Genomic DNA, 57671 nt, shown 5'->3' with positions numbered 1-57671 from the left:
ATTATATTGAAAAGAAAGGTGGAAAATATATGAAACAAGCCATTGCTCCAAAAACAATTTCAATAAGACATCAAGCATTTCAGCCTATTTCTCATACAGATATTTATTGGTTGTCAGGTGCAGGAATGATGATAAATAGTCATGGAACAGTTATTATGATCGATCCTTTACTTGAGGGTTTTGATTTACCATTGTTAGTTGATATGCCAATCATTCCTCAAGATGTTCCTCACTTAGATGGTGTACTCATTACACATTGTGATAATGATCATTTTAGTCGAATGACTTGTCTTGATTTATCAGCTGTCACTTCTGCATATCATGGTCCACATTATTTGGCTCAGTTATTCGCAGAGGAAAAACTTCCAGGTCATGGGTATGATATTGGTCAACAATTTGAAATTGGACCAATGAAAATAACATTAACACCAGCAGACCATGCATGGCAAAATGAAAAAGAAAAATATCGTCAAATCAGAGAATATCGCTTTGAAGATTATTGTGGATATTGGATAGATACTCCTGAAGGGAGTATTTGGTTAGTTGGGGATTCTAGACTGCTTGATGAACATCTTCAAATGCCAGAACCAGATGTTATGTTATTTGATTTTTCTGATAACTCTTGGCATATTGGCTTAGATAATGCTATTAAACTTGCTAATACATATCCTCATACTGATTTAATACTTATTCATTGGGGAACAGTTGACGCACCAGATATGGATGCTTTTAATGGGAACCCTAAATCATTAGAAGGAAGAATTATCAATCCTGAACGTATTCATATTGTTGCACCTGGAGAAGTCTTCTCGTTGAAGAGATAAAGTAATGAGCCTATTATATGCAAATAGGTTCTTTTTTGTACAAAAAAATGTTATAAAGTCATTTGACAATAATGATGAATCAGAATAATATATAGATAAGGTTAGTGATGACTAACCTTGCCTAGTGTATAGAGAATAATGAATGAAAATATAAAATATAAATAAGAATGGAGGTATTATTATAGGTACAGTTATTATTTTTCTTGTTTTGCTTATGTTTTGTATAAATAGTATCAAATCATATATGAAAAAGATTTCTCAAAAAAATTATAGTTGTGAGAAATGTTCAGTGACTCTTCAATCAAAAGATAAAAATAAGAAGCATTACCCGTTTTGCATAAAGTTAAAAATAGAAGGAATGACATCTCCAAAATGTAAAGAATGTATTGAGAATACATTTAATCAAATAGAAGGTTATTTCTTGATAGTAGATATGGATACAGAATCAGCATTATTATTTACAAAGCAACAAGTCCCGCAAGAAAGTATTATTCAACAGATGAAATCTGTTGGGTATCGCATATTAGAAATGCAAATAATGGTGTGAAATTTATATTGAATTAAAAGAACTTATTTCTTTGAGATAAGTTCTTTTATAATGCTTACAGAGCATTAATGTACATTCATTATAGGTATTAGACATTGTGCTATGTCTAATATAAAATGAAGATGTCAAAAAAATATATTTAAGGAGGTTATCATGAAGAAAGAGGATGTGAATCGAATATACAGTATTCCATTTTCAATATTAGATGATTATGAAAGTTTACATTTAACAAAGCAAGAAGAGTATGATGAAGAAGATATTGAGAAATTGAGTTTCATTCTCTCGCTACAAAAACTGCATTTTGCTCATGAAGACATCAAAATATATATGCAGTTATATTTATTAGGCGATCAGACAAAATTACAAAGAATAAAAATATTGAAAAGAAAAAGACAACAACTTTTAGATCATATTCATGATACACAAAAGGAATTAGATGCTTTGGATTGTTTGTTATATAAGGTGAATGGATAAGGAAAGGAGTTAATTATATGGAAAATAAAAAACATTGGATTGTTCTTGCAGTTTGCTGTGGTTTGGCAGCCTCATCAATTGGAGTCTCTATTAATTCGTCTGGAGTTTTTTACACTCCTGTTTCTGAAAGTTTGGGTATTATGCGTGGAACATTTTCTATGCATATGACAATATTTTCACTTGTGACAGCAATGGGTGCATTATTTATTCCAAGAATTATGAAAAAAGTCCCATATAAAATATTATTGAGTGTTAGTGTTGGGATTGCTGTGATTGCGACTGGGGCTATGGCTTATGCAAGAACGATACCGGTATTTTATATTTTAGGAGCAGTGAGAGGCTTAAGTACAGGCATGTTTTCAATTGTTCCACTCACTATGATTGTAAATAATTGGTTTGAAAAAAAGCATGGTCTTGCGACAAGTGTTGTTTTTGGTTTTAGTGGCTTGGCTGGCTCTATTTGTTCGCCTATCTTATCTGGTTGTATTGAAACAATGGGATGGCAAACTGGATATTTGATAAAAGCTGCAATTCTATTGGCATTATGCCTTCCAGCTGTTATCTACCCTTTTCATATCAATCCACAGAAAGATGGACTTTTGCCTTATGGTTTTGAGGAAAAGAAAGCAACAGTATCTCTTTCTCATACATCATCGTTTCATTTTATGACAACTGCATTTATTTCGTTCTTTATCTTTGGACTTCTATGTAGTTGTATTACAAGTATAACTCAACATTTACCTGGCTATGGGGAATCAATTGGTTATAATGTCTCATTGGGAGCAACATTATTATCAGCAGGAATGATTGGTAATATTGTATCTAAATTAATTATAGGCGTATTGAGTGATGCTATTGGAGCAGTCAAAGCAACAATAACAATGATTATAGCAAATGTTATTGGAATTATTTTATTGATGATGGGTTCATCATCATGGTTATTAATATTAGGGGCTTTCTTATTTGGATCTTGTTATTCTATAGGTGCAGTATCATTGCCATTGCTTACAAAGTCTTTTTTTGGAGTAGAACATTATGCAACTGTATTCCCAACGATATCATTTGCTTCTAATCTAGGAGCTGCTATTTCATTATCAATGGTAGGATATATTTATGATTTCTTTGGATCATACATGTATGCTTTTATCATTGCCTTGATAATGATTGGAGTTTGTATGATGACATTAACAATAACAATAAAAACAAAATATAAAGTTTTAGAGGATGGAGAAGAATGTTATGAGGAATTTACAACAAGCAAAAACATTATATGATGAATTTAATGATTTGGATGATATCTTAAAGGATGATATTGAATATAAAACGATTATGATGAATTATATTTATGGTGATATTTATCAACATGGGAATTTAAGTCAGCAATTAAGAGAGTTAATACTTATTGTTGTCAATACAACAAATCACACTTTAACAGTATTATCTAGACATGTAAAGGCTGCTATAAAGATGAATGTTCCTCCTATTCAAATTAAAGAAGTCATTTATCAGTGTACACCTTATATTGGTTTTGGAAAGGTAGAAGAAGCATTAGAAGTTGTTAATAAAGTTATGAAGGAATTTCATATTCCTTTACCTTTAGAATCTCAACATACAGTGAATGAAGAAACAAGGTTTCAAGCAGGATTTACTATCCAATGTACAGCGTTTGGAAAAGAACATATTCAATCAGGACATGCTATGGCACCAGAGGAATTAAAACATATTCAAAATTATTTATCAGAACATTGTTTTGGTGATTTCTATACAAGGAATGGTTTAGACTTAAAAATACGTGAGTTGATGACATTTGTGATGTTAGCAACTCTTGGTGGATGTGAAAATCAGTTAAGAGGTCATGTTGGTGCTAATATAACAGTAGGAAATAGTCGTGAACTGTTAATTGAAACCATTACGCAATGTCAACCTTATATTGGATTTCCAAGAACATTAAATGCATTAAATATTATTAACGAAGTGACAAAAAAATAAGGAGAAAAGAAAATGGAGAAGAAAGAAATTTTATTTGGATTAGGTGAACCTAATGATGCATATGCTCAATACTTTGATGGACAAAGCTATTTAAACAGATTAACGGAAACTGGTGGACCTATGGCAAATGTGACATTTGAACCTGGATGTCGCAATCATTGGCATATTCATCATAAGAGTGGACAGATTTTACTTTGTACCATGGGAAGAGGTTATTATCAAGAATGGGGAAAGCCAGCTCAGGAATTAAAACCAGGTGATATTGTATGCATTTCTCCTGAAGTTAAGCATTGGCATGGAGCTGCTAAAGATAGCTGGTTTACACATATTTCTGTTGAAATCCCTGCTAAAGATTCTTCAAATGAATGGTTAGAAGCAGTAGATGAAAATGAATATAATCAATTAGGTTAAGGAGGCAAGAATATGGAGTATGTTCAATTAGGGCATTCAGGATTAGAAGTTTCACGTATCTGTTTAGGGTGTATGAGTTTTGGTGATCCCCAAAAATGGATTCATAGTTGGGTTTTAAATGAGACGGATTCAAGAAAAATTATTAAAAAAGCTTTAGATTTAGGAATTAATTTCTTTGATACTGCTAATGTATATGGTTTAGGGGTTAGTGAAGAGATTTTAGGAAGAGCTCTTAAAGATTATGCAGTTCGAGAAGAAGTTGTTATTGCTACAAAGGTCAGTGGACAAATGCATGAAGGACCAAATGGTGGGGGATTATCGCGTAAATCCATTATGCATGAGGTTGAGCAATGTTTAAAACGTTTGGATACAGATTATATAGATTTATTATATATTCATAGGTGGGATTATAAAACACCGATTGAGGAAACAATGTGTGTTTTAAATGCTCTTGTAAGAAGTGGAAAAGTTCATTATCTTGGTGCATCAAGTATGTATGCATGGCAATTCCAAAAAGCTCAATATGTTGCACAGAGTCATGGCTGGACAAAATTCTCAGTGATGCAAGGACATTACAATCTGCTGTATCGTGAGGAAGAAAGAGAAATGAATCCATTATGTCAAGATATGGGTGTTGCTTTAGTTCCTTATAGTCCACTTGCAGCTGGTCGTTTAACACGTGATTGGAATTCAGATTCAAAGCGTGCACAAGAAGACGAAGTGGCCAAAAGAAAATATGATAATACTCAAGAAGCGGATCAAAAAATTGTTGAAAGAGTGTCTGAAATTGCACAAAAATATCAAGTCACAAGATCTCAAGTTGCAGTTGCTTGGCTATGGTCAAAAGGTGTAACTGCACCAATTGTTGGAATTACTAAAGAAAAGTATTTAGATGACTTTATTGGAGCACTTGATGTCTGCTTGTCTCAAGAAGATATTGAATATTTAGAAGAGTGCTATATTCCTCATAAGATTATGGGGCATGAATAACTGATGAAAACACTTTATTTGATGAGACATGGACAAACACTCTTTAATGTGAGACACAAAATTCAAGGATGGTGTGATTCACCTTTAACCAAAGAAGGTATTTCTCAAGCACAAATTGTTAAATCTTATTTCCAGGACAATAATATTACATTTGATCATGCTTATTCTTCAACTTCTGAAAGATGTTGTGATACATTAGAAATCATAACTGATATGCCTTATACTCGTTTAAAGGCCTTAAAAGAAATGTATTATGGCTTTTTAGAAGGTGAAAGCGAAGATTTAAATGCGAAAACACCTCAGGATTGTGAAACATTCTATATGTATTTTGGGGGAGAATCTTCAAATGATGTCAAAGATAGAATGCTACAAACTTTAACTGATATTATGGAAAAAGATGATCATGAATCTGTTTTAGCTGTTTCACATAGTGGCGCTTGCTTTAATTTCTTAAGAGCAATTCAAGACCCTACAGAAGAACTTAAAAAAGGCTTCCCAAATTGTTGTATATTCATATTTGAATATAATGAACAATTTGAATTAAAAAAAGTCATTAGACATTTATAAAATAAGGTGTAAAAGCTAGAAAATCTAGCCATTACACCTTTTCATTATCTAATAACTCCAATGCTCTTTTTAAAACCTTTTCCCCATTCATCATTCCATAGTCCCTCATATCAATAATTTCTACAGGAATTCTTCCATCTACAATGTTTTTGATTTGATTTAAGCAGTGTCTAACCTGTGGACCAAGCATAACAATATCCCAATCTTTTACAACTGAATCAACTTGTGTAAGAGGAACAGCCATAATTGTGATTTCAATATTTTCTTTCTTTGCATATTTCTCCATATTTGTAACTAATAAACTTGTAGACATACCAGCATTACATACTAATAATATTTTTTTCATTTTTTCTCTCCTCATTTATAATCTGAATGATAGATAAAATAACGAAGGTTATATAACTGTGATATAAATAGATGTAGATTGACAGGAAACCATTTTAACCATCTTCTTTTATCTATCACTACAATCACATTATACTGCAAAGAGAATTTATGAAAATATCTAACTTGTATAAAGAAATTTTTTTGCAAATATTTAAACAAAACAATCAAAACAATGAAAAAAATTAATCATTTAATCAATATAATTATCAATCTTAAAATTCAAGAAATCGTAGAAATTCCTTTCAAAGTAACACGAATATAAACAATCAAGTATATATTGTAAAGAAATACGTGATGAAAAAGAACTGATTTTTTCATGAAAACTTTCATAAGAACACATATAGAGATGATAGTTTGCAAGTGGAGATAATTGTTCTTCATAAGTTGCAGATATTAATATTATTTTTGCTTTGCGTTTTTTTAGTTCATGCATAAGATCTAATATATTAGGTGTTCTTCCCATATAAGATATGACAATGACCAAATCATTTTGTCCTTTGATACAAGCAGACCAATGTTGGTCATACATTGAAGTTGCAATTTCAATAGGCTGACCAATTTCCTGCATATTTTGACGGAAGTTTTCAGCAACTGAAATATTTCCAACAGATGGGTATATAGCAATACTCTTCGCATTATACATTTCTTGAACAATAGCTTTAATAGTTTCTAAATCAAGTAAATTTTTAGTTGCGACAATCGTCTGTTGATATAGACTTTCCATATTATGTATTATTTCATGGTGTGTCTGTCTATGAAAGAAGGGATAATTAAAATCCATATCCTGACTTTCTTTTTCAAAATCTTTTTTTTGAGTAGCAATTAAGACTTTTAAATCACTAAAGTTTGATAATTCCAGTTTGTTACATAAACGATAAACTGTTGTTTGAGAAACATAAGTTTGTAAAGCAAGTTCTTTGGCATTCATCATCATCACTTTTTCTGGGTGAGAAAGTATGAAGTCAACAAGTAATTTTTCATTATCAGTGAGTTTTGTGAGTTGAGATATTTTTGTAAATATATTCATGTCAATTTCCTTTCTATGTTAATTCTATTATAAAAAATGAAAACAATAAAAACAAGAGTTATCAAAATTTTACATAAATGAAACGTACCAATTTTCTATCAAATAAAAATTATCACTTTGATTTGTATGTAAATGATAATCACATTATATAATTCATTGAAAAGGTTGTTTGAATCCTTTGTGATCCATATAAATATTTTATAATAATTTATAACATATTTAAAGTGGGATAGTTTCTACTTGACTTAGAGTTAACTCTAGGGTTTATAATATAAAAGAAAGATGGTGATATATTTATGTTATTAAAACAGATGAAATATTTTATGAGTGTTGTAGATAATCATAGTTTTACTGAAGCTGCTGAGCAATGTTATATATCCCAATCAGCTATATCACAGCAAATCAAATCTTTAGAAAATGAATTTGGTGTTCATTTGATTAAGCGAAATAATCGTCAGTTTTCTTTGACTCCAGCAGGAGAGTATTTTTATCGTCATGGTAGAGAACTCATTGATGAAATTGAACATTTTAAAAATGAAACAAAGAGAAGAGGAACAGATGAAGAGTTAACTTTAAAAATAGGATATTTACGTTGTTATGGGGCTCAGGAACTCCAACATGCTATTGCTCAATTCGCAAGTCTTTATCCAGAGGTTTCACTTTCTATTATGAATGGAACTCATGAAGAACTTTATAACTTGTTAAGATTTCATGATGTTGATTTGGTCATAAGTGATCAAAGGCGTGCTTTTAATCAAGATTATTTTAATTATGAGTTGCTATATAGTGATTGTTATGTTGAAATCTCTACTCATCATCCCTTAAGTGAAAAAAAGACTCTCACTTTAAATGATTTAAAAAGAGTCTCATGTATACTTATATCAACTAAAGAACAACAAGATACTGAAAAAGATTATTATCAAAATACTTTGGGGTTTTCTTCTCCTTTTCTCTTTGCTGAGACATTAGAAGAAGCTCGCTTAATGATAGCTTCCAATCGAGGTTTTCTTCCTATTGAAGCTATCGGAACTTTAACAGAACCTGTCCAGGGGATTAAACGTATCCCTTTATATCATAAAGATAAACAGCTTCAACGTAACTATTGTGCATTTTGGAAAAAAGAAAGAACCAATTATTATATTGAAGAATTTGCTGAACTTTTAAGGCAATTATTAAACGCAGACTGTTAAGCCTGCGTTTTATCATTTTATTTATTTTCCTCAAAGATAAATCCAAAGCATCCTGGACCACTATGGCTTGTAATAACACCACCTGTCTCAATCCAACGAATATTTTGAAATCCATGTTCTTTGGCTATATTTTCAGTCTCTTTCATGATTGTTTTATCCAATCCATAAGAATGTAGCATGAAGAAATCTTCTAAATGACAGTCATATTCAGTTAGAAATTCATTCATCATACGTTTACATATTTTCTTCATATCACGTCCACGATACTTTTTCGTTCCAACAAGTTTGCCATCAATAATTTCTATAATAGGTTTAAGTCCTAAAATATTGGCACCTAAATAAGCGGCATTTGAAACTCTTCCACCAGCTTTGAGAAAGTCTAACTGACTTGGTAAGAAGACCATGTGTGTTTTTTCAATAAGTTTATAAATATAAGATTTAAGTGCCTTTAATTCAATATCAGGGTAGTTTTCTAAATATTTTGCAACTTTATATAAGAGAAAGCCTTGTCCACCAGATACGAATTGAGTATCAATATGACAAACATAGTCTAATCCTTCACTTGCTATATTCGCATTTTGATATGTTGCTGTTGTTACTGCTGAATAACATAAATGTAAGATCAATTTATCAGGATGTTCCTGATGTATTTTTTGATATGCATTCATATATTCTCCAACATTTGTAGCACTTGTTGTTGGAATAGTTTTTGTTTTGTCGTAATAATCAATAATCTCTTTAATTGGAAATTCCCCATCATCATAATTTTTATGATTAAACATAACATGCATTGGTACAATTTCAATACCATATTTTTCAGCAATATCCTTAGGTAAATCTGAACCAGACTCAGCAAGAATAACAAATCCTTTTGTGTATTTATCCATATACAATTCCCCTCTTTCTTTGCTTTCATTGTACACATGATAGTGTATGAATACAATATATTCTATAATAACATAATATTTAAGAAAAATATTTGTTATTTTGTAGAAGAGTATAGGAATTCATATAAGTTAAACTTATCAGAATGATTTGTTATTGAGATTGTTCTGGAAAATAAAAAGACATAAAATTAGATTAAGAAAAGAGGTAAAATATGAAAAAAAATTTAATTGTTTATTTTTCACATAAGAAACAAAATTATGTATCAGGTACAATTAAGGAACTCAAGGTTGGAAATACTGAAGTGATTGCTAAGAAACTTCAAAAGCTGCTAGATGCTGATTTATTTGAAATGATACCACTTCATGATTATCCGTTTGATTATGATGAATGTACTCAAATTGCAAAACAAGAATTGATTCATAAAGTGAGGCCTAAACTTTTAAATGTTGTCCCCCATATACGAGAATATCAGAATATATATTTGGGTTTTCCCTCTTGGTGGGGAACGATGCCTATGTGTATATGGACTTTTTTAGAGAGTTATGATTTAAGTGAGAAATATATTTATCCGTTTTGTACTCATGAAGGAAGTGGCTTAGGGAAGAGTATCCATGATATTGAAAGATTATGTCCAGATAGTTTTATCCAAAAGGGTTTAGATATATATGGGAGTCAAGTTCATCAGTCAGATGTGAAAATAAGTGAATGGATAAAGGAGGTATGATAATGGTAATAAGTGAAAATGCTCAAAAATATCATGAAAGAATGTTTCCAGGGTATGAATCAAAATTGTTAAAAACAGATCCAGAGTTTATTGTATTATTTGATAACTTTGCATTTGATGAGGTTGTCAATCAGTGTGATTTGGATGAACATACAAGATTTATTGCAATCTTGGCGACATTAATAGGATGTCAGGGTATAGATGAGTTTAAAGTTATGTTAAATGCTTCATACAATTTTGGTGTGACACCAATTGAGATGAAAGAGATTGTCTATCAGGCAGTTGCTTATTTAGGAATGGGAAGAGTTTTTCCGTTTCTTCATGCAGTGAATGATTTTTGTATTGATCATCATATTGCATTGCCATTAACTGGGCAATCAACAACCAATCCTATTAATAGATTAGAAAAAGGAATTCAGGCACAAGTTGATATTTTTGGAGAAAATATGAAAAATTTTTATCAATCAGGTGATAAAGATTCACAACATATTAATTATTGGCTAACAGATAATTGTTTTGGTGATTATTACACTAGAAATGGTTTGGATTATAACCAAAGAGAAATGATTACATTTTGTTTTTTAGCTGCTCAAGGGGGTTGTGAAGCACAACTTATTTCTCATGCATCAGCGAATATTAGAATTGGTAATGATAAAGATTTTTTGATTCAAGTTATTTCACAATGTTTACCATTTATTGGTTATCCCAGAAGTCTCAATGCATTGCATTGTGTGAAAGAAGCAATAGAGTAGGAGGAATAAAAATATGCAAAAAAGAAGATTAGGGAAAACAGATATGTATGTTAATCCAGTAGGATTAGGATGTATGGGATTCTCGCATGCATATGGTGTTGCTGAAGATAAAGAAACAGCTATTCAAATCATTAGGAAAGCTTTTGATATGGGTTATGATTTCTTTGATACTGCTGAATGTTATACAGGAGAAAATGCTGATGGCAGTATCTCTTATAATGAAGAATTAGTAGGAACTGCACTTAAAGATGTAAGAAAACAAGTTGTGATTGCTACAAAGTTTGGTGTTGAACACAAAGGGGACCATTTAGAATTGGATAGTTCACCAGAAAGAATTAGAAAATCAATTGAAGGAAGTCTGAAAAAAGTACAAACAGATTATATTGATTTACACTATCAGCATCGTATTGATCCGAAAGTTGAACCAGAGATTGTTGCTGGAGTGATGAAAGAATTGATAAAATCAGGGAAAATAAAAGCTTGGGGAATTTCAGAAGTTAATGAAGACTATTTGAGAAGAGCTCATGCAGTATGTCCTGTAACGGCGATAGAAAATCGGTATTCAATGATGGCAACATGGCATGAAAATTTATTTCCAGTATGTGAAGAATTGGGAGTGACATATGTTGCTTTCTCACCTATGGCAAATGGTTTATTATCTGGTCAGTTTAATGCAGAGACAAAATTTCCTCAAGGAGATTTTAGAAATCATATGCCCCAATATCAAAGCGAAGGATATCAAAAAGCAAATTGTTTATTAACTTTATTAAATAAAATGGCAAAAGAGAAGAATTGTACAATGGCACAATTATCATTAGCATGGATGATCAATAAAAAATCATTTATCATTCCTATTCCAGGCAGTCGAAAAGAAGCAAGATTATTGGAAAATTTTGAATCTTGTCATATTATACTCACAGAAGATGAAATTCAATGTATTGATACGCAATTAAAAGAAACAGATTTTGAAGTGTTTGGAGGACATTAAAATGAAAGATGTTATGATTGTTACAGGAGCTGGACAAATCAGTATGGCAATTGCAAGAAGAATGGGTTATGGAATGAAAATTGTTATGGGGGATAAAAGCATTGAGAATGCTATAAACATAGCAAAGATCATGAATGATGCTGGTTTTGATGTGATTCCTTTTCAAATGGATTTAGCATCAAAAGAATCTATTTTAGAACTCATTGCAGAAGCACAAAAGTATGGTGATATCACAATGTTAGTGAATGGAGCAGGAGTTTCACCAAGCCAAGCATCAATTGAAATGATTTTAAAAGTTGATCTTTATGGAACGGCTGTTTTATTAGAGGAAGTTGGAAAAGTTATCAAAGAAGGTGGTGTTGGGGTGACGATTTCAAGTCAGTCTGGACATCGTATGCCTGCACTGAATGCAAAAGTGGATAGTTTATTAGCAATGACACCAACAGAAGATTTATTAAATTTAGAAGTTCTTCAACCACAAAATTTATCAGATAGCTTACATGCGTATCAAATTGCAAAACGATGTAATGAAAAAAGAGTTATGGCTGAGTCTGTAAAATGGGGAGAAAGAGGAGCACGTATTAATTCCATTTCTCCAGGTATTGTCGTCACACCACTAGCGATTGATGAGTTTAATGGACCAAGAGGAGATTTCTATAAAAATATGTTTGCAAATTGTCCTGCGAAAAGACCTGCAACAGCTGATGAAATTGCCAATGTTGCTGAATTATTAATGAGTCATAAAGGGGCATTTATTACAGGAACTGATTTTTTAATTGATGGTGGAGCAACAGCTTCATATTTCTATGGCCCATTGAAGCCATAATTTGAGGAGATGAAAACAATGGAATATGTCAATTTAGGACGTACTGGTTTAAAAGTTTCGCGTATCTGTTTAGGATGTATGGGATTTGGTAGTGATAAGGGCGGAATTCAAGCCAATGTCGGTGAAGAAGAGGCAAGAAAAATCATTAAACACGCATTGGATCTAGGGATTAACTTTTTTGATACAGCCAATTATTATTCATTAGGAGAATGTGAAGAAATTTTAGGGAGGGCGTTAAAAGATTATGCTTCTAGGGATGATGTTGTGATTGCTACAAAATTATATTATCCAATGCATAATGGTGCCAATGCGAAAGGACTGTCACGTAAAGCTATTTTTGTAGAAGTTGAAAATTCTTTAAAAAGATTACAGACAGATTATATTGACTTATATATTATTCATCGCTGGGATTATACAACCCCTATTGAAGAAACTATGGAAGCTCTTAATGATTTGGTGAGAATGGGAAAAGTGAGATATATAGGTGCAAGTGCAATGTATGCCTGGCAATTTGTCAAAGCCAATGCTGTTGCAAAGGAACATGGATGGACACAATTTGTATCTATGCAGGACATGATCAATTTAATATATCGTGAAGAAGAAAAAGAAATGATTCCAATGTGTCAATATGAAAACATTGCATTAACGTCATTTTCTCCTCTTGCTCATGGTGTTTTTAATAAACCGTTAGGATCCCCTAGAATTGATAACTGTGGGAAGTTACAAAACGAATATATCTTAGAACATGATCAAGAGATTATCAAACGTGTTTATGAATTATCAAAAAAGTATCAGAAATCAACAAGTCAGATTGCTTTGGCATGGGTATTATCAAAATCATATATCACTGCACCTTTAGTAGGGGCTTCAAAAATCGAATATTTAGATGAAGCGGTTGATGCTTTTAATATTTATTTGACACAAGAAGAAATAGAATATCTAGAAGAACCCTATATTTCTCATATACAATATGGATTTAGATAGAACTTGTTTTGTGAAATCTAAGGAAATATTCTATTAAAGAATAAATGAAGAGTTTGAAAAAGTGAATAATGTTTAGAGGATAGATTCGACTCTTTTTTGGTAACGATGCGAATGTGTAGTAAAACTTTAGGATAGTACAAATAAAAAAAGAAATCCATATAAGAATATGAAAAAAGTATTGGTTGTTTGTGGAAATGGAATTGCATCATCATCTATTATGGTTGCAGGATTACAAGATTATTTGAAAGAACAAGGAATTGAGGCACAAATTGATAAAGCATCTTTAATGGATGCAACTACAGATAGGATTAATAGTTATGATTTGTTGGTTTCTTCAACAAAAATTAATAATGATGCAGTGACTATTCCAGTTATTATTGGAATTGGATTATTAACAGGAATTGGTGAAGAAGAAGTTTTAGAAGACATTAAAGGTGTGTTAGTAGGTTAGGGGAGAGAATAATGAAAATCTATTTTACTGAAAAAAATGTATCCTCTGATTTAGAAGCTATTGAAGTCGCTGGATCTGTTCTTGTTCAAGAAGGAAGAGTAATGCCTGAGTTTATTACTGCATGTACAGATAGAGAAAAAATTTATCCTACGGGATTAGGACTACCATCAGGTCAAGCTGTTGCTATGCCACATGGCGAATCAAGTTTTGTTAAAGAAGATAGTATAAGTATTGTGAGAACACAGACACCTGTTGTTTTTAAACGTATGGAAGATCCAGACCAAACTGTTAAATGTCAATTGATTTTTAATCTTGCTCTTGCAACAGGTGGAAAACATATTACAGTTCTTAGAAAGTTAATGGGATTGTTTCAAGATGAAATGTTTATTCAAAATTGCATGCAATATGATAATATTTCATTGATTAAATACGTTTGTGAACAATTAGAAGAAGGTTAAAGAAGATTATGAATATTAATGGTTCTAAAATATTAAGTGAATTAACAGAAGTTAATAATCAGTTAAATACTTCTGATATCTACAAACTTATTGATTTAATTGATATATCAAATCATATTTATTTAACAGGTGCAGGAAGATCTGGTTTGATGATTCGTTCATTTGCAAATCGCTTGCTCCACTTAGGGTATAATATAAGTGTTGTCGGTGAAATCAGTTCACCCCATACCCATCCAGGTGATTTGTTATTGATTAGTTCTGGTTCTGGTGAAACAAAAAGTTTAATAAGTCAAGCTGAAATTGCTAAACAAAATGGATTAAAGGTTGCTCTCATTACAACAAGTTCGATCTCTTCCTTAGCGAAGTTAGCAGATATTGTTTTACTTATTCCAGTTCAATCCAAAGATACAAATGGTGAAACAATTCAACCAATGGGAACATTATTTGAACAGTATACATTAATTTTGTATGATAGTATTGTTTTAAATATAATGGGTCTAAAAAATCAAACAAACGAAACAATGAAAGCTAGACATGCTAATTTAGAATAACTATAGAATATGACTCCCTTAAGATATTATATAGTTGCAATAGATATAATTTTCTCATGTATAAATTCAATTAATTATTGAGATGAAAGAAAAATATGTAGAGAATTTATTCTTGTATAAAAGGAAAAAGTGATTTTTATCTTTTTCTTTTTTTTATTTGTGATATACTATTTATTGACCGCATGGTCAATGATTGGAGAGATTATGAAAAGAGAAGACATGAATAAAGCTATGCATACAAAGATTATTGAAAGTGCTATTCAAGAATTTAATGAAAAAAGTTATGAAAAAGCATCTATGAATCATATTTGTCAAATTGGTCAAATATCTAAGGGAATCATTTATCATTATTTCAAAGATAAAGATGAACTCTATTTAGAATGTATAAAAATCTGTTTTGAAACGATTGTCACATATTATCAAGATCATTTACCTTTGGATATGAATCAGGAAGAAAGTATGAAAATCTATATGCAGTTAAGAATGCAGTTTTTTGAAGAATATCCTCAATTAAGAGGGCTCTTCTTTCATACAATTTTAAGAACACCATCTCATTTAAAAGAAGAAGTGAAAATGATTAAGACAGATTTTGATGTGTTAAATGAAGATTTTATAAAACACTATTTACAAAGTAAGAAATTAAGAACTGGGGTATCATTTGAAAGAGCATTAGAATATTATAAGATGATGCAAAATACATTTAATGATTATTTTCGTGTTCAGATAGAAAATGGTGAACCGTTTGATGAGATTGTTGAAAAACATGAAGAAGAAATGGAAAATTGGATTGATATAGTGCTTTATGGTATTGCGAGGGAGGAAAATTGATAATGATGATGAGATTTCTTATTGCTTTTTTGATTGCAATTGGAGTAGGAAAATTGGTTTCAAAACTAAAATTACCAGCTATATTAGGATGGTTATTAGCGGGCATGATTTTAGGTCCACATGCTATTGGATTGATAAATCAATCTTTATTAGATTCAGTGGTTTATGGAAGAATTATTAATATTTTAGAATGTTCAGTAGGTTTGATGATTGGGACAGAACTTGTTTGGAAAAAAATCAAGAGTGCCGGAAAACAAATTATCATTACAACTTTGACTCAGTCACTTGGGACTTTTCTCTTTGTGAGTTTGGTTTTTGGCATCACTTTTTACTTTATGAAGCTCCCCATTTATCTTGCCTTCTTATTTGGTGGGATTGCTTTAGCAACAGCCCCAGCCCCTGCATTATCTATTGTCAGAGAGTTTAAGACAGATGGACCAGTCACAAAAACGCTTATTCCAATGGCAGCATTGGATGATATGGTTGGTGTTGTTATTTTCTTTACAACAATGGCGATTGTCAGTGGGCAGGTGTCTTCTCAAGATATGCCTATTTATATGATTGCATTTATTGTTTTGTTGCCATTAATGATTGGAGCATCTGTAGGTGTGTTAAGCGGATTAGTGATGAACCGTGTGAAAACATCTAAGCAGCGATTTCTTGTTTTAATTGGGTTTATACTGATTGCTTCTTTGGTGGGAATGATTGTCAACTATCATTTCTTGTCAACACCTATTTTAAACTTTATGTTGATAGGTATGGCATTTTCAGCTGCTTTTGCAAATATGATAAAAACAGAAGAACTGGATGATTTAATGAAACAATTTAATCCTATATTAAGTGTGTCTATGATTATTGTTATTTTAAATCTTGGTTCACCTTTAGATTATCATTTGATTTTAGGGGCAGGTTTGTTTACTGTAATCTATATTATTTCTAGAGCAATTGGCAAGTATTTTGGAGCTTACTTTGGAGCAACAATTACACATTGCCCTCGAACTGTTCAAAAATATTTAGGGTTGACTTTATTACCTCACTCAGGTGTCTCTCTGGTTTTTACTGGTATAGCAGTTGCAAATTTATCTGGACCAGCTCCAGAAAGTGCACAAATTATTCAAGGAACAATTGCTGCTGCCGCAGTGATTAATGAATTGATTGCAGTTATTATGGCGAAAAAAGGTTTTGAATGGGCTGGTGAAATGGCTTCTCATGAGGAGTGATTTCCTAGCCTTTTCTTATTTTATATTTTTAAAATATCAATTAATGACTATTATTCAGTCAATAAAGCACAACATTTATGAGAATTGAGCATGTATAATGAAAAATGTAATTGAGAGAGACTTGATTGCATTTCTTTTTTACTTATAAATGAAAGCGCTTTATATAGGAGAATGTTTTGACTAATCAAAAATAAGGAGTAGAAAGATGTTAAAGAAATTTGAATATGATAATATCCCTGTTGTTCAAACAACTGCTGGATATGTAAAAGGTTATCGTTATGAAGGCACTTATATTTTTAAGGGAATACCTTATGCTTATGCAGACCGTTTTCAGATGCCAGTTCCACCAGTCTCTTGGGAAGGTGTGAAAGATACAACTTCATATGGAATGGTATGTCCATTGCTTTATCCAGAAAAACCACAGGGTGAAATGTTAGTTCCTCACATGTATTGGCCTCAAGATGAGCATTGTCAAACTGTCAATATATGGAGTCAGGAAATAGATGAAAAAGCAAAGAAACCTGTTATGGTTTGGTTACATGGTGGTGGTTTTTTTGCAGGGTCTTCAATCGAAAAGTTAGCTTATGATGGGGCCAATATGAGTCATTATGGAGATGTCGTTGTTGTTTCACTCAATCATCGTTTAAACATATTAGGCTTTTTGGATTTATCACCATTTGGTAAGAAATATAAAAACTCAGCCAATGCAGGATTAGCAGATTTGGTAGAAGCTTTACATTGGATAAAAGATAATATTGCTCAATTTGGTGGTGATCCAGATAATATAACATTGTTTGGTCAATCTGGCGGTGGGATGAAAATAAGTGCATTAATGCAGATTCCAGATGCTCAAGGATTGTTTCATAAAGGAATGATTATGAGTGGTGTTGCGGGTGATTTTATGCCACCTTGTCAAGGAGGAGATGGAACCCTTATTGTTAAGGCATTACTTGAAGAATTGAATTTGTCTTTAAGTGAAATAGAGAAATTGGAAACAATTCCTTATTCTATGTTAGCTAATGCTTATTTAAAAGTTGCTCCAGCACTACAAAAGGCTGGTGCTTATGTTGGCAATAACCCAATGATAAATGATTATTACTTAGGTGAACCACAGATGACATTATTTACTGAACAAGCTAAAAAGACACCACTTATGGTTGGAACAGTATTTGGAGAAATGAGTTTTGCTCCTGTTACATATAATAAATTGAAACTCAGTGAACAAGAAATGATAGATATTCTTCATTCTCATTTCAAAGATCAAACACAAAACATCATAGAAGCTTTTTTGAAAGCTTATCCTGATAAAAAGATAATTGATCTCTTGAACATTGATACATTATTTAGACTAATGTCTAAACAACTTATCAGTGCAAAATCAAAGTATCAGCAAGCGCCAACTTATAATTATATATTTACCTTAGATTTTCCTTGTCAATTTGGAAAGCCTGCATGGCATTGTTCTGATATTCCATTTGTTTTCCATAATATTGATAAAGTTCCGGTTGCAAATATTGAAGGTGTCAGTGAAAAACTCCAAGAACAGATGTTTAAATCTGTGATTGCATTTGCTTATACTGGAAATCCTAATCATGACGGCTTGCCACAATGGGATGCTTGTCAACCAGAACATGAAATCACAATGATTTTTGATAAGGATTGTGTTGTACGTGAAAACTTTGATAATGAATTATTAAAGTTGTTAAAACAAGTTTTACCTGAATTTTCGTTAGAAATGTTAATGAACACTGCTATACAGCATTAAAAAATGGAAAGGATATGAATATGAAAAAAAATCAAAGTAATATAACTTCTGAAAAAATTGGACTTTTTGAAAAGATTGCTTATGGTGGAGGAGATTTGGCAAGTAATCTTATTCTTGTTTTATCAAGTACGTTTGTCACTTTCTTCTATACAGATGCATTGGGATTAAATGCTGCAATTATTGGTATGATTATGATGGTTTCACGTTTTCTTGATGGGACAAGTGATATCATTATGGGGTTTATTGTTGATAAGACAAGATCTAAACATGGAAAAGCAAGACCGTGGTTATTATGGTTAGCAATTCCGATTACTGTCTCTCTCATATTAATGTTTACAGTTCCACAAACAGGTGATTTTGGAAAGTATGTATATGTAGCCATTACTTATAATCTAGTGACAACAATCTTGTACACAGCTATTAATATTCCATATGGAGCACTCACTTCATTAATGTCACGTGATCAGGATCAACGTATGGTTATTAATATTTTTAGAATGACGATGGCACAAATAGGTTCATTGATTATTAATGCTATTACTTTACCAATTGTTAATTCTTTAGGAGGAAGTGGTGATCAAAAATCTTGGATCATAACTTCAGTTATTTATGGGATTGCTGCTTTAATATTATTTTTGCTTTGCTTCTTTAAGACAAAGGAACGTGTGAAAGTCAATGAGAATAAGGAAGCAGAACAAAAAATGTCATTTATAACATCAATTAAGTTTTGTTTAAAAAATGATCAGTGGCTTGTTTTGGTTATTTATTGGGTTATTATGGCTTTTGGAATGGCTATGAGTATGAGTGTTGGAACATATTATGCAAAATACATTCTTGGTAATGAGAATTTTGCTGGATTCTTAATGGCTATTTCTATTGTTCCTGTTGTTATTTTTATGCCACTTCTCCCTCCACTCATCAGAAAGATAGGAAAGTGTAAGGTTTCTATTATTGGTGGTATTATCTCTGTAGTGGCTTTGTCTCTTATGGCACTCAATCCAACAAGTATGAACTGGTTACTCGTTTGTTCACTCATCAAAGGAATTGGACAATCTGCGACGGCAGGAACAATTTTTGCAATGGTTGCTGATACAATTGAATATGGACAATGGAAAACTGGTGTTCGTACAGAAGGAATGTTATATTCAAGTACAACATTTGGTGCAAAAATTGGTATGGGAGTTGGTGGTGCAATTGCTATGGCTATTTTAGGAGCCACCGGATACAATGGTTTATTAGCAACTCAAAGTGAATCTGTTTATCAAGTTCTGAAAGTCTTATATATTTATATTCCTATTGCTTTTTCAGTGTGTATGCCAATATTATTAAAAGTTTTCTATAAATTAGATAATATTTATCCACAAGTTATGGCAGATTTACAAGAACGTGAAAATATAGTGGAATAGAGTTTGCTTATTTAAAAATGTGATATGTCAATTGATGTATCACTATTTTTATAATTTTTGCTATGATATAATGAAAAACAAGAGGTGATGAAAAATGGATAAATACTATCATGAAAGAGTGACATTAAAACATCAAATTCCAGCAATGATAGCTGTTCTTGATCAAGATGAAATTGAAAAACAATTTCCTTATGGGGCTTTTATTCCAATGCATTGGCATCGCAGTTTAGAAATTTCTTTATTAGAAAATGCAGAAGTTGTTTTACAGATTGGTGAAAAAGAATATTTTATTGATAATGATTTTACCTGTGTGAATAGTGGCACTCTGCATTCTTTACATGCTCAATCTATAAGAGAAAATCCACATTGTTTTATTGTTTTAATTTCTTATGATTTTATGAAACAATATTATTCGAATATTGATAATATTTCTTTTGATTTATCACTTAAAGACAATCATGATGACTTAAGAGTTTTATATCGTCGTTTAGAAAATTTGTATCTTCATCAGGATGAATATTCTTATTTAGATATGACAGCATGTATATTTGATATCTTTGCTTTATTATTAAGAGAGTATAAAATAGATAAACAATATATCAAAACAAAATCATCAAAGAATCATGAACAGATGAAAGAAATATTAACTTATTTACATGAGCATTATCAGGAACCTTTATCTTTAAATGATATGGCTGCTTCATTTTATATGAGTAAAGAACATTTCTCTAGACAATTTCATCTTTATGTTGGAAAAACATTTAGAGATTATTTGGCTTCATATCGATTGTATAAAGCATATGAAGATATTATCAATACAGATATGACTGTACAAGATATTGCACGTATTCATGGCTTTTGTAATGTCAAGTCATTCATCAAATTATTTCATGAAACCTATCATCAAACACCACTTCAATATCGTAAGAAAATGTCAAGAAATTGACATTTTTTTGTCAATTAAATACAACTTTATGAAAGCATTTTTATTTATAATTATAAATAGGAGGATTAATTATGGGTAAAAAATACAGTGAAGAGTTATTGAATAAAATTCGGCAAAAACAAAAGTGTGTATGTATGAACGGAATAGATGTTATTGTGAAACCTATTCCTGATTGTGATGAAGATGGAATGATGGATCCGCGCTTATATCATGATAATAAGAAGATGGCTACAATGATGAGATTTATGCCAAAAAGTCTTATGAAGATTGATGCTTCTCCTAAATCTATTGACCGTTTAAGAGGAATGTTTAACGGAGTCAAGAGTGAACCTATTGCTTCTGATAAAATCAAAGTGATTCAACAAACCATGAATGGAATGGATAATAATGATATCCCTATTCAAATCTACTTACCAATTGAGACAAAGGAGAAAACACCAGTCCTTTATTATATTCATGGTGGTGGGTTCTTTGCAGGTCATATGGGTGTTGTTGATCAACTGGTGAAAATGATTGTTGAAAGGTTTCATGTTGTTGCTGTTTCAATTGATTATCGCTTAGCACCAGAAAATCCTTATCCTAAGGGACATCAGGATTGTTATGAAGGATTAAAATGGGTGTATCACCATATTCAAGACTATGGTGGGGATAACAAGAATATTTTTGTGGCTGGAGATAGTGCAGGTGGAAATTTAACACAATATTGTACAACACGTGACATGGAAGATGGAAGTCATATGGTCAAAGGGCAATTGTTATTGTATCCAACGGTTAATATGGGTGGTATAGATGATGATGAATCTCATTGGAGCATAGAGCGTTATCATATACATCCTAAACATAAAAAAGTGATAGAGGCATCATTATCAATGATGGGTGGTGATGATGGTATGACCAATATGTTAGGCGATATTCTTGGAACTCAAGATATTATGAATCGCTATTTAACGCCATATATGATGGATTTAACAGGCTTACCACCAACTTTTGTGACTGTCGGTGAACATGATTTTCTCTATATAGAATGCATGGCATATGCTAAAAAATTAGTTAAAGCGGGCGTAGAAACGACAACGGTTGTTTATAAAGGAATGGGACATGCTTATGGTGATAATATTGGTGTTTATCCACAGAGTGAGGATTGTGCAATGGAAATGGGAAAGTTTATTATTAAACATAGTAAATAGGAGAACAGTATGAAAAAATTAATTTTTGATGTTGGTGCAAGTGCCATTAAATATGCATTGATGGATAATGATGCACATATTTATGAGAAGGGTAAAGAAGTCACACCACATGACAATTTTGAGCATTTTTTAACAATCTTGAAGTCAATCTATGAGAAATATCAAACACAAATTGATGGGATTGCCTTGAGTTTACCAGGAACTATTGATTCAGTACGTGGCCAAATCTATGCTCCTGGTGGACTTTCTTATAATGAAAATATCAATTTGGTAGATAAAATGCGTAGTTTTACACAACTTCCTATTACAATTGAAAATGATGGGAAAAGTGCAGCTTTAGCAGAAGTATGGAAAGGAAATCTTAAAGATTGTCAAGATGGGATTGTGATTGTAGTAGGAAGTGGTCTTGGTGGTGGAATTATTAAAGATGGTCAATTATGGAAAGGACAACATCTTTTTGCAGGTGAATTCTCATATATTTTCCAAGGCGAAGGAACTTCTTTTATGGAAAATGCTTGGGCGGTTAAAGGCAGTACGACAGCATTAATTATGGATGTTGCACGTCGTAAAAACATAGAGGCAAGTCAACTAGATGGTTATCGTATCTTTCAATGGGTTGAAGCATTAGATGAAGAAGCCTGTGCTGCTTTGCAAACTTTAGCGAAAAATTTAGCTATTGGTATATATAATTTACAATGTATCTTAGATCCACAAAAGATACTTATTGGTGGTGGAATTAGTCAACAGCCTATTCTCATTGAAAAAATTCAAGAAGAATTAAATAAAATCTATGAAAAAATCCCTTTTGACATTCCTCATGCTCAAATAGATAATTGTTGTTATTATAATGATTCTAACATGATTGGAGCATTGTATAATTTCTTGACTATGTATCCTTGATAGGAGTTATTCATAGATTATGGTGAAATAACGAAACCTACATGATGAAAGAAAACTTTATTTTCACTTTCTTTATGTGGGTTTTTGTATAAAAAAGGAGCTAAGATATGAAAGTATTTGAAAAGAAAAATTGTCTTTTTGTTGGTATTTTATTGTTGGTATTTATGATTGTAGGTTCATTTTTTGATTTTCAAATTTCTACAGCATTATTTGATCCTGATAGTTTATTTGGAATGTTATTTGCAAGTTATGGACAACTTCCAGCCATGTTATGTATAAGTACAGCTGGAACTTTACTCATTAAAATTGCTGATCATCAAAAGAAAGTATTACTTATTCTCAGTTATTTATTTGGAATTTTGCTCAATGCTTTTGCTATTCTTGGAATAACAATGGATCCTATGTTATATATTCCTCATATGTCAATAGTTTTAAGTCTAATCATTGCAGTTATACTTGTTGGAGTTGTTAATTTTATTATGTTAAAACTCACACAAGATGCAAATCGTCAGCAAATTAAGAAGGTCATCATTCTTTTTATTGGTGTTATGTTTCTGGAAATGATTATTATCAATATTATTAAAATTCCTTGGGCTCGTCCAAGAATGCGTATGATAACGGCACAAAATCAAGTGTTTCAACCTTGGTGGGTTATTGGAAGTGATATGAAAGACCATTTGATGGCATTGGGGATAGCTGCTGAAGAATTCAAATCATTTCCTTCTGGACATACTGGTAATGCTGCATGTGCTCTTTTGCTAGGTGTTCTACCAGTGATTTGCCAAAAATTGAAAGGAAAAGAAAATTTGTTATTCTTTATTGGTGTTATATTTACATTAACAGTTGCTTTTTCAAGAATTATTGTGGGGGCTCATTTTTTAACAGATGTAACGATTGGAATGAGTGTGACATTTCTGATTGAAGTGATATTTGTATATAAGTTGTGGAAAAAAGATAATGACAGCATATAAAATAAATGAAAATCATGTATTTCTATGTTTAAATCAAAAAGAAGATAAAAAACTATCTACTAAATAGTGAATTATCTTCTTTTCAATTTCATAATAAATTTCCCACAACAAAATATTGAATAACATTTAAAATTCCAGCCAATACCATAACAAAGATTGGATTCATTTTCCATTTCATTAATAAGAACATACAGATACCAAAAATAACAACCATTTGTATTTTTATTGTATTGATACTGATTCCAAGTTCACCAAAGATTGCTGAAATAATAATTGTTAAGCCTGCTGTTGCAATGAGTGAAACAACGGCTGGACGTAGTGTACTCAAAACAACTTGTAATGATTTCATATTGCGATATTTTAAATAGAGCCATGCAATGATTGTCACAATGATACAAGCGGGTAAAATACATCCTAATGTTGCAACAATGGCACCAGGGATACCAGCTATTTTGATACCAACAAATGTTGCAGAATTGACAGCAATAGGACCAGGAGTCATTTGTGAAATAGTTACCAGATCTGTAAACTCTGATAAACTTAACCAATGGTGTAAATCAACAACTTGATTTTGAATGAGTGGCATAGCAGCATAACCACCACCAAAACTAAAAGCACCAATTTGTAAAAAACTTAAAAACAATTGCAAATAAATCATATCATTTCACTTCCTTTTTGTACAAATGTCTTGATGAGTCCTAGAGCAATACATACCAGTATGACATAAACAACATTGACATTGAAAAAATAAGTGACAATAAAAGACACTGTCATAATGATGAGTGAAAAAGGATTTTTTTCTTTAACAATACCTGATCCCATTTCAAAAACAACGGAAGCAATCACGGCTCCTACTCCAGCCTGCATACCTTCTAACATCAAAGATACAAGTAAATTTGTACGAAAAGCATTATAACAAACTGAGATAGCAGAAATAATGACAAAAGGAGGAATAATCGTTGCAATCACTGAAACAAGCACACCTAGCATGCCTGCTAATTTATATCCTACAACAATGGCTCCATTCACTGCAATTGCACCTGGTGCAGATTGTGCAATAGCAATTAGATCTAACATTTCATCCTCATCTATCCAATGATATTCACTGACAAACTTTTTGCGCATTAATGTCACTATGACATAACCGCCACCAAAAGTAAAAGCACTTAAATATAAAGTTGAAAGAAAGAGCTTTCTTAATTTATATTTTTCTATGTTCATATGTCTACCTCCATAGTCACATCATACATTGTCTTGAAAAATAAGTAAAATACTATTATTATATAATATATATAATAATTTTGTTATGTATTGAAAGGAGTTCTTTTATGACATTACGCCATTTGCTTATTTTTATTCAAGTCTATGAAAATCAAAGTATTACCAAAGCAGCACAAAAGATGCACATTGCTCAACCTTCTATCAGTTTAGCCATTAAAGAAATGGAAAATTATTATTCTGTTCAATTTTTTGATCGTATGAATAGAAAAATCTTTCCAACAATTGCAGCAAAGCAATTCTATGAATATGCAGTTCATATTATTTCATTGTTTTCAGAAATGGAAAAAGGTATAAAGAATTGGGAAGAGGAAGGTATGATTAGGATTGGCAGCAGTATGACAATTGGTCATTATGTCTTACCTCATGTTGTTCAATTATTAAAGAAAAAATATCCAAACTTAAAGATTAAAATGTTTGTGTATAATTCTGAAACATTAGAAAAGTTAATTATCGAAAATAAGATTGATTTTGCACTTGTTGAAACTCATCTTCAAAATGAGAATATTATTCAGATTCCGTTTATGTCTGATTATCTTTCTACTATAGTCTGTCTAAATCATCCACTCTTATTCAAAAACGATTTACAACTTGCTGATTTACTTGATTATCCATTTTTAATGAGAGAACAAGGAAGTTCAGTTTATAATCTTGTCAATAGTATTTTTGTATCACATCAGTATTCTATTGAATTTGCAATGGAAAGTAGCAGTACACAAGCTATTGTGAGAAGTGTTGAAGCAGGTTTAGGAATTTCTACTTTACCATTTATGTTGGTAAAAGATGCAATAGAAGAAAAAAGAGTAAAAGAAATTTTTGTTTCTGAATTAAATATCAAAAGGTCATATCATATTATTTATCATAAAAATAAATATCTCTCTTCATTATCAAAGGATTTTTTTGAAATATGCTTAGACTATGGAAAACAACATGAATTTTTATGATGAAAAGGTCCATAGATCTAATGGTCAGTTCACATAAAGAAAAGAGGCTGTAACAGATAAATAGTTTCTTGAATACAAAAAAGTGATGAGTTTCATCTAGAATTAGGTGAGAAAACACCACTTTTTTGGTATGATTTGATTGTGGAAATCACGACATTAACACAATCAAATTATGGTAATTATAATAGCACATTTCAGTTACCATTACAAATTAATGCTTGTATTCGATAGTGTAAAATTGTTGGGGAGATGAAATAAAAAAAGAAATCCTGTATAATTTAAGTTACCACACATAAATCAGGAGGATTTCTATGTCTATTATTTTATCACACTTTCAACCTATTTCAACCCCTTTTCATTTTTTTGATTCCTCTATATATTCATCTCATAATCCCTTATTATGGGAATCTAATTATCTCAATTTCTCTTCTCAATTGATTCAACAACTTTTTATTGATTATCTTCGCAATATTGATGAATGCTTCTTTCATTCTGATGAAAGAAAGAATTCCTATTACTCTAAAGACAAGCAGCCTAGAACTCTTGTTACTTTATTTGGCACTATAACTTTTACAAGAAGACGCTATACAAATAGGTCAACTGGAAATTCTTTTCATTATATTGATTATCTGCTTGGCATATCTCAATATCAGAGAGTCACAAATCAGGTTGTCTCACAAATCTTTCATAATGTTTCTTGTGATCATGACAGTTACAGAAAAGCTACACAACCCTTTGGATTATCTAAGTCATTTGCCTATTACCAAATCAAAAAGCTGAAAACAGATGTCTTTATGCCATACCTTAATAAACCCATCACTTGTGATAATCTTCATATCGTTGCTGATGAGGATCATATTGCACTTCAGAATAAAAACAAACCAAGGAAAAGGAATTCCATAAATTCATATATGCTTAGACATGTCACTATTTTTACCGAGATTACAAAAATATGTAAAAACAGAAACAAACTGGAAAACAGAATGATTCTTACACAAAGAGCAATATCAAATTTCTTCATATAAGCATTTTTCATAAAGATACGCATAAGTGTTTTTAGGGCTCTAGCATATGTAAAAATTGTTGTGTCTTTCACTTGAAGTGTTTCTTTCATATCTAGAATAAAATTATCCATAGTCTCTTGATTAAAAGATGAGATAGGGGTATTATATTAGGCACAATAAACCTATAAATTGATTTCATACTCTCTTTATAATGTTTTATTGTTCCATCACGCAAGTTCCTAGCTTTACAATATAATAAGTATTCTTCACATCCTTCCTCAAATGTTAAATTTGTTTCTTTTTTCATTGTTAACTTCTTCATAATTGTACCTTTCTTGCGTACAAAAAAACTGCACACATCATCATAGAATTTATCTAAATAACGTGTACAGTTTTAATTTACTCATATAATTTTAAGTAGTTTAAACTTTAAAAAAATATAATTATTTACAAGCTTCTTCAATCGCTACTGCAACAGCTACAGTTGCACCAACCATAGGGTTATTACCCATACCGATTAATCCCATCATTTCTACGTGAGCAGGAACTGATGAAGAACCAGCAAATTGTGCATCACTGTGCATACGTCCCATAGTATCAGTCATACCATAAGAAGCAGGTCCAGCTGCCATATTATCAGGATGTAATGTACGTCCTGTTCCTCCACCTGAAGCAACAGAGAAATATTTTTTACCTTGTTCGATACATTCTTTTTTATAAGTACCAGCTACTGGATGTTGGAAACGAGTAGGGTTAGTAGAGTTACCAGTAATAGAAACATCTACACCTTCTTTATGCATAATTGCAACACCTTCACGAACATCATCAGAACCATAGCAGTTTACTTTTGCTCTCGCTCCATCAGAGTAAGCTGTTCTAGATACTTCTTTAACTTCACCAGTGAAATAATCAAATTCAGTTTCTACATAAGTGAATCCGTTAATTCTTGAGATGATTTTAGCAGCATCTTTTCCTAAACCATTTAAGATAACTCTTAATGGTTTTGTTCTTACTTTATTTGCTTTTTCAGCAATTTTAATTGCTCCTTCAGCAGCAGCGAATGATTCATGTCCAGCTAAGAAACAGAAACATTCAGTGTTTTCATCTAATAACATAGATCCTAAGTTCCCATGACCTAAACCTACTTTACGATCATCAGCAACTGATCCAGGAATACAAAATGATTGTAAACCTACACCAATAGTTTTTGCAGCATCAACTGCTTTTGTATCTCCATTTTTGATTGCCATTGCAGCACCTACAGTGTAAGCCCAGCAAGCATTTTCAAAACAGATTGGTTGTGTTGATTTGACGATATCATATACATCAATACCTTTTTCATCACAAATTGCTTTAGCTTCTTCGATTGATTTGATATCATATTTAGCTAATGCAGCGTTAATTTGATCAATTCTTCTCTCATAACTTTCAAATAATGCCATTTTCGTACCTCCTCATTAATCCTTTCTTGGATCGATGTATTTAGCAGCTTCAGCAAATCTACCATAAGTACCAGTAGCTTCTTTTAAAGCTTCATTTGCATCTTTTCCAGCTTTAATCATATCCATCATTCTTCCAAGACTAATGAATTCATAACCGATGATTTCATTGTTGCTATCTAAAGCAAGTCTGTTTACATAACCTTCAGTTAATTCCAAGTATCTAGGACCTTTTAATTGAGTTGAATAAGATGTACCAACCATACTTCTTAATCCTTTACCTAAATCTTCAAGACCAGCACCTACAGGAAGTCCACCTTCAGAGAAAGCTGATTGAGTACGACCGTAAACAATTTGTAAGAATAATTCTCTCATTGCAGTGTTAATTGCATCACAAACTAAGTCAGTATTTAAACCTTCTAATAAAGTTTTACCAACTAATGCTTCTGAAGCCATAGCTGCAGAGTGAGTCATACCAGAGCATCCGATTGTTTCAATTAATGCTTCTTCGATAATTCCTTCTTTAACGTTTAAAGATAATTTACATGCACCTTGTTGAGGAGCACACCAACCAATACCATGTGTTAATCCAGAAATATCTTTAATTTCTTTTGAATATACCCATTTTCCTTCTTCAGGAATTGGAGCACACCCATGACTAGCACCACGTGTTACGCATTGCATTTCTTCTACTTCATGTGTATAAATCATTTTTTTACTCCTTTCATTTTATAAAATGATTACTGCAAGGATAAAGGAAAATTTAGTTTATTTTCCATTCTCCAGGTGAAGGAATTCACCTACTGTGATTATAAGGCAAAAGGTCTTCAAAGTCAATGAACTCCGAGTATTCCAATGATAAAAAATGTAGAAAAATGACATCAAGAAATAAGCAGAATTTAGGAATATATGAAAAAAGTAGAACTGTTTCATTGACTCTTTGAACTATCTATACTATAATAGTTCAAAATAGAACTAATATGGAGGCAATATGACAGATTTACTAAAAATGATTCATAGTATGAAATCTTTATATGACCATCTCTGTATGGATGTTATGCAAGCATATCACTTAACACGCAGTGAACTTGATATTTTATTATTCTTACATAATAATCCTGAGTTTGATAGTGCTAAAGACATTGTAGAAAAAAGAGGGCTGGTCAAATCACATGCTTCAATGGGAATTGAGAAGCTCATACAAAAGGGTTATCTAAAGACAGTTCAAGATCAAAAAGATAAACGTCGTTATCATCTTTATCTTTTAACTTCAAGTCAACCAATTATTGAAGCCGGTTTAAAAGCACAAAAACGTTTTAATGATATTCTTTTTCAAGGAATTAGTGAAGATGAATTAAAATGTTGGGAAAACATTTTAAGACAAATGAGTTATAATATTATAGATGGGAAGGAAGAGATTTAATGTTTGCATATTTTATTTATATTATTGCAGGAATGGGAGCGGGAATTGGAACGGGATTAGCAGGTCTATCAGCTGCGGCTGTTATTTCACCCATGCTTATTACTTTTTTGGGATTTGATCCTTATGAAGCAGTGGGAATTTCTTTAGCCTCTGATGTTTTGGCATCGGCTATTTCGGCTTATACATATGGAAAAAATAAAAACTTAGATATTAAAAATGGATTGGTTATGTTAGCGAGTGTTTTGGTCTTTACACTGATTGGGAGTTATATTGCTTCATTGGTTCCAGGTGGAACAATGGGTAGTTTTTCGGTTTTTATGACATTATTATTAGGAATTAAATTTATTGTTCGACCAGTCATGACAACAAAGGAAGCACAAGCGGAGAAGACACAAAAAGAGAAAAATATTCAATCATTAATATGTGGCTGTTTCATTGGATTTATTTGTGGGTTTATTGGTGCTGGTGGAGGAATGATGTTATTGTTGATATTAACATCTGTTCTTCAATATGAATTAAAGACAGCAGTAGGAACGAGCGTCTTTATTATGTCATTTACGGCATTTACTGGAGCATGTTCACATTTTGCAATTGGTGGTATGCCAAATATAGAAGCCTTGATTGTTTGTGTAGTTGCAACTTTAGTAGGTGCAAGAATAGCAGCTTTATTTGCTAATAAAGCAGAGCCAAAGAGGTTGAATCAAGCAACAGGAGTTGTTTTAACTGTTTTAGGATTGGCTATGGTCATTACAAATTATATGTAATGACTTTTTCATTTATTGGAAGCGTTTGTCAAATAAGTGGACTGTTGTTATAATGTTAAAGAGGTGAGGATAAATGTTGGTAAAAGAAAAGTTAATGATGAGAGAAGAATTTTCAGAAGTAGATATTGCGATTGCTAATTATGTTTTAGAGCGTGAATATCAATTGAAACAGGATAGTGTCAGAAGAATTGCTCAGGAAACTTATGTATCACCATCTTCAATTATACGATTCTGTCAGAAACTTGGATATGAAGGATATAATGATTTTAGAGATGATTATTTAAAAGAGTTAAAATATTTATCATCACATTTTAAGAATATTGATCCTAATTTTCCCTTTAAAAGAACTGATAAAAATACAGTTGTTGCCAATAAACTAGCAACTCTTTATGAAGAAACAATTCAAGATTGTCTTTCACTTATTCATCATGATTCTCTGCAACAGGCTATCAATATGCTAAATAAAGCAAAGCATATATATATTTGTGCATCTGGTGCTCAAGTAGAGTTAGCTTCAGTTTTTAAGGTGAAGATGATGAAAATAGGAAAAGGTGTTGTGGTTTATTCACATGCTGAAGATATTTACTATCAGGCGTGTTATTGTGAACAGGATAGTTGTTTTATAATGATTTCTTATTCTGGCGAAACTGATAAAATTTTAAAAGTTGCTAAAAAAATCAAAGAAAGAGGGATAGATGGTCTAGCAATGACATCATATGGAAACAATACTTTATCTTCTTTAATTGATTGTTGTTTATATGTTTCTACTAGAGAAAAACTGGTTTCAAACTTAGGAACATTTGGATTAAATATTTGTATTATGTATTTATTAGATGTTTTATATTCCAATTGTTTTAATAGTGATTATGAAAACAATTTAGATAAAAAGATTAAAAATTCTTTGGCCTTTGAGAAATCTGAACGTATTGGTGGTAGACATTCTGATAACCCTATTTTAAAAGAAGAATGAAACAATGTTTTATATGTTCCTAGCTAAGAGAACTTTTTTAAGAAACAATGTGCTTTTTTGTTAGAGTTATCTTGTTTGAAAATATAGGAAATATATAATAAAGAAAAAACAAGGAGAATTATTATGTATTATTTGGGAATTGATATAGGTGGAACTTTTATCAAATATGCTTTAATTCATAAAAATATGAAAGTTATTAAGAAATGGAAAAAAGAAACACAAAAATATGAAACTGTTGAAGCTTTTTATGATTATTTATGTGCTGATATCTATAATCTTAATGAAATTGAATTGATAGGTGTCAGTGCTCCAGGAGTTATTGATGAAACTTCTCAGGTGATGTCTGAAGCAGCTAAAAATGTCAGAATTATGTATAAGACATATGTTAATCAGGAAATAGAAAAAAGATTGCATAAACCCACAGCTACTATTAATGATGCAAAGGCTGCTGGTTTATGTGAATTAAAATTGGGACAAGGGCAAAATACAAAAACGAGTGCTTATGTTTTAATTGGAACTGGAATCGGTGGTTGTTTTTGTGATGAAAATGGTGCTATTCAGGGACATGATTATCTTGCAGGAGAATTATCTTGTTTACCATTTGCAATGATAGATGGTCAAATTGTCAGTGCTTCACGTTATGCCTCGATGTCAGCTTTAATTACTATTTATAATCAGATTGCTAATGAACCTTTACAATATGGAACAGAAATATGTGAAAGATATTTAAATAATGAAGAGAATGCTTTAAAGGCCATGAATCAATGGTGTACAAATATCATCTTTGTTTTGAATACCATCACACTTTGTTATAATCCTGAGGTTATCTGTATTGGTGGGGGAATTTCTGAGGAACAATGGTTTATACAAAAGATTCAAAAAATGTACCAAGAGCTCATTCCTAAACGTTTTGCATCTTTGGTGACAACGAAGATTAAAAGTTGTCAGTATCATAATGATGCCAATCTCTTAGGGGCAGTTCTATATACGATTTCAAATAGAGAATAGTGAAACACTGTTCTTTTTTTATTGTTTTAAAGAGTTGAAATTGAGGAACTCTGTTCAAAGTATTGTAAGAGATATTGTTTATTTAAAGAGATACTATAGAATAGTGGTATCAAAAGGAAAGAAGGAATATTGATATGTCAAAAGGTGTTAAAATTGTAACAATTGGTGGAGGAAGTAGTTATACTCCAGAATTAATGGAGGGATTTATCAAAAGATATGATGAACTTCCAATCAGAGAAATTTGGTTAGTAGATATTGAGGACGGTAAAGAAAAAATGGAAATCGTTGGAGCTATGGCTCAACGTATGTGGGATGCATCTCCTTATGATGTCAAAGTTCATATGACTTTAGACAGAAGAGAAGCATTACCTGGTGCTGACTTCGTTACAACTCAATTCCGTGTTGGTTTATTGAATGCTCGTATTAAAGATGAAAGAATTCCTTTCTCTTATGGAATGCTAGGACAAGAAACAAATGGTGCTGGAGGAATCTTCAAGGCTTTTAGAACAATTCCAGTGATCTTAGGTGTTGTTGAAGATATGAAAGAATTATGTCCTGATGCATGGTTAATCAACTTCACGAATCCAAGTGGAATGGTTACAGAAGCAGTTATGAAATATGGAAAATGGGATAAGGTTATTGGATTATGTAATGTGCCAGTAAGTGCAATGATGAAAGAACCAGAAACAATTGGGAAAACATTAGATCAATTAACTTATAAATTTGCTGGATTAAATCATTTCCACTGGCATAGAGTTTATGATGAAAATGGAAAAGAAGTGACTCAGGATATTATTGATGCTATGTATGAAGGTAAAGATAGCGGTATTCCTGTTAATATTCACAAAGTTCCATTCTTTAAAGAACAGCTAGATGCAATGAAAATGTTACCTTGTGGATATCATAGATATTACTATCGTCAACAAGAAATGTTAGCACATGGATTAGAAGAATACAGTGATCCAGAAGTGGGAACACGTGGACAACAAGTGAAACAAACAGAAGCAGAATTGTTTGAATTATATAAAGATCCAAACTTAGATCATAAACCAGAACAATTAGCAAAACGTGGAGGAGCTCATTATTCAGATGCAGCATGTGAAACAATTGCATCAATCTATTCAAATGCCAATAGACACATTGTTGTCACAACAAAGAATAATGGAGCAGTACCAGATTTACCAGCAGACTGTGCAGTAGAAGTCTCTGCATATATTGGATCAACAGGAGCAAAAGCAATCGCTTTTGGAGAATTACAACCAGCTGAAAAAGGATGGTTACAATGTATGAAGAACATGGAACACTGTGTTGAAGCAGCAGCAGTCACAGGAGATTATGGAATGGCATTACAGGCATTTATTTTAAATCCACAAATTCCATCAGGAGAAAAAGCAAAACAAGTCTTAGATGAATTGTTATTAGCACATAAGAAATACTTACCACAATTTGCAGCAAAGATTGCAGAATTAGAAGCAGCAGGTGTTACTATTAAAGATGATGTTGCTAGAGAATTAGTAGAGGATGGGAAATAGAAATTCTTTCTCTATATTAGGTATATAAAAATAAGGAAGTTTTAAAATCATTGAATTTGTCAATGAAATTAATTCTTCCTTTTTGTTTTTCACCCAAATGTGGGTAAGCACCAAAATAGAAGTCTTTGATTTCTATTTTTTTCTTTTATGGAACAGTGTTTCTTATATTGAAAAAAGAAGATGATAAATTGGGGAACAATGTGCCTAAGGTCCTTTATAATATTGAGAGATTTGTCGAAAAACATATAATAGAAGTATATTCAAAAGAGGGAGGAAAGAATATGGATGCTTTTGCTGATAAGCTAGGACGTGTTGGAGCATGGTGTGGACAGAATAAATATTTGTCTGCTATCAAAAATGCGTTTCAAAATTTTATGCCAGCAACTATTGCTGGAGCCATTGGTGTTTTGTGGACAAATGTACTTATTAATGACAGAGTTGTAAATGGAGCACCTCAAGGTTTAGGGGGATTAATTTCAGGAATTATGGTGTTGGAACCATTGAATGCTATTTTCTCTGCTATTCAATTTGCAACAATCTCTTGTATTTCAATTGGTATTGTTATTCTTGTTGCACAAGAAATTGGTGAAATGAATGGAGAATCAGGAATCTTTAGTGCCGTTTTAGGATTTGTTTCATGGATGGTTGTCACTCCAAATACTTATGGAATGGCTGGACAAACAGTTACGCTTGCAGACTCAACAACAAAGGTTGTTTCAGACTTTTTACCAAAAGGGGCAACTGTTGCTGATTTTGGTGGAATTTCATCTCGTTATACTGGCGCCACTGGTCTATTTACGGCCTTAATTGTTGGGATTATTGCATTAGAAATCTTTGGATTTTTAAGAAAAATGGATGCATTGAAAATTAAGATGCCGGATCAAGTCCCACCAGGTGTTGCTAAATCTTTTGAAATCTTAATACCAGCATTTTTAACAGTCACAATTGTAGGAACTTTAGGATTTATCATTCAAAGTGTTTCTGGTCATTATGTCAATGATGTTATCTTTCAGTTAGTACAGGATCCACTTGGAAATATTATTGGGAATAATTTACTTGCTGTTTTGTTGTTATTTGTAATTATTTCATTATTTTGGTTAGTTGGTATTCATGGCAATAACATGGTAGAAGCGATTAATCAATCTATCTTTAGATCATTGTTATATGCTAATACTGCTGCTTATACTTCTGCCACATATAGTGGGCAACAAGATATTCCAAATATTCTCAATTTAACAATGTTAGAGATGTTTGGAAAATGGGGTGGCTCAGGATTAACATTATCTCTTGTTATTGCTATATTTATTTTTGGTAAACGTGAAGATAATCGTGCTATTGCGACATTATCAGTTGTTCCAGGTTTATTCAATATTAATGAAACAGTGACATTTGGTATGCCAATTGTCTTAAATCCTATTTTAGGAATACCCTTTATTTTAGCCCCATGTCTATCTTTAACAATTGGTTATTTCTTAACTGTTGTTGGATTCTGTCCAAAAGTTGTTCTAGAAGTTCCTTGGACAATGCCACCATTATTAATGGGATTTTTAGCAACTGGTGGAAATATCATGGGAGCTATCTCACAACTCATAGCTATTGTCGTTTGTGTTGTCATTTATGCACCATTCTTAATCGCTTATGAAAAATATCAAAATAAACAATCTGAAAAAATTGATTAATTGAACTTCTATTCATATTTTTGACAAAAATAAAACTATTTTTGTGAAATGAACCCCATTGTTTGGATATATAAATAATGGTGGTTCATTTTATTATGACGAAGCTAACAAGAAAAAAATATATGAAAAAGCCAGTTGACTTCAAAGTCAACTGACCTTTTCTCCTATTGAATAGGAATAAATTTTTTATCTTCAATTTGTGGAGTTGTATCTTTTGGAAGAGCAATTTTCAATTCTCCATTATCAAATGAAGCTTGAATATCTTCTTCTTTAATCTTGTCACCAACATAGAAATTACGACTGCAACTTCCACTATAACGTTCACGTCTAATGACATGACCATCATTATCTTTTTCTTCATTATTATAGTTCTTTGTTGCATTAATCATTAAATATCCATCTTTTAATTCAAGTTGAATATCTTCCTTTTTATAACCAGGAAGTTCCATATTCAACATATATTGATCATCCTTTTCAACAATATCTGTACGCATACTGTCAACTGAAGAATAATCAAATGGATCATGGAATAAATCATCAAACATATCATTAAATGCAGGTAGGAATTTCATAAAACATCGCCTCTTTCTTTTTTTATTTCTTTAACAATTAGATTTCAGTATAACTGAAAATGAAATTAACTACCTCATTAGGGACCTTCCCTAACTACACTTATATTATATCACTATTTTTAGCACTGTCAATATAAGAGTGCTAAAAAATAAAATTTCAATTTAAGTAAATTTTTAAAGAGATTAAAAAATTATGATATGCTAATAAAAATAGGAGGTAGACAATGATTAAATTAGTTGTTAGTGATATGGATGGAACATTACTTGGAAAATCAAAGGGGGTCAGCATCCCTAATAGAAATGCAATACAGAGATTATCTGAGCATAATATAGAGTTTGCTATAGCATCAGGTAGAGATTATAATGGTGTCTATCAAATTATTCATGAATTAGGAATTGAGTGTGAGGCTATCTTAGGTAATGGTGCACAGTATGTGGATGTAAAAGGCAATATCTTGATGGAATGTTATATGCAGAAAACAATTTATAAAGATGTTGTCAAAATATTTGACGATGCATCAATCCCTTATATGGTTTTTACAACAAAAGGTTTTTATGCGACAGAGCCACAAAGAGTGCGAGATTTATTTGTTCAAAGATGCGTCAATTTTTTTCATCAACCTTATGGTGAATATGACAAGGGTGGTAAGTTTGAAAATTCAACTTGTAACTTTTTGCAGGCAATTGGAAATGTTGATGACTTTTTAAAACAAGATTTTGAAATTATTAAAGTTGAGGCCTTTTCATTGGATGCAAGTGAAATTGCTCCTGCTAAAGAAAAACTTCAATTTGTCCCAATGATTTCATATTTATCATCTTTTTCTGATAATGTTGAAGTGACAGATCAAAATGCTCAAAAAGGACTTATTCTTGAAAAAGTTGCTAAGCTTAAAAATTTATCAAAAGATGAAATTGTTGTCATAGGAGATGGTATGAATGATTTAACGATGTTTCAACATTTTCCTTATGCTTTTGCACCTGCTAATGCCGATTTAGAAATTCAAAATTTAGCTTATCAGATTGTTGCAGATTGTGAAGATGATGGCTTTGCTGAAGTTATAGATATTATTTTTAAGGATTTGATGTAACAAATCCTTTTTTTCTTAAGAGTTTCTTAAAGAATTCACATAAATAATGTAGTATAATGTAGAAAAATGGGGTGAATACATGAAAGTATTAGTTGTTGACGATGAAAAAGAGATTGCTGATTTAGTTGAATTATATTTAAAAAATGATGGTTTTGAAGTTTATAAGTTCTATACTGGAAATGAGGCATTGCAATGTGTTGATGTACAAGATATCGATTTGGCTATTTTAGATATTATGTTACCGGATATTAGTGGATTAGAAATCTGTCAGACAATAAGAGAAAATTATAATTTTCCAATTATTATGCTGACTGCTAAAGAAACTGAGATTGACAAGATTACGGGTTTAACAATTGGGGCAGATGATTATGTGACAAAACCATTTCGTCCTTTGGAATTAATGGCACGTGTAAAAGCACAGTTACGTCGTTATAAAACGATGACTCCAAAAGAAGAAAAGAATATGGTGACAATTGGTGCTTTAACAATTGATCAAGATAATCACCAATGTATTTTAAATAATCAAACACTTTCTTTAACACCAACAGAATTTTCAATTCTTTGGTTACTATGTAAACATAAAGGCAAAGTTGTAACTGTTGATCAGATTTTTCAGGAACTTTGGGGTGAAAAGTATTATACAAATTCTAGCAGTTCTATTATGGTACATATTCGTCATTTAAGAGAAAAGATGGATGATTCAGCAGAAAATCCTAAATATATTCAAACTGTATGGGGAGTAGGTTATAAAATTGGGTAAAGATTATACAAGAAGATTTCAAACTGAAATTTTAAAAAAGCATTTCATGATTGCCTTGATATCTATTGTTATTATGTTATTGTTTTATTTTTTTGTAGATAATTTCTATAATGGTGCAGTTATTAATTTTATTCAAGATGTTTTTGGTTGGGATTTTGCATCATTTATATTACGAAATCAAACAGCTTTTGTATTTATTACAATTTTAGTTGTTTTGTTATTGAATTCTTTAATTGTTGAGGTTTATTCTATTCAAAAGATTTCTCATGTTTTTTCACAGATGAAAATCTTGTTTCAAAAAGATGATCAAAGAATTGTGTTGGATGAATCCTTACAAGAACTTGAAGATGATTTTAATGAGTTAAAAAGAGAAAGTATTGAAAATGAGAAGAAGGCTATTAAGGAAGCACAACATAAGGTTGATATGATTGCTTATCTTGCCCATGATATCAAAACGCCACTAGCATCTGTTATTGGATATTTATGTTTATTAGAAGAAACAGAAGATTTACCAGAAGAATTACGTCATAAATATACGCATATGACTTTAGAGAAAGCTTATCGTCTAGAAAAACTAATTAATGAATTCTTTGATATAGCAAAATTGAATCAATCTTATAGTCCTTTACATAAGGAAGAAGTATCCTTAAGTTATTTATTGGAACAAATGAAAGAGGAGTTTTATCCTATTATGAGTCAAAAACAACAGGAGATTGTTATACAAGTTCCAGAAGATATGATAATTTATGCTGACTCTCAAAAGATTGCAAGGGTCTTTAATAATATTTTAAAGAATGCTTTTTATTATGGGGATGAGAAAACAACTATAACTATTGAAGCAACAGAAGATAATGTTTATACGCATATCTTATTTCGAAATATAGGGCAAACAATTCCAAAAGATAAACTTAATGTTATTTTTGAGCAGTTTTATCGTTTGGATACTGCCCGCTCTTCAAGTACAGGAGGTTCAGGTTTAGGACTTTCTATTGCAAAATTAATTGTTGAACAGCATCAGGGAATTATTAAGGCTAAAAGTTATGATCATGTGACAACGTTTGAAGTTTTTATTCCACATACCAAGGCACTTTAAGAAAATCTTAAGATTATTTTAAACAATTCTCTCATTCTTTCCTCTATACTTTTGATTGAGGAGGAATCATAATGAGAAAAAAGATTATTGTTTTTATAGCCGTTATTGTGATACCAATTCTCATATTAGTTATTGATCATTTTGTTCTTAATGAACACATTCAAGTTGATGCTCAATATGATCAATCTCAGGAATGGCAGGATATTATAAAAAACCAAGATGATTATCCAACATCACTTTTAAAATTAGCCATGCACAATAAAGAAACAATTCCTTTTGTTTCTGCATATCCTCAAGAGCATCAAAAGAATCTTTCTATGAGTCTTGAAAATGATTTGAAAGATCGAGAAATCCCATTATTACTCCAATGGGATAAAAGATGGGGTTATAAAATGTATGGTGATGAGATGATGGGGATTAATGGATGTGGGCCAACATGTTTATCAATGGTTGTGAGTTATTTAAAACAAAATCCACAATATAATCCTTATTACATAGCTCAATATGCTTATCAAAAAGGTTATTATTCTCAAGCTGGAACTACTTGGGCTTTGATGAATGAAGGTGCTAGTCACTTTGGTGTGAAAGTTCAAGAATTATCATTAGATGAAAATGCAATTGCAGAGGCTTTGAAACAGGGACAACCAATTATTTGTAGTGTAAGGAAAGGTATTTTTACAAGTGAAGGACATTTTATAGTTTTAAGAGAGTATAAAGATGGACTTATTTATGTCAATGACCCCAATAGTCCTATAAAAAGTCAGAAAGGTTATACTTTTCAAGAACTTTATAGTCAGATTAGAAATCTATGGGTTTATAGTCTTTAAAATGTTATAATGCATCCAAGAGGTGATTGTTTATGGAAATACGTGAGGTTCCAACAAATCATTCTGACCTTCTTCAATTGGTGAAGGAATTGGATGCTTTTTTTGTGGGAAAATGGGGTCAACAAATTGCAGAGGGATATCAAGAACTTCATAATCTTTCTCAAATGGCATATGCACTCATTTGTTATGATAATAAGAAACCTGTTGGATGTGGATGTTATAAAGTTATAGATCATCAAACTGTTGAAATCAAAAGAATGTATGTTAATGAAAGATATCGCAGGCAGGGAATTGCAACAAAGATTCTTAATAGATTAGAAAAGAAGGCTGTTTCTGAAGGTTTTGTCATAGCGGAATTAGAAACAGGTAAAGATATGCAAGATAATATCTTAATGTATCAAAAATGTGGTTATGATCTTGTAGAAAATTATGGAGTATTTAAAGGTGATAATATTTGTATATGTATGAAAAAGAATCTTAAATAGATTCTTTTTCAATGTTTATCAAGAAAGAATCAATAAGCTTTATAAAAGCTTTTTTCTTTGTCTTTTAATTTATGATACAATAAATAAGAATGGGGTTGATAAAATGATTTTAATTGTAGAAGATGATATAGCAATTCAAGAAACATTAAAAGAGTTATTATGCATGAAAGGATATCAAGTTCAACAGGCATATCATATGAAGGAAGCATTGTTGTTAGATAAGAGTCATATAGATGTTATGATTATAGATATTCAGTTACCAGATGGAAATGGGATTACTTTATGTCAACAGATGAGACAACAATCACAAATACCAATTCTTTTTTTAACAGCAAAAGATGATGAACAAACGATTGTTGAAGCATTAAATGCTGGTGGCGATGATTATATTACAAAACCGTTTCGAGCAAATGAATTACTTGCGAGGTTGAATTGCATTATGAGAAGAATTGAACACAATCATGATATTATTCAGACAAATGATTTAAGTATTGATATAAGAAAATATCGTGTTATGAAAAATAATCAGGAAATTGTTTTAAGTGCTATAGGATATGAGATTTTATTTTTAATTGTTCAAAATCAAGGAATGGTGATTACTCGTGAGAGAATGATAGAATTCATTGAAGAAAAAACTGGGAATTATATTGAAGATAATACTGTTTCTGTACATATGAAAAGATTAAGGGAAAAGCTTGGACAATATCAGCAGCAGGAATATATTGAAACAGTGAGGGGGATTGGTTATAGATGGAAAAACATTTAAGAAAAAGTCAAACGCTTTATTCATTAAGTGCTTTTCTTTTCTTTTTTCTATGCATTGTCATAAGTTTATTAGGCTGGTATTTACAGAGTCTATATTTTTACTTAGCTATTATTGTATTTTCATTTTTAGGTTTGATAACACATACTGTTTATATTAATCATTTAAAAAAATCACTTTTAACCTTGATAGAGATGTGTGAGACAATTATTGATCAGTCAAACCAAAATATTCCAGTGATAGATGGCGAAAGTTATATTGCAGTTTTATCAAATCATTTGCATATGCTTGATATTCGCATGAAATCAATGTTGGAGAAACTTTCACAAGAACAGGAAGATTTAAAGGATTATATTGAAGATATTTCTCATCAAATCAAAACGCCATTAACAGCAATGCTTTTAAAAGAAGATATTTTGCTTGAAATGACTCATGGTGAAGAACATCGTTTAATTGAACAATTAATCTTCCAAACTCAGAAGATTCAATATTTTATTGAATCATTGCTTCATTTGGCTCAAATAGAATCACATAGTATCATATATCATTTTCAGGAGTTTACAATTGATGAAATTGTTCATGAAGTTGAAAGAAATCTTCAACCTTTGTTAGAAGAAAATGATGTTCATATTCAATTACATCAAAATGAAATTATATACTGTGATTTCCAATGGATGAGTGAAGCATTTGAAAATATCATTAAAAATTGTATAGAACAAAAACAACATTCCTCTGTTGAAATCACTTGTCAAAATCATCATACATATCTTCAAATTTCTATTCAGGATTATGGAAAAGGTTTTGTAGAAGAAGAACTCCCATATATTTTTGAGCGCTTTTCTCATCAACAATATCAAAAAAACAACAAGAGTATTGGGATTGGTTTATCTATTACAAAGGGGGTTATTGATGCTCATCATGGAACCATTGATGCGATAAATCATCATGGTGCATTATTTTTGATAACACTTCCACATAAAAGTACAAAAAGCAAATATACAGTCACGAACGAGTAAGAATACATCTGTATACTTATAAGTGAGGAGGGAGATATATGATACTTTTAGAACTGAAAGATGTAAGGAAAAGTTATGGTTATGATGAAAATAAAGTGAATGCAATCAATCATATTCATCTGACAATTGATGAAGGCAGTTTTGTAGCTATTATTGGTAAGAGTGGGAGCGGCAAATCAACTCTACTACACGTCATGGGTGGACTTACCAAACCACAGCAAGGGACTGTCCTATTAGAAGGAAATTCTCTTTATGATATGAGTGATGATCAATTATCACGTTATCGTCGAAGAAGGATGGGTTTTGTTTTTCAATTTTATAATCTTATTTCTAGTTTGAATGTTCTTGAGAATATTGTTCTTCCTATTCATCTAGATCATTTGAAGGAAGATAAAGAATATATTGATGAACTTTTAGAGTTCTTGGATTTAAAGGAAAAGGAGACAGCATTTGTAAGGGAACTTTCTGGTGGTCAACAACAAAGAGTTGCTATAGCAAGAGCGTTAGCTATGAAGCCAGCAATTATTTTAGCTGATGAGCCTACTGGTAATCTAGATGCTAAGAGTTCTCAAGAAGTTGTGACTCTTTTAAAGTTATCACAAAGACGATATAAACAAACTCTCATACTGGTGACTCATGATGAAATGATTGCATCACAAGCAGAGCGTATAATTACGATTAGTGATGGCGAGATTGTGAGTGATACAAATGAAAAATAATATTTTATTTCGTTTTACATTGGAAGATTTAAAAACACATCGTAAAGATACATTGATAGCCTTGATAACTTTAACTATTATTGCATTGATTTGTACACTAATGACTGCTTTTATACCTCTCTTTGCCAATCAAAGTATTGCAGATTTTCGCATTCAGCATGGTACATATGATTATTATTCTTATCATTTAGAATCTTTAGAAAAGCTAAATCAAATGAAAATAAGTATTAATGGTAAAGTCCAAAAACTTAAAGATGCAGATGTACTTTACAGTTGCATACAGAATAAAGGTTATGTTGTAACTGATGGATCAATAGATTATATATATGGTAATAAATCTATTATGGCGATTGAATTAAAATCAGGACGTATGCCTATCAATGACCATGAGATTGCCATTCAAGAAACTGTTTTAGAAAGCTTTGGCTATGACAAAACGTTGCATCAGATTGTTCAAATTCCTTATATTGGTGATGAAAAGAATCAGGTTGGAGAATGGGAAATTGTTGGACTTCTAGAGCAAACAGGTGATACAGCTATTGTTATAGGGGAACCTCCTTCAAATCAAAATTATCAAGTTTATATAGATGTGAAGGATGGAGACAAATTGGATAATGCTGAAAAATATGGATTGGTCAATACAATAGATAAAAATGCATATATTGATATGGCTTCATTGAATGTGTTGGTTGTTATGTTACAGTTTGTTCTTTTTATCATTGGCTGTACGATTTTGTTTGGTATGACAATTGCAGCTTTTGAAAATCGAAAAGATGATTACGCTCTTTTAAGAGGAATAGGAGCGACAAAGCGTCAGCTATATTTTATTGTTTTTATACAATCTCTTTTATTTATTGTGAGCTCATTAGTGATTGCCTGGACTGTGTCATCTTTGTTGATCTTTGTATTTAGTTATATTATAGAGACTGTTGTCCCCATTCAATTGCGCTTTTCACACTTTTTAGGCGTTATTGTGATTATATGCTTGATGACTCTCATCAGTTATTTTATGCCAGCGAGAAGTGCATGCTATCGTGCTTTAACAGGTTCTTTTCAAGGCAGTGAGTTCCAGTATTTCTATTATCGTTATAAAAAATTACACAGGATGCGACCATTATATTTAGGATGGCGTCAATTGGTTAGTCATAAGAAACAAATGATTGTGAAAATATTTTTAATATTTATTGCTTCATTAATGATGATGAAAATTATTGGTGATCGTATCTCAATTTTGAATTTGTTAAGTCAAAAGGAGAGTCTTAATCAATCACATACACAAGAGGAAATCAGTTTAACTTATGCTCCGTCAAGAGAAGATGTCACTTTTATTACAACCAAAGATTTAGATGCTTACAAGCCTTATGCTCAAGATATGCGATATTTTCATGTTATAGATTATGAAAATGATGCAAGATATTTTGGAGAAATTTATTGTTATGATGAAGATGTAAAGGCTGAATTTCAGATTCAAGAGGATATTTTGCCAGGAGAGGTTATCGTCAGTGAAAGATTTAAAGAAATAAATTTTGATACGGAATTGGAGAACATAAATGGTAATGGAAAGATTGTGATGTCAGGAGAAAGTTATCAGATTGTTTCACAGATACCGGATGATAAACCTTATATGATTATGTCAGCAAAAGATTTTCAAAATTATGGAGATATAGAACATTATCAGCAAGTCAAAATATATTTTCATGATATTCATCAGAAAACAAAAGGTTTAGTTGCATATGTTCAACAGAATTCTGAGTGTAAATACAGCTGGGTTGACAGTCTTTATACCGCTCAATTGAATATGAATATGAATATTGAAGAAAATACACAAAATATTCCATTTATAGAAATCAGTATCATGTTGGGAACTGGAATCATATATATTTATCAGTTATCTTATGAAATATTGAAACAGCGAGAGACAATTGGAACATATCAATTATTAGGTATGAGAAAATTTGAAATTTGGAGAATATATGTTTATAAATCAGGTATGATTGCTTTGATTGGTTTTGTTTGTGCAGTCTATTATCATTTCGCTGATATTTATTTAAATTATGGATTGAATAATATCTATTTTACACCTACACATTTTTGGTTACAACTTCTCCCATCTCTTTTGTTTATCTTGAGTTTGATTGTTTTATCATTACTGCCAATTTATTCAATATTAAGAAAAGATGGATTAGAAAATAAAAATATCAGAGAATAGTTTTGACTATTCTCTTTATTTGCTTTAAAATATAGCAAAATGGAAAATTTCGGAAATTTTGAAAAATAAAGCAACAATTTCTTTTGAGGTTTTTCCTCCAAAGAATAAAGAAGGGGATATTTCATCAATTTATAGAACAATTGATGAACTGGCAAAATTGAATCCAGATTTTATCAGTGTGACATATGGGGCAGGAGGTTCTACAAAGGGAAAAACTGTAGAAATAGCTTCTAAGATTAAAAATGATTATCATATTGAATCTGTTGCACATTTAACTTGTATCTCTTCTACAAAAGAGGAAGTCTTGGCAATGTGCCAACAATTGAAAGATAACAATATTGAAAATATATTATCTTTAAGAGGTGATTATCCTCGTGATGATTCTTTTGATAAAGAAAAACTTGAATTTCATTATGCAAAAGATTTAAATACTTTAATTACAAATGAGTTTCCTCATGATTTTTGTTTGTCAGGAGCTTGTTATCCTGAAGTTCATACTGATGCTGCATGTTTTGAAGATGATTTAAAGGCATTGAAAGAAAAGGTTGAAGCCGGAGCTGAATATTTAATTACACAAATATTCTTTGATAATAACTATTATTATAGATTGGTGAAAGAAGCGAGAAAAAGAGGGATTACTGTTCCTATTTTGGCTGGAATTATGCCAATTACAAATTCTAAATCTTTATTGCATACTGCTAAAATGTGTGGTTGTTCAATTCCTTATCAGTTGTCTACAATGATTGAATCTTACTATAATTATCCATCAGCAATGAAAGAGATTGGCATCAATTATGCGACACATCAGATCATTGATTTAATTACCAATGGTGTTGATGGCATTCATATTTATACAATGAACAGACCAGAAATTGCGCAAGCCATCTTTCGCAATATTCCAACGGTCCTTAAAGAATTAAATCATGAATAAAAAAGCAATCTTGCAGTATCTCAATTGTTTTGGTCAAGTTGATGAAAAAACAAATCAGCTTATTGATGAATGTATAGTAGAAGTTCAGCAGTATGCACATTTTAAAGTCGTTCATCAGAATTTTTCATTAACTCATGGACCTATTGGTATTCAAGAATTAGATTTATCATTTTGTTCAAATGATTTAGAATTCTATATGAAAGAATGTCAAACATGTCTTGTCATTGCTTGTACATTAGGAATCCAAATAGATCGTCAAATTAAATATTATGAACATATTGATATGGCAAGAGCCATTGTTTTTGATGCTGTGAGCAGTCGTTATTTAGAAGAATGCTGTGATGAATATGAAAAAATATTAAATCTTGGTGAGCATACTTTTCGCTTTGCACCAGGTTATGGTGATTTGCCCTTAGTATTAAATAAAACTTTATCAAGAGTTTTAAATGTTCATAAAAAGATTGGTGTGACATTGAGTCAGAGTGGTTTATTTATCCCAATGAAGTCAATGCTTGGAATCATTGGAATAGGAAAATCACAACAAAAATCTTGTATGTCTTGTGTAAGAAAAGAAAGTTGTGAATTAAGAAAGGGAGGTCAAAGATGTTACGTGAAAGATTAGGAAAAGATTTATTGATCTTTGATGGGGCTATGGGGACTCAACTTCAGGAGGCTGGTCTCAAAGCTGGTGAAATTCCTGAAGTTTATAATATAGAACATCCAGAGATTATAATAGATATTCATTCTCGTTATTTACAATCTGGTGCCAATTTCATAACAACCAATACTTTTGGATGTAATCCTTTGAAGATGGCTGATAGTGGTTATTGTTATTGTGATTTATTAAAGGCAGCAGTGAAGAATGCAAGGATAGCTAGAGACAAAGTGAATCCCAATGCTTATATTGCTTTAGATATTGGACCTATTGGTCAACTCTTAGAGCCACTTGGAACACTGACATTTGATGAAGCATATGAAATGATTGCATCACAAATTTTAATAGTCAAAGATCAAGTTGATGTTGTGTTATTAGAGACAATGACTGATTTATATGAAGTCAAGGCAGCAATACTTGCTGTGAAAGAAAACAGTGATTTACCAGTCTTTGTGACTATGACCTTTGAACAAAATAAGCGTACCTTAACTGGAACTGATCCCTTAACATTTGTGAATGTTGTGGAAGGTTTAGGGGTTGATGCATTAGGAGTGAATTGTTCACTAGGCCCAAATGAATTAAAGCCTATTATTGATGAAATACTAGAAGTTTCTTCAATTCCTGTCATGATTCAGCCTAATGCTGGACTACCATGTTTACATAATGGTCAAACTTGTTATGAGGTGACAAGTGATGAATATGCCTTAGCCATGATCGATTATATGCAAAGGGGTGTCAGTATTGTTGGTGGATGTTGTGGGACAACACCAGATTTTATTGCGGAACTGAAAAAAAGAGCACCACAAAATGTCACTTCAAGAGATGTCAAACGTTTGACTCGTGTTTCTAGTCAAAATCAAACAGTGACATTTGAAGGACAAGTTGTTGTTTGTGGTGAAAGATTAAATCCAACTGGAAAGAAAAAATTAAAAGCGGCTTTAAAAGAAGAGCGTTATGATGAGTGTGTTGTTGAAGGAATCAAACAACAACAAGCGGGAGCAGATGTTTTAGATGTGAACGTTGGATTACCTGGAATAGATGAACCAGCAACAATGGTGAAAGTGATGAAGCTTTTACAAGAAGTTATTAATCTACCATTACAGATAGATTCCTCATCTCCAGAAGCCATTGAGAAGGCTTGTCGTTATTATAATGGAAAACCATTAATCAATTCAGTGAATGGAAAAGATGAAGTGATGGAAGCGATTTTCCCAATTGTTAAAAAATATGGTGGTGTAGTGATTGGTTTGACATTAGAAGATGGAATTCCATTATATGCACACGAACGCTTAGCTATTGCAAAAAAGATCATTGACAAAGCCAGTGAATATGGCATTGCTAAAGAAGATATCATTATTGATTGTTTAACATTAACAGCTTCAGCTCAACAAAAAGAAGTTCAAGAGACATTAAAAGCTTTAACTTTAGTCAAAGAAGAACTTGGTGTGCATACAGTTTTAGGCGTTTCTAACGTTTCTTTTGGATTACCAAATAGACCATTATTAAATAGAACCTTTTTAGCATTAGCTATGCAATCAGGCTTAGATTTACCAATTATTAATCCATTAGATCAAGAATTAATGGGAACAATTGATGCTTATAATGTTTTGTATCATTTCGATAAAGATTCATCACGTTACATTTCAAAACAATCACAAGTGACAACACTTGCTCCTTTAACCACATCTTCATTCACTTTAGAAGATATGATTATTCATGGATTAAAAGATGAGGTTCAGGCAAAAACAAAAGAACTCTTACAAGAAAGAGAAGCCATGGATGTGATTAATAATGTCATTATTCCAGCCTTAAATCGTGTTGGAAAAGATTATGAAACGAATAAAATTTTCTTGCCTCAGTTAATTCAGTCTGCTGAAACGACAAAAAAAGCCTTTGAGGTTGTGAAATCAACATTTCGTGTAGATAGCCAGTCAAAAGGTCCGATTATGATGTGTACTGTGGAAGGTGATATTCATGATATTGGTAAGAATATTGTGAAAGTTGTTTTAGAAAGTTATGGGTATCAAGTCATTGATTTAGGAAAAGATGTGAAAGTTGAAAAGGTTGTTGAGGCGTATCACAAGTATCAACCTAAAATGATTGGGCTTAGTGCTTTGATGACAACAACAGTTGTGAATATGAAAAAGACAATTGAGGCTTTACATAAGGTCAATTGTCAATGTCCAATTTGGGTTGGTGGAGCAGTTTTAACTCAAGAAATTGCTGATGAAATAGGGGCAGATTATTATAGTGAAGATGCTATGGCATCAGTTACGTTATTAAATCATATATTTGATGAAAGAGGTGAATAAAGATGGCTTTAAAAGTAAAATTAGAAAATCAGGATGTTGATACATCAAAAGTTGATATACCATTATTTGCAACTGCTGATGATGCAGTCAAAGATATTAAGCTTGATGAAAAGACCGTTATAAAAATAAATGTTGAAGATTTGAAAAAGGAAGAAAAATAAAATGAATGCACATATAGATGTTACAGATGTTATTTTAGAAACAGAAAGATTGATATTACGTCCTTGGACAATGAATGATTTAGATGATTTTTATGAATATGCTTCTCAATCTGGTGTTGGTGAAATGGCTGGTTGGAAAGCACATGAATCTATAGATGAATCTCGTAAGATTTTAACTATGTTTATGAAGGAAAAAAAGACATTTGCGATAGAATATAAGGATAATCATAAAGTGATTGGAAGTCTTGGCATAGAGGTAGATCGTTTAAAAGATGATCCAGAGTATCAATCATTATATGGACGAGAAATCGGTTATGTTTTAAACAAGGATTATTGGGGAGCAGGACTTATGCCAGAAGCTGTTCAATGTGTGATTCAATACTGTTTTAAGCAACTTCATTATGATTATCTCTTATGTGGATATTACAATAAGAATAATAAGTCAAGAAGAGTTAATGAAAAATGTGGTTTTCAATTTCTTAAAGAGGTTGATTTTCATACAAGAATGGGCACTGTTGAACCTGGTAAATTGAATATTATTAAAAAATAACATGTATGATCATGTTATTTTTCATTCTGTTCTTGTTTTTCTAGAAGTTCCATCCATCTCATTTCAGATTCTTCAAGCTGAAGTGAGAGACTATCACGTTCTTTGAGCATAGCTTGGATGATATCAAATTCGATTACTCCATCCATTTTTTTATCAATATCTTTGATTTGCTGTTCTAACTGAGGGACAAGTTGTTCAAGTGTATCTAATTCCTGTTTTTCTTTATAAGAAAGTTTAATTTTCTTTTTTCTTTCCCTAGGAGCTTGAGAAGTTGTGACTTTGGTTTTTTTGGAAGAACTTTCTAAGTCGATATATTCACTATAGCCTCCTATATGATAAGTTATCTTTTGATCTTTAAAGACAAAGAGCTCATCACAAATACGATCTAAAAAGTAGCGATCATGTGAAACAGTTAATATAATACCATTAAAATGATCTAAATAATCTTCTAATATCTGTAATGTCATAATATCTAAATCATTCGTTGGTTCATCTAAGAGTAAAACATTTGGAGCACTCATTAAGATCTTTAATAAATATAAACGACGCTTTTCACCACCCGATAATCTTTCTATGGGTGTATATTGCATGTCAGATTCAAAAAGAAATTTTTCACACATTTGTTTGGCACTTAATTGACCATCACTTGTCTTTAAAACATTAGCTGTCTCTTTGATATAATCAATGACACGCATAGATGGATCCATATCACCATGACCTTGCTTGAAATATCCAATCTTAATTGTATCACCAATAATAACTTGTCCATATGTTGGTTTAATAATACCTGCAATGATATTGAGAAGCGTAGATTTTCCACAACCATTTTTCCCTAATATACCAACCCGATCATTTCTTTTAAAGTGATAAGAGAATGGTTCAAATAAGAGATGATCATAAGACATGGAAACATCTTCTAATTCAATTGTTTTTTTCCCTAGTCGAGATGAGACACTTAGCATCTCAACATTTTGAATTTTCTCTATATCCTTTTGATTATTTAATTCTTCAAATCTTTGCAAACGATCTTTACTTTTTGTAGAACGTGCTTGGACACCAGCACGAACCCATTCTAATTCTTTCTTTAAAAAGAGTTTTCTTTTTCTTTGCGTTGATAAAGCAATTTCTTCTCTTTGGGCTTTGAGTTCTAAGAAATGTGAGTAATTGGCTTCATATTCATAGATTTTTGTACGATCGAGTTCAAATATCTTATTTGTAATTCTTTCTAAGAAATAACGATCATGTGTCACCATAAAAATTGCTTTATTAAATTTTATTAAATATCTTTCTAAATACTCAATCATTTCATTGTCTAAATGATTAGTTGGTTCATCTAATAATAATAAATCACATGGTTTTAATAATGTAATTGCAAGAGCAACCCTTTTTTGTTGACCACCAGATAATTCTTTTATACGCTGTTCATAATTTGTAATACCAAATTTATTGAGAATCGCTTTGACTTCATAATCTGGAATATCATGACCAACATATTCATAGACTTGTTTTAAAACAGAATAATCATCTTGAAAATGAGGATTTTGTGAAAGATAACTGATTTGAATATCTTTCTTTTTTAAGATATCACCTTGATAATTCTCTCTATCAGAAATCATTTTAAGAAGCGTAGATTTCCCTGTGCCATTGACACCAATTAAAGCAATCTTATCTTGCTCATTGATAGTGAAAGAAACATCATCAACAATACATTTTAAATTATTATATTTCGTTATATGTGAAGCAGTTATAAGCATAATCGTTCTCCTTTACTTTCTCTATTTTATCATGACTTTGACTTTTGTAAATATGATATTATGATATAATAAGTAAGATTGGAGGGATTGTTATGAAAAAGTGTATTATTTTTATACTTAAAATTCCTTTTTTACTTATCAAATATATTTTATGTTTTATAAAATGGATACTTAAAATGCTGTTTGGTTGGATTTTTGGCTGGATTCCTGATTTTGATGAAAGAATGAGTGGTGAGGAATTTGAAGAGTATGTGAAAGAAATCCTCAAACGCAATGGTTTTAAATCACTTGAATTAACAAAAAGAAGTGGTGATTATGGTGTTGATATTTTGGGTAAATATCAAGGAGAAAGTTATGCTATTCAATGTAAAAAATATGCAAAGCCTGTTGGTGTTGCAGCTGTTCAACAAGCTTATTCAGGATGTCAATATTATGAATGTGACTGTGCTGTTGTTGTAACAAATCATCGTTTTACTGCCCAAGCTATTGCTTTGGCTCATACCAATCAAGTTGAGTTATGGGATGGTCAATATTTGAATTCGTTGAAACATAAAGCCAATACTCGTTCTTTTTTTCATAAAAATCATGAAAAGATGAAGGAACATCCTTATCAGCATATTATTGATTTATTATTGGATGAGGGATATGCTTCAACATCTTTATTGGTTGATCATTTTCACTATAGTCAAGAAAAAGCATTTTATATTTTAGAAGATTTACAGTTTCATGATTTGGTTTCTTCTGAAGATCATTTAGGAATGAGAGATCTATATTTCTTATCTCAAGAAGAAGCAATGAATATATTAAAAAATCGATGATATTCGACAAAGAGAACGATAATAGTTCTTTTTTTGATTTTTTCTATGCTTATTCGACACGTTGTATTGATGGTTTTGTTGAATAATGAGAGATATTTTGGCGTTGAGATTGAATGTTGTTATGAATGATATATATAATATTTTTGTGAAAGCGTTAACATTTTGGAGGTGCAATTTCAACGGTTTCATAAATAGAAAAAAGAAAGGATAAATATTATGGGAAAACAAAAAGTATTGAAAACATGTCTTGTTGGTGCTTTAGTTTGTAGTTTGGGAATAGGTTTAGCAACAACAGCTCATGCGCAAAGTGTTGATACAGAGTATGATTTAATTGAATTGAATCGTGATAAAAACCAAAATCTCATTATTGATAGTTCATTTGAAAATGGTCGACAGCATTGGAAAACAACAGGACAAGGGACTTTTACTGATTATCCAGAATGTGCTGCTACAGGATTATGGTGTGGATTATTACCAGCCAATACAAATAATGCCTGTGTCTATCAAGTTATTCAGGTCAAACCAAATACTGAATATGTAGCCAAAGCAAAAATATTATTAGCATCATCTGAAGCTTCTGCTTTTTTCAATGTGAAAACCCCTGATGTCTCAACACTGATTAACAATGCTGAAGTTGTGGTGACATGTACACCAGAACAGGCATGGCAATATCAGGATATTGAGTTAATCTTTAATACTGGAAATTATTCAGAAATAGCAATATGTGCTATGAAATGGACAGACAATACGAGTGATGCGATTTATCGAGGACAGGTCTATGTAGATGATGTGTCTTTGGTTGAAAAGAATCCTTCAGCTGCCCAACAGTATGATATTGTCTGGGCTGATGATTTTAATGGTCATGAGCTTGATACAACACAGTGGGGGTATGAGTTAGGCTGTGTCCGTGGTGTTGAACAAGAACATTATGTGAATGATAAGGAAAATGTTTATTTAGAAAATGGGAAATTGGTTTTAAAGGCAACTGATAGACCTGTGGAAGATCAATACATAAATCCAAGAGGTAACCGTAAAGTTATTTATAATTCAGGGAGTGTTAGAACTCATGGAAAAAAAGAATTTCTTTATGGAAGAATTGAAATGAAAGCAAAATTACCAAAAGGACAGGGAGTATTTCCAGCATTTTGGACATTAGGTTCTGATTTTGTTTTAGATGGTGATATTAACTCTCAACAAGGTTATGGTTGGGCAAGATGTGGTGAGATTGATATTATGGAACTGATAGGACAAGCAGGTGATAATAGTTATGGAAATCGTACCGTTTATCAAACTGCTCATACTGATAATAATCGTGTTACAGAAACAAAATTAGCTGGAACAGCATATACAATTGGTGAAAATTTTAATAATGAATATCATGTTTTTGGAATAGACTGGTCACCTAATAAGATTGAATGGTATGTTGATGATGAAATTGTTCAGTCTGTAGATTATAGTCATTTACCAATTGCACAAAAGGCTTTGAATAGACCACAATATATTCAAATGAATCTTGCAATGGGTGGAAATTGGCCAGGTGACGTAGGAACTGGATTGGCAGGAACAGAATTTGATATTGATTACGTATATTATGGACAGAATGCTAGTCAAAAGGCTGCTGCAAAAGCTTATTATGAAACTGCCCCACATATGACTGGATTGCAAAATATAACGATGGTAGAAGGTGAGATACCAGATCTACTCAAGAATATTTCAGTAACTGAAGGATATCATGTTGATTTCTCTATTGATGATGAATATATGTTTCAATCACATGGTGGAAGAACTGAATGCTCATTAAGATGTAAAGGGAAAGATGATGCTGCAACTTTAGCTACTCTTCCTGCAGGAAAATATAACATTCATTATACTGCAATACCCGATGAGGTCGAATTTGAAACAGATCAATGGGATTCAAGTTTACTTGTCCCGCTTGCTGAAAAAGAATACAAGTTTGATCGAAAAACAATGATTTTAACAATTGTTAAAGCAGAATAAAACTATAAGCACCTCCAATAAACACAAAAGACATAGTCTATAAAAACTATGTCTTTTCATATATAGAACTGTTTTCTTTAGATATTAAAAAAGCAAAGAGAATAAGTAATGCAAATCCCATAGCAATAAGGAATGGATAAATGATTAATAAATCAGGAGATAAAATCATTGGTAAAATGGCAATTGCACCTATAGGCGGAAAGAAGATTTTCAATGAATATATGATTAAAAGTAAAATAAGAGTTATAAGGGCAACTGTTATTATTAAAGGAATTTGATATTGGAGTGTGAAAAAGTATCTTGCATAAGCACTGATAAATGCGATAAATATTGTTAAGCCATAGAGACGAGGGGCTTGACTACGTAATTTTTTATGATTTCCACTGAGCTCAAAAAAGGCAACAATAAGGGGAGGAGCAATTAATAAACGGATTTCTAGACGTGTAGCGACAACAGCAAGACCAATAACAACAAGAAGTCTTTTTAAAAACAACCATAATTCATGGTGATAATCAAACTCAACAGGTTGGTATTGATAGATATGGGAATACTCATAATCTTGTAAAAATTTTTGAACAATAACAATAATTATTGTCATAAATGTTGCAGCAATAGGATAAATCCATGACTCAGTGCCCATGAGAATGGGGAGAATACATGCTGAGATGAGTGGTGCAAATGTTGTTTTTGATATAAGCAGACCAACTGAGCATATAGTAAAAGCAACAATAATTTTCAGTTCAAGAAAAATATCTATATATCTGACCATGAGTACTCCAAGAATTGCATAAATCAGAATTAATAAAATAAGTTTTATTGGTGAAGTTTTCCAGACTTGTTTGGGTGCTAACCACGAACCTATTGTTAAAGCTGTAATTTCTGGAAAAATGATTTCAGGTTCATTTAACCATTGAGAGACTCCAACCATTAGACAAACCATTATAAAGGTGAGTATATATGGTAATAATTGTTTTTGAGATTTCATTATATCATCCTTTCAATGGTTCTATTCTACACATCATGATATAAAAAAGCAATTAACTTTTGTGAGTGGATGAGAAAGTGATTGATATTTTTCGCAAAGGTACATAAGATATGATATAATGACAGATATATATGGAGGTAGAAATGAATGTATAAAGAAATATCTGAAGAACTGGTATCATTTATCAAAAAGAGTCCAACTGCATTTCATGCAATTGAACAAATGAGTCAAATATTAAAAGCCAATGGATATCAGGAATTATTAGAAAATGAGAGCTGGTCTATTGTACCAGGGGGGCGCTATTTTATAACAAGAAATCAATCTAGTATGATGGCATTTCATTTAGGTGAGGATTTAGATTGTTATAGTTTTAATGTAGCTGCTTCTCATAGTGATTCACCAACATTTAAAATGAAAGAAAATGCTGAAATAGAAGTGAGAGGAAAATATACACAGTTAAATACTGAAGGTTATGGTGGTATGCTTTGTTCAACATGGTTAGATAGACCATTATCTATAGCTGGACGAGTTTTGGTACGTGATCAAGATTGTTATAAGAGTCAATTGATAAATATTGATAGAGATTTGGTTTTAATTCCCAATGTTGCAATTCATATGAATCGCAATGCAAATGATGGAGTGACATACAATAAGCAAGTTGATATGCTTCCTTTGTTTGGTGGCAGTGAAACAAAAGCAGGTGATTTCAAGAAATTAATTGCTGAGTATTTAAATGTCAAGGTTGAAGATATTTATGGAAGTGATTTATATTTATATAATCGAATGCAGCCTTCTGTTTGGGGTGCTCATGAAGAGTTTATTTCATCACCACAATTAGATGACTTACAATGTGCATATACATCTTTACAAGGATTTTTAAAAGGAAATAATGAAAAATCCATTAATGTTATAGCGTGTTTTGATAATGAAGAAGTTGGTTCTGGAACAAAACAAGGAGCAGGATCTACATTCCTATATGACACACTTTATCGTTTGAATAAATCATTAGGAAAAACAGATGAAGATTTCTATCGTGCACTGGCATCAAGTTTTATGCTGAGTGCTGATAATGCTCATGCGGTTCATCCAAATCATCCTGAAAAAACTGATGTGCAAAATTGTGTATATATGAATGAAGGTGTTGTGATTAAATCACATGCTGGACAAAAATACACAAGTGATGCAGTGAGTATTGCAATATTTAAAGGGTTATGTGAAAAAGCAAATGTTCCAGTTCAATTCTTCTCAAATCGTTCTGATGTATTAGGGGGAAGCACGTTAGGAAATATTGCTATGGCACAAGTTTCAATGAATAGTGTTGATATTGGTTTACCACAACTAGCAATGCATTCTTCATATGAGACTGCAGGTATTAAAGATACTTATTACATGATTCAAGTCATGGAGGAATTCTTTAATAGTCATATTGAAAAGATAAGTTCAAATGAATTCAAAGTTATAAAATAAAGAGTTATACGATGGCTGTAATGAAATAATGATTTTGTTACAGTCTTTTTTTAGTTTTAACTAGAATCACATGTCAATTAAATAAAATTCACTTTTTTATAAATAATAGAAGAAAAATAGCAAAGAAATGATGAATATATAAGTAGGGGAATCTTTTTGAGTGTTTACTTTAAGCAATTGTTGTGGTATATTGTTTATAGATACTATCTCTGCTTA

General features: G+C 31.5%; 60 protein-coding genes. 50 read left to right on the top strand and 10 right to left on the bottom strand.

The annotated features are described in order from the left end of the window. The first annotated feature begins 29 nt into the window (after positions 1-29). From AC5M21_RS07120 to AC5M21_RS07085, 8 genes are all read left to right on the top strand, one after another. Positions 30-824, top strand: a complete 795-nt coding sequence (locus tag AC5M21_RS07120) for an MBL fold metallo-hydrolase (protein WP_008788360.1) — start codon at positions 30-32, stop codon at positions 822-824. Between the two features lie 289 nt (positions 825-1113). Next, entirely contained in the window at positions 1114-1371 is a 258-nt protein-coding gene (locus AC5M21_RS07115) for a heavy-metal-associated domain-containing protein (RefSeq protein ID WP_147331648.1), read from the top strand. Positions 1372-1524: 153 nt separating this feature from the next. Further along, on the top strand, positions 1525-1845 hold the full coding sequence (locus AC5M21_RS07110) for a MerR family transcriptional regulator (RefSeq protein WP_008788362.1): 321 nt from the start codon (positions 1525-1527) through the stop codon (positions 1843-1845). A 17-nt stretch (positions 1846-1862) separates the two neighbouring features. Continuing rightward, entirely contained in the window at positions 1863-3119 is a 1257-nt protein-coding gene (locus AC5M21_RS07105; RefSeq protein ID WP_008788363.1) for an MFS transporter, read from the top strand. Beyond that, positions 3085-3834 (top strand): carboxymuconolactone decarboxylase family protein, encoded by a 750-nt coding sequence (locus AC5M21_RS07100; RefSeq protein WP_008788364.1) that lies wholly within the window; start codon positions 3085-3087, stop codon positions 3832-3834. The genes AC5M21_RS07105 and AC5M21_RS07100 overlap by 35 nt, the downstream gene beginning before the upstream one ends. A 12-nt stretch (positions 3835-3846) precedes the next feature. Beyond that, on the top strand, positions 3847-4245 hold the full coding sequence (locus AC5M21_RS07095) for a cupin domain-containing protein (RefSeq protein ID WP_008788365.1): 399 nt from the start codon (positions 3847-3849) through the stop codon (positions 4243-4245). Positions 4246-4257: 12 nt separating this feature from the next. Then, a complete protein-coding gene (locus tag AC5M21_RS07090) occupies positions 4258-5235 on the top strand; it encodes an aldo/keto reductase (protein ID WP_008788366.1) in 978 nt (325 codons plus the stop codon). A 3-nt stretch (positions 5236-5238) separates the two neighbouring features. Then, positions 5239-5802, top strand: coding sequence for a histidine phosphatase family protein (locus tag AC5M21_RS07085; protein ID WP_008788367.1), 564 nt, complete (start codon positions 5239-5241; stop codon positions 5800-5802). Positions 5803-5833: 31 nt separating this feature from the next. Here the strand turns inward: AC5M21_RS07085 and AC5M21_RS07080 are convergent, their stop codons facing one another. Together AC5M21_RS07080 and AC5M21_RS07075 are read right to left on the bottom strand one after the other, a co-directional pair. Further along, positions 5834-6148, bottom strand: a complete 315-nt coding sequence (locus AC5M21_RS07080) for a PTS sugar transporter subunit IIB (protein ID WP_008788368.1) — start codon at positions 6146-6148, stop codon at positions 5834-5836. Positions 6149-6379: 231 nt separating this feature from the next. Then, positions 6380-7216: a MurR/RpiR family transcriptional regulator gene (locus tag AC5M21_RS07075; RefSeq protein WP_008788369.1), complete on the bottom strand. Its 837-nt coding sequence runs from the start codon at positions 7214-7216 to the stop codon at positions 6380-6382. Positions 7217-7512: 296 nt separating this feature from the next. Here AC5M21_RS07075 and AC5M21_RS07070 point away from each other — a divergent pair, with 296 nt between their 5' ends. Continuing rightward, the gene (locus tag AC5M21_RS07070) at positions 7513-8406 is read left to right on the top strand and encodes a LysR family transcriptional regulator (protein ID WP_008788370.1); all 894 of its coding nucleotides are present in this window, start codon (positions 7513-7515) and stop codon (positions 8404-8406) included. 17 nt (positions 8407-8423) lie between these two features. Here AC5M21_RS07070 and AC5M21_RS07065 read toward each other — a convergent pair whose 3' ends face one another. After that, positions 8424-9293 carry a DegV family protein gene (locus tag AC5M21_RS07065; protein ID WP_008788371.1) on the bottom strand — a complete coding sequence of 290 codons (870 nt, stop codon included), beginning with the start codon at positions 9291-9293 and terminating at the stop codon, positions 8424-8426. Between the two features lie 212 nt (positions 9294-9505). On the opposite strand from AC5M21_RS07065, the gene AC5M21_RS07060 reads away from it, so the two are divergent. The 16 genes from AC5M21_RS07060 (at position 9506) to AC5M21_RS06985 (ending at position 24251) form a co-directional block, all read left to right on the top strand. Next, a complete protein-coding gene (locus AC5M21_RS07060; protein WP_008788372.1) occupies positions 9506-10018 on the top strand; it encodes a flavodoxin in 513 nt (170 codons plus the stop codon). A 2-nt stretch (positions 10019-10020) separates the two neighbouring features. Further along, positions 10021-10770 carry a carboxymuconolactone decarboxylase family protein gene (locus tag AC5M21_RS07055; protein WP_008788373.1) on the top strand — a complete coding sequence of 250 codons (750 nt, stop codon included), beginning with the start codon at positions 10021-10023 and terminating at the stop codon, positions 10768-10770. Between the two features lie 13 nt (positions 10771-10783). Next, a complete protein-coding gene (locus AC5M21_RS07050; RefSeq protein WP_008788374.1) occupies positions 10784-11758 on the top strand; it encodes an aldo/keto reductase in 975 nt (324 codons plus the stop codon). A gap of 1 nt (position 11759) precedes the next feature. Further along, entirely contained in the window at positions 11760-12584 is an 825-nt protein-coding gene (locus tag AC5M21_RS07045) for an SDR family oxidoreductase (RefSeq protein ID WP_008788375.1), read from the top strand. Between the two features lie 18 nt (positions 12585-12602). Then, a complete protein-coding gene (locus tag AC5M21_RS07040; protein WP_302280744.1) occupies positions 12603-13568 on the top strand; it encodes an aldo/keto reductase in 966 nt (321 codons plus the stop codon). 166 nt (positions 13569-13734) lie between these two features. Beyond that, positions 13735-14019 (top strand): PTS sugar transporter subunit IIB, encoded by a 285-nt coding sequence (locus AC5M21_RS07035; RefSeq protein WP_008788377.1) that lies wholly within the window; start codon positions 13735-13737, stop codon positions 14017-14019. An 11-nt stretch (positions 14020-14030) separates the two neighbouring features. Further along, positions 14031-14477 (top strand): PTS sugar transporter subunit IIA, encoded by a 447-nt coding sequence (locus tag AC5M21_RS07030; protein WP_008788378.1) that lies wholly within the window; start codon positions 14031-14033, stop codon positions 14475-14477. Positions 14478-14485: 8 nt separating this feature from the next. Next, positions 14486-15028 carry a 6-phospho-3-hexuloisomerase gene (gene hxlB, locus AC5M21_RS07025; RefSeq protein WP_008788379.1) on the top strand — a complete coding sequence of 181 codons (543 nt, stop codon included), beginning with the start codon at positions 14486-14488 and terminating at the stop codon, positions 15026-15028. Positions 15029-15232: 204 nt separating this feature from the next. Beyond that, entirely contained in the window at positions 15233-15856 is a 624-nt protein-coding gene (locus AC5M21_RS07020) for a TetR/AcrR family transcriptional regulator (RefSeq protein ID WP_008788380.1), read from the top strand. Between the two features lie 2 nt (positions 15857-15858). Continuing rightward, the gene (locus tag AC5M21_RS07015; RefSeq protein WP_008788381.1) at positions 15859-17076 is read left to right on the top strand and encodes a cation:proton antiporter; all 1218 of its coding nucleotides are present in this window, start codon (positions 15859-15861) and stop codon (positions 17074-17076) included. A gap of 205 nt (positions 17077-17281) precedes the next feature. Next, positions 17282-18841 carry a carboxylesterase/lipase family protein gene (locus AC5M21_RS07010; protein WP_008788382.1) on the top strand — a complete coding sequence of 520 codons (1560 nt, stop codon included), beginning with the start codon at positions 17282-17284 and terminating at the stop codon, positions 18839-18841. A 20-nt stretch (positions 18842-18861) separates the two neighbouring features. Then, the gene (locus AC5M21_RS07005; RefSeq protein ID WP_017144165.1) at positions 18862-20247 is read left to right on the top strand and encodes an MFS transporter; all 1386 of its coding nucleotides are present in this window, start codon (positions 18862-18864) and stop codon (positions 20245-20247) included. A 94-nt stretch (positions 20248-20341) separates the two neighbouring features. Beyond that, positions 20342-21193 (top strand): AraC family transcriptional regulator, encoded by an 852-nt coding sequence (locus AC5M21_RS07000; protein ID WP_008788384.1) that lies wholly within the window; start codon positions 20342-20344, stop codon positions 21191-21193. Positions 21194-21264: 71 nt separating this feature from the next. Further along, positions 21265-22380, top strand: a complete 1116-nt coding sequence (locus AC5M21_RS06995) for an alpha/beta hydrolase (protein WP_008788385.1) — start codon at positions 21265-21267, stop codon at positions 22378-22380. A 9-nt stretch (positions 22381-22389) separates the two neighbouring features. Next, on the top strand, positions 22390-23280 hold the full coding sequence (locus tag AC5M21_RS06990) for an ROK family protein (RefSeq protein WP_008788386.1): 891 nt from the start codon (positions 22390-22392) through the stop codon (positions 23278-23280). A 107-nt stretch (positions 23281-23387) separates the two neighbouring features. Continuing rightward, the gene (locus tag AC5M21_RS06985) at positions 23388-24251 is read left to right on the top strand and encodes a phosphatase PAP2 family protein (protein WP_008788387.1); all 864 of its coding nucleotides are present in this window, start codon (positions 23388-23390) and stop codon (positions 24249-24251) included. An 88-nt stretch (positions 24252-24339) separates the two neighbouring features. On the opposite strand, the gene AC5M21_RS06980 is transcribed toward AC5M21_RS06985, so the two are convergent. Both AC5M21_RS06980 and AC5M21_RS06975 read right to left on the bottom strand, forming a co-directional pair. Beyond that, entirely contained in the window at positions 24340-24909 is a 570-nt protein-coding gene (locus tag AC5M21_RS06980; protein WP_008788388.1) for a chromate transporter, read from the bottom strand. Further along, complete coding sequence (locus tag AC5M21_RS06975) at positions 24906-25472, bottom strand: chromate transporter (RefSeq protein ID WP_008788389.1); 567 nt, start codon at positions 25470-25472, stop codon at positions 24906-24908. The genes AC5M21_RS06980 and AC5M21_RS06975 overlap by 4 nt, the downstream gene beginning before the upstream one ends. Before the next feature lie 107 nt (positions 25473-25579). Here AC5M21_RS06975 and AC5M21_RS06970 point away from each other — a divergent pair, with 107 nt between their 5' ends. Both AC5M21_RS06970 and AC5M21_RS06965 read left to right on the top strand, forming a co-directional pair. Continuing rightward, positions 25580-26473, top strand: coding sequence for a LysR family transcriptional regulator (locus AC5M21_RS06970; RefSeq protein WP_008788390.1), 894 nt, complete (start codon positions 25580-25582; stop codon positions 26471-26473). 311 nt (positions 26474-26784) lie between these two features. Then, complete coding sequence (locus tag AC5M21_RS06965) at positions 26785-27498, top strand: UPF0236 family transposase-like protein (RefSeq protein WP_008788391.1); 714 nt, start codon at positions 26785-26787, stop codon at positions 27496-27498. A 422-nt stretch (positions 27499-27920) separates the two neighbouring features. Here the strand turns inward: AC5M21_RS06965 and AC5M21_RS06960 are convergent, their stop codons facing one another. After that, on the bottom strand, positions 27921-28919 hold the full coding sequence (locus AC5M21_RS06960) for a GGGtGRT protein (RefSeq protein ID WP_008788392.1): 999 nt from the start codon (positions 28917-28919) through the stop codon (positions 27921-27923). Positions 28920-28934: 15 nt separating this feature from the next. Further along, positions 28935-29627 (bottom strand): iron-sulfur cluster assembly scaffold protein, encoded by a 693-nt coding sequence (locus AC5M21_RS06955; RefSeq protein ID WP_008788393.1) that lies wholly within the window; start codon positions 29625-29627, stop codon positions 28935-28937. Positions 29628-29907: 280 nt separating this feature from the next. Here AC5M21_RS06955 and AC5M21_RS06950 point away from each other — a divergent pair, with 280 nt between their 5' ends. The 6 genes from AC5M21_RS06950 to AC5M21_RS06925 all read left to right on the top strand — a co-directional run bounded on the left by AC5M21_RS06950 (position 29908) and on the right by AC5M21_RS06925 (position 36292). Continuing rightward, the gene (locus AC5M21_RS06950; RefSeq protein WP_008788394.1) at positions 29908-30339 is read left to right on the top strand and encodes a MarR family winged helix-turn-helix transcriptional regulator; all 432 of its coding nucleotides are present in this window, start codon (positions 29908-29910) and stop codon (positions 30337-30339) included. After that, complete coding sequence (locus AC5M21_RS06945; RefSeq protein WP_008788395.1) at positions 30339-31103, top strand: sulfite exporter TauE/SafE family protein; 765 nt, start codon at positions 30339-30341, stop codon at positions 31101-31103. The genes AC5M21_RS06950 and AC5M21_RS06945 overlap by 1 nt, the downstream gene beginning before the upstream one ends. A gap of 73 nt (positions 31104-31176) precedes the next feature. Beyond that, a complete protein-coding gene (locus AC5M21_RS06940; RefSeq protein WP_008788396.1) occupies positions 31177-32073 on the top strand; it encodes a MurR/RpiR family transcriptional regulator in 897 nt (298 codons plus the stop codon). A gap of 123 nt (positions 32074-32196) precedes the next feature. Next, positions 32197-33081 carry an ROK family protein gene (locus AC5M21_RS06935; protein WP_008788397.1) on the top strand — a complete coding sequence of 295 codons (885 nt, stop codon included), beginning with the start codon at positions 32197-32199 and terminating at the stop codon, positions 33079-33081. A gap of 134 nt (positions 33082-33215) precedes the next feature. Continuing rightward, complete coding sequence (locus tag AC5M21_RS06930; protein ID WP_282767670.1) at positions 33216-34613, top strand: 6-phospho-beta-glucosidase; 1398 nt, start codon at positions 33216-33218, stop codon at positions 34611-34613. A gap of 281 nt (positions 34614-34894) precedes the next feature. Further along, positions 34895-36292, top strand: coding sequence for a PTS sugar transporter subunit IIC (locus AC5M21_RS06925; protein WP_008788399.1), 1398 nt, complete (start codon positions 34895-34897; stop codon positions 36290-36292). A 164-nt stretch (positions 36293-36456) separates the two neighbouring features. Here AC5M21_RS06925 and AC5M21_RS06920 read toward each other — a convergent pair whose 3' ends face one another. Continuing rightward, positions 36457-36864 (bottom strand): Hsp20/alpha crystallin family protein, encoded by a 408-nt coding sequence (locus AC5M21_RS06920; RefSeq protein WP_008788400.1) that lies wholly within the window; start codon positions 36862-36864, stop codon positions 36457-36459. Between the two features lie 224 nt (positions 36865-37088). Between AC5M21_RS06920 and AC5M21_RS06915 the strand changes: the two genes are divergently transcribed. The 14 genes from AC5M21_RS06915 to AC5M21_RS06850 all read left to right on the top strand — a co-directional run bounded on the left by AC5M21_RS06915 (position 37089) and on the right by AC5M21_RS06850 (position 50433). Beyond that, positions 37089-37952, top strand: coding sequence for a Cof-type HAD-IIB family hydrolase (locus tag AC5M21_RS06915; protein ID WP_008788401.1), 864 nt, complete (start codon positions 37089-37091; stop codon positions 37950-37952). Between the two features lie 79 nt (positions 37953-38031). Next, entirely contained in the window at positions 38032-38712 is a 681-nt protein-coding gene (vanR, locus tag AC5M21_RS06910) for a VanR-ABDEGLN family response regulator transcription factor (RefSeq protein ID WP_008788402.1), read from the top strand. Then, complete coding sequence (locus AC5M21_RS06905) at positions 38705-39805, top strand: sensor histidine kinase (RefSeq protein ID WP_008788403.1); 1101 nt, start codon at positions 38705-38707, stop codon at positions 39803-39805. Before vanR ends, AC5M21_RS06905 begins: the two co-directional genes overlap by 8 nt. A gap of 71 nt (positions 39806-39876) precedes the next feature. After that, the gene (locus tag AC5M21_RS06900; protein ID WP_008788404.1) at positions 39877-40632 is read left to right on the top strand and encodes a C39 family peptidase; all 756 of its coding nucleotides are present in this window, start codon (positions 39877-39879) and stop codon (positions 40630-40632) included. A gap of 32 nt (positions 40633-40664) precedes the next feature. Further along, positions 40665-41117: a GNAT family N-acetyltransferase gene (locus AC5M21_RS06895; protein ID WP_008788405.1), complete on the top strand. Its 453-nt coding sequence runs from the start codon at positions 40665-40667 to the stop codon at positions 41115-41117. A 103-nt stretch (positions 41118-41220) separates the two neighbouring features. After that, positions 41221-41883: a response regulator transcription factor gene (locus AC5M21_RS06890; protein WP_008788406.1), complete on the top strand. Its 663-nt coding sequence runs from the start codon at positions 41221-41223 to the stop codon at positions 41881-41883. Continuing rightward, positions 41868-42896: a sensor histidine kinase gene (locus AC5M21_RS06885; RefSeq protein WP_008788407.1), complete on the top strand. Its 1029-nt coding sequence runs from the start codon at positions 41868-41870 to the stop codon at positions 42894-42896. Before AC5M21_RS06890 ends, AC5M21_RS06885 begins: the two co-directional genes overlap by 16 nt. A gap of 38 nt (positions 42897-42934) precedes the next feature. Continuing rightward, positions 42935-43615: an ABC transporter ATP-binding protein gene (locus tag AC5M21_RS06880; protein WP_008788408.1), complete on the top strand. Its 681-nt coding sequence runs from the start codon at positions 42935-42937 to the stop codon at positions 43613-43615. Further along, positions 43605-45824, top strand: coding sequence for an ABC transporter permease (locus AC5M21_RS06875; protein WP_008788409.1), 2220 nt, complete (start codon positions 43605-43607; stop codon positions 45822-45824). The genes AC5M21_RS06880 and AC5M21_RS06875 overlap by 11 nt, the downstream gene beginning before the upstream one ends. Positions 45825-45882: 58 nt before the next feature. Continuing rightward, positions 45883-46755, top strand: a complete 873-nt coding sequence (gene metF / locus AC5M21_RS06870; RefSeq protein WP_008788410.1) for a methylenetetrahydrofolate reductase [NAD(P)H] — start codon at positions 45883-45885, stop codon at positions 46753-46755. After that, entirely contained in the window at positions 46748-47377 is a 630-nt protein-coding gene (locus AC5M21_RS06865) for a vitamin B12 dependent-methionine synthase activation domain-containing protein (RefSeq protein ID WP_008788411.1), read from the top strand. The genes metF and AC5M21_RS06865 overlap by 8 nt, the downstream gene beginning before the upstream one ends. Continuing rightward, positions 47359-49722, top strand: a complete 2364-nt coding sequence (locus AC5M21_RS06860) for a homocysteine S-methyltransferase family protein (RefSeq protein WP_008788412.1) — start codon at positions 47359-47361, stop codon at positions 49720-49722. Before AC5M21_RS06865 ends, AC5M21_RS06860 begins: the two co-directional genes overlap by 19 nt. 2 nt (positions 49723-49724) lie before the next feature. Beyond that, a complete protein-coding gene (locus AC5M21_RS06855; protein WP_008788413.1) occupies positions 49725-49883 on the top strand; it encodes a hypothetical protein in 159 nt (52 codons plus the stop codon). 1 nt (position 49884) lies between these two features. Continuing rightward, positions 49885-50433, top strand: coding sequence for a GNAT family N-acetyltransferase (locus AC5M21_RS06850; protein ID WP_008788414.1), 549 nt, complete (start codon positions 49885-49887; stop codon positions 50431-50433). A 14-nt stretch (positions 50434-50447) separates the two neighbouring features. Here AC5M21_RS06850 and AC5M21_RS06845 read toward each other — a convergent pair whose 3' ends face one another. Then, on the bottom strand, positions 50448-52187 hold the full coding sequence (locus AC5M21_RS06845; protein ID WP_008788415.1) for an ABC-F family ATP-binding cassette domain-containing protein: 1740 nt from the start codon (positions 52185-52187) through the stop codon (positions 50448-50450). A gap of 92 nt (positions 52188-52279) precedes the next feature. Between AC5M21_RS06845 and AC5M21_RS06840 the strand changes: the two genes are divergently transcribed. Beyond that, entirely contained in the window at positions 52280-53005 is a 726-nt protein-coding gene (locus AC5M21_RS06840) for a restriction endonuclease (protein ID WP_008788416.1), read from the top strand. A 216-nt stretch (positions 53006-53221) separates the two neighbouring features. Further along, positions 53222-55003 (top strand): glycoside hydrolase family 16 protein, encoded by a 1782-nt coding sequence (locus AC5M21_RS06835; RefSeq protein ID WP_008788417.1) that lies wholly within the window; start codon positions 53222-53224, stop codon positions 55001-55003. 46 nt (positions 55004-55049) lie between these two features. Here the strand turns inward: AC5M21_RS06835 and AC5M21_RS06830 are convergent, their stop codons facing one another. After that, complete coding sequence (locus AC5M21_RS06830) at positions 55050-55988, bottom strand: hypothetical protein (protein WP_008788418.1); 939 nt, start codon at positions 55986-55988, stop codon at positions 55050-55052. A 147-nt stretch (positions 55989-56135) separates the two neighbouring features. Between AC5M21_RS06830 and AC5M21_RS06825 the strand changes: the two genes are divergently transcribed. Further along, positions 56136-57455 carry a M18 family aminopeptidase gene (locus AC5M21_RS06825; protein ID WP_008788419.1) on the top strand — a complete coding sequence of 440 codons (1320 nt, stop codon included), beginning with the start codon at positions 56136-56138 and terminating at the stop codon, positions 57453-57455. The last annotated feature ends 216 nt before the right edge of the window (positions 57456-57671 follow it).

Source organism: Coprobacillus sp. (genome assembly GCF_984815275.1).
Note: the sequence above shows the minus strand (reverse complement) of the source record. Positions and strands in the feature narration are given on the sequence as shown.

Bases quoted from the DNA above. Each gene is read 5' to 3' on its own strand.
- AC5M21_RS06925 (WP_008788399.1), top strand. From the start codon at position 34,895: ATGGATGCTTTTGCTGATAAGCTAGGACGTGTTGGAGCATGGTGTGGA.
- AC5M21_RS06830 (WP_008788418.1), bottom strand. From the start codon at position 55,988: ATGAAATCTCAAAAACAATTATTACCATATATACTCACCTTTATAATG.
- AC5M21_RS06920 (WP_008788400.1), bottom strand. From the start codon at position 36,864: ATGAAATTCCTACCTGCATTTAATGATATGTTTGATGATTTATTCCAT.
- AC5M21_RS06990 (WP_008788386.1), top strand. From the start codon at position 22,390: ATGAAAAAATTAATTTTTGATGTTGGTGCAAGTGCCATTAAATATGCA.
- AC5M21_RS06845 (WP_008788415.1), bottom strand. From the start codon at position 52,187: ATGCTTATAACTGCTTCACATATAACGAAATATAATAATTTAAAATGT.
- AC5M21_RS07040 (WP_302280744.1), top strand. From the start codon at position 12,603: ATGGAATATGTCAATTTAGGACGTACTGGTTTAAAAGTTTCGCGTATC.
- AC5M21_RS06960 (WP_008788392.1), bottom strand. From the start codon at position 28,919: ATGGCATTATTTGAAAGTTATGAGAGAAGAATTGATCAAATTAACGCT.
- AC5M21_RS07015 (WP_008788381.1), top strand. From the start codon at position 15,859: ATGATGATGAGATTTCTTATTGCTTTTTTGATTGCAATTGGAGTAGGA.
- AC5M21_RS06915 (WP_008788401.1), top strand. From the start codon at position 37,089: ATGATTAAATTAGTTGTTAGTGATATGGATGGAACATTACTTGGAAAA.
- AC5M21_RS06850 (WP_008788414.1), top strand. From the start codon at position 49,885: ATGAATGCACATATAGATGTTACAGATGTTATTTTAGAAACAGAAAGA.
- AC5M21_RS07055 (WP_008788373.1), top strand. From the start codon at position 10,021: ATGGTAATAAGTGAAAATGCTCAAAAATATCATGAAAGAATGTTTCCA.
- AC5M21_RS07020 (WP_008788380.1), top strand. From the start codon at position 15,233: ATGAAAAGAGAAGACATGAATAAAGCTATGCATACAAAGATTATTGAA.
- AC5M21_RS06900 (WP_008788404.1), top strand. From the start codon at position 39,877: ATGAGAAAAAAGATTATTGTTTTTATAGCCGTTATTGTGATACCAATT.
- AC5M21_RS06930 (WP_282767670.1), top strand. From the start codon at position 33,216: ATGTCAAAAGGTGTTAAAATTGTAACAATTGGTGGAGGAAGTAGTTAT.
- AC5M21_RS07095 (WP_008788365.1), top strand. From the start codon at position 3,847: ATGGAGAAGAAAGAAATTTTATTTGGATTAGGTGAACCTAATGATGCA.
- AC5M21_RS06840 (WP_008788416.1), top strand. From the start codon at position 52,280: ATGAAAAAGTGTATTATTTTTATACTTAAAATTCCTTTTTTACTTATC.
- AC5M21_RS07100 (WP_008788364.1), top strand. From the start codon at position 3,085: ATGAGGAATTTACAACAAGCAAAAACATTATATGATGAATTTAATGAT.
- AC5M21_RS06825 (WP_008788419.1), top strand. From the start codon at position 56,136: ATGTATAAAGAAATATCTGAAGAACTGGTATCATTTATCAAAAAGAGT.
- AC5M21_RS07010 (WP_008788382.1), top strand. From the start codon at position 17,282: ATGTTAAAGAAATTTGAATATGATAATATCCCTGTTGTTCAAACAACT.
- AC5M21_RS06880 (WP_008788408.1), top strand. From the start codon at position 42,935: ATGATACTTTTAGAACTGAAAGATGTAAGGAAAAGTTATGGTTATGAT.
- AC5M21_RS07085 (WP_008788367.1), top strand. From the start codon at position 5,239: ATGAAAACACTTTATTTGATGAGACATGGACAAACACTCTTTAATGTG.
- AC5M21_RS06935 (WP_008788397.1), top strand. From the start codon at position 32,197: ATGTATTATTTGGGAATTGATATAGGTGGAACTTTTATCAAATATGCT.
- AC5M21_RS06970 (WP_008788390.1), top strand. From the start codon at position 25,580: ATGACATTACGCCATTTGCTTATTTTTATTCAAGTCTATGAAAATCAA.
- AC5M21_RS07030 (WP_008788378.1), top strand. From the start codon at position 14,031: ATGAAAATCTATTTTACTGAAAAAAATGTATCCTCTGATTTAGAAGCT.
- AC5M21_RS07105 (WP_008788363.1), top strand. From the start codon at position 1,863: ATGGAAAATAAAAAACATTGGATTGTTCTTGCAGTTTGCTGTGGTTTG.
- AC5M21_RS07075 (WP_008788369.1), bottom strand. From the start codon at position 7,216: ATGAATATATTTACAAAAATATCTCAACTCACAAAACTCACTGATAAT.
- AC5M21_RS06975 (WP_008788389.1), bottom strand. From the start codon at position 25,472: ATGAACATAGAAAAATATAAATTAAGAAAGCTCTTTCTTTCAACTTTA.
- AC5M21_RS06995 (WP_008788385.1), top strand. From the start codon at position 21,265: ATGGGTAAAAAATACAGTGAAGAGTTATTGAATAAAATTCGGCAAAAA.
- AC5M21_RS06860 (WP_008788412.1), top strand. From the start codon at position 47,359: ATGTTACGTGAAAGATTAGGAAAAGATTTATTGATCTTTGATGGGGCT.
- AC5M21_RS07000 (WP_008788384.1), top strand. From the start codon at position 20,342: ATGGATAAATACTATCATGAAAGAGTGACATTAAAACATCAAATTCCA.
- AC5M21_RS06895 (WP_008788405.1), top strand. From the start codon at position 40,665: ATGGAAATACGTGAGGTTCCAACAAATCATTCTGACCTTCTTCAATTG.
- AC5M21_RS07070 (WP_008788370.1), top strand. From the start codon at position 7,513: ATGTTATTAAAACAGATGAAATATTTTATGAGTGTTGTAGATAATCAT.
- AC5M21_RS07080 (WP_008788368.1), bottom strand. From the start codon at position 6,148: ATGAAAAAAATATTATTAGTATGTAATGCTGGTATGTCTACAAGTTTA.
- AC5M21_RS07090 (WP_008788366.1), top strand. From the start codon at position 4,258: ATGGAGTATGTTCAATTAGGGCATTCAGGATTAGAAGTTTCACGTATC.
- AC5M21_RS06950 (WP_008788394.1), top strand. From the start codon at position 29,908: ATGACAGATTTACTAAAAATGATTCATAGTATGAAATCTTTATATGAC.
- AC5M21_RS06955 (WP_008788393.1), bottom strand. From the start codon at position 29,627: ATGATTTATACACATGAAGTAGAAGAAATGCAATGCGTAACACGTGGT.
- AC5M21_RS06865 (WP_008788411.1), top strand. From the start codon at position 46,748: ATGAATAAAAAAGCAATCTTGCAGTATCTCAATTGTTTTGGTCAAGTT.
- AC5M21_RS07045 (WP_008788375.1), top strand. From the start codon at position 11,760: ATGAAAGATGTTATGATTGTTACAGGAGCTGGACAAATCAGTATGGCA.
- AC5M21_RS07005 (WP_017144165.1), top strand. From the start codon at position 18,862: ATGAAAAAAAATCAAAGTAATATAACTTCTGAAAAAATTGGACTTTTT.
- AC5M21_RS07060 (WP_008788372.1), top strand. From the start codon at position 9,506: ATGAAAAAAAATTTAATTGTTTATTTTTCACATAAGAAACAAAATTAT.
- AC5M21_RS06855 (WP_008788413.1), top strand. From the start codon at position 49,725: ATGGCTTTAAAAGTAAAATTAGAAAATCAGGATGTTGATACATCAAAA.
- hxlB (WP_008788379.1), top strand. From the start codon at position 14,486: ATGAATATTAATGGTTCTAAAATATTAAGTGAATTAACAGAAGTTAAT.
- AC5M21_RS06835 (WP_008788417.1), top strand. From the start codon at position 53,222: ATGGGAAAACAAAAAGTATTGAAAACATGTCTTGTTGGTGCTTTAGTT.
- AC5M21_RS07035 (WP_008788377.1), top strand. From the start codon at position 13,735: ATGAAAAAAGTATTGGTTGTTTGTGGAAATGGAATTGCATCATCATCT.
- vanR (WP_008788402.1), top strand. From the start codon at position 38,032: ATGAAAGTATTAGTTGTTGACGATGAAAAAGAGATTGCTGATTTAGTT.
- AC5M21_RS06885 (WP_008788407.1), top strand. From the start codon at position 41,868: ATGGAAAAACATTTAAGAAAAAGTCAAACGCTTTATTCATTAAGTGCT.
- AC5M21_RS06985 (WP_008788387.1), top strand. From the start codon at position 23,388: ATGAAAGTATTTGAAAAGAAAAATTGTCTTTTTGTTGGTATTTTATTG.
- AC5M21_RS07065 (WP_008788371.1), bottom strand. From the start codon at position 9,293: ATGGATAAATACACAAAAGGATTTGTTATTCTTGCTGAGTCTGGTTCA.
- AC5M21_RS07120 (WP_008788360.1), top strand. From the start codon at position 30: ATGAAACAAGCCATTGCTCCAAAAACAATTTCAATAAGACATCAAGCA.
- AC5M21_RS06980 (WP_008788388.1), bottom strand. From the start codon at position 24,909: ATGATTTATTTGCAATTGTTTTTAAGTTTTTTACAAATTGGTGCTTTT.
- AC5M21_RS06945 (WP_008788395.1), top strand. From the start codon at position 30,339: ATGTTTGCATATTTTATTTATATTATTGCAGGAATGGGAGCGGGAATT.
- AC5M21_RS07110 (WP_008788362.1), top strand. From the start codon at position 1,525: ATGAAGAAAGAGGATGTGAATCGAATATACAGTATTCCATTTTCAATA.
- AC5M21_RS06940 (WP_008788396.1), top strand. From the start codon at position 31,177: ATGTTGGTAAAAGAAAAGTTAATGATGAGAGAAGAATTTTCAGAAGTA.
- AC5M21_RS06875 (WP_008788409.1), top strand. From the start codon at position 43,605: ATGAAAAATAATATTTTATTTCGTTTTACATTGGAAGATTTAAAAACA.
- AC5M21_RS06965 (WP_008788391.1), top strand. From the start codon at position 26,785: ATGTCTATTATTTTATCACACTTTCAACCTATTTCAACCCCTTTTCAT.
- AC5M21_RS07050 (WP_008788374.1), top strand. From the start codon at position 10,784: ATGCAAAAAAGAAGATTAGGGAAAACAGATATGTATGTTAATCCAGTA.
- AC5M21_RS06890 (WP_008788406.1), top strand. From the start codon at position 41,221: ATGATTTTAATTGTAGAAGATGATATAGCAATTCAAGAAACATTAAAA.